General features: G+C 47.9%; 42 protein-coding genes, 1 tRNA gene, 1 rRNA gene and 6 pseudogenes. 15 read left to right on the forward strand and 35 right to left on the reverse strand.

What is annotated here, in order from left to right:
* The 16 genes and pseudogenes from FYJ45_RS20905 to FYJ45_RS32815 form a co-directional block, all read right to left on the reverse strand.
* Positions 1 to 112: ribosomal RNA gene (locus FYJ45_RS20905) — 16S ribosomal RNA — on the reverse strand; the annotation flags it as partial.
* 431 nt (positions 113 to 543) lie between these two features.
* Entirely contained in the window at positions 544 to 1,026 is a 483-nt protein-coding gene (locus tag FYJ45_RS20910) for a CvpA family protein (RefSeq protein WP_102286815.1), read from the reverse strand.
* A 10-nt stretch (positions 1,027 to 1,036) separates the two neighbouring features.
* Positions 1,037 to 2,239 (reverse strand): DUF5711 family protein, encoded by a 1,203-nt coding sequence (locus FYJ45_RS20915; RefSeq protein ID WP_154467084.1) that lies wholly within the window; start codon positions 2,237 to 2,239, stop codon positions 1,037 to 1,039.
* Between the two features lie 121 nt (positions 2,240 to 2,360).
* Entirely contained in the window at positions 2,361 to 4,190 is a 1,830-nt protein-coding gene (locus FYJ45_RS20920; RefSeq protein WP_154467085.1) for a LysM peptidoglycan-binding domain-containing protein, read from the reverse strand.
* A 211-nt stretch (positions 4,191 to 4,401) separates the two neighbouring features.
* Positions 4,402 to 5,442, reverse strand: a complete 1,041-nt coding sequence (locus FYJ45_RS20925) for an aldose epimerase family protein (RefSeq protein WP_154467086.1) — start codon at positions 5,440 to 5,442, stop codon at positions 4,402 to 4,404.
* A 50-nt stretch (positions 5,443 to 5,492) separates the two neighbouring features.
* Positions 5,493 to 6,089 carry a recombination mediator RecR gene (gene recR / locus FYJ45_RS20930; RefSeq protein ID WP_025487694.1) on the reverse strand — a complete coding sequence of 199 codons (597 nt, stop codon included), beginning with the start codon at positions 6,087 to 6,089 and terminating at the stop codon, positions 5,493 to 5,495.
* Positions 6,089 to 6,436, reverse strand: a complete 348-nt coding sequence (locus tag FYJ45_RS20935; RefSeq protein ID WP_154467087.1) for a YbaB/EbfC family nucleoid-associated protein — start codon at positions 6,434 to 6,436, stop codon at positions 6,089 to 6,091. The genes recR and FYJ45_RS20935 overlap by 1 nt, the downstream gene beginning before the upstream one ends.
* Before the next feature lie 157 nt (positions 6,437 to 6,593).
* Positions 6,594 to 8,183, reverse strand: a complete 1,590-nt coding sequence (gene dnaX / locus FYJ45_RS20940) for a DNA polymerase III subunit gamma/tau (RefSeq protein ID WP_154467088.1) — start codon at positions 8,181 to 8,183, stop codon at positions 6,594 to 6,596.
* Positions 8,184 to 8,204: 21 nt separating this feature from the next.
* Positions 8,205 to 9,278 (reverse strand): 6-phosphofructokinase, encoded by a 1,074-nt coding sequence (locus FYJ45_RS20945; RefSeq protein WP_021634807.1) that lies wholly within the window; start codon positions 9,276 to 9,278, stop codon positions 8,205 to 8,207.
* A gap of 813 nt (positions 9,279 to 10,091) precedes the next feature.
* Entirely contained in the window at positions 10,092 to 12,089 is a 1,998-nt protein-coding gene (locus FYJ45_RS20950) for a beta-galactosidase (RefSeq protein WP_154467089.1), read from the reverse strand.
* Positions 12,090 to 12,214: 125 nt separating this feature from the next.
* Positions 12,215 to 13,048, reverse strand: a complete 834-nt coding sequence (locus tag FYJ45_RS20955; RefSeq protein ID WP_154467090.1) for an alpha/beta hydrolase — start codon at positions 13,046 to 13,048, stop codon at positions 12,215 to 12,217.
* A gap of 202 nt (positions 13,049 to 13,250) precedes the next feature.
* A complete protein-coding gene (locus tag FYJ45_RS20960; protein ID WP_021634866.1) occupies positions 13,251 to 14,102 on the reverse strand; it encodes a carbohydrate ABC transporter permease in 852 nt (283 codons plus the stop codon).
* A 12-nt stretch (positions 14,103 to 14,114) separates the two neighbouring features.
* Positions 14,115 to 14,852 carry a carbohydrate ABC transporter permease gene (locus FYJ45_RS20965; RefSeq protein ID WP_276892670.1) on the reverse strand — a complete coding sequence of 246 codons (738 nt, stop codon included), beginning with the start codon at positions 14,850 to 14,852 and terminating at the stop codon, positions 14,115 to 14,117.
* Positions 14,853 to 15,115: 263 nt separating this feature from the next.
* Positions 15,116 to 16,240 (reverse strand): annotated as a pseudogene (locus FYJ45_RS33255) (ABC transporter substrate-binding protein); the annotation flags it as partial.
* Positions 16,241 to 16,563: 323 nt separating this feature from the next.
* Positions 16,564 to 17,214, reverse strand: a complete 651-nt coding sequence (locus FYJ45_RS20980) for an extracellular solute-binding protein (protein WP_154467093.1) — start codon at positions 17,212 to 17,214, stop codon at positions 16,564 to 16,566.
* 2 nt (positions 17,215 to 17,216) lie between these two features.
* Positions 17,217 to 17,483, reverse strand: coding sequence for a LysR family transcriptional regulator (locus FYJ45_RS32815; RefSeq protein WP_408609532.1), 267 nt, complete (start codon positions 17,481 to 17,483; stop codon positions 17,217 to 17,219).
* A gap of 125 nt (positions 17,484 to 17,608) precedes the next feature.
* Between FYJ45_RS32815 and FYJ45_RS33260 the strand changes: the two are divergent.
* The 7 genes and pseudogenes from FYJ45_RS33260 to FYJ45_RS21015 all read left to right on the forward strand — a co-directional run.
* A pseudogene (locus tag FYJ45_RS33260) lies at positions 17,609 to 18,041 on the forward strand (cation:proton antiporter); the annotation flags it as partial.
* A 149-nt stretch (positions 18,042 to 18,190) separates the two neighbouring features.
* Positions 18,191 to 18,278 (forward strand) — tRNA-Ser (locus FYJ45_RS20995).
* A 455-nt stretch (positions 18,279 to 18,733) separates the two neighbouring features.
* Positions 18,734 to 18,790, forward strand: a pseudogene (locus FYJ45_RS33265) (hypothetical protein); the annotation flags it as partial.
* A complete protein-coding gene (locus FYJ45_RS21000) occupies positions 18,791 to 19,237 on the forward strand; it encodes a P-loop NTPase family protein (protein WP_334296514.1) in 447 nt (148 codons plus the stop codon).
* Positions 19,234 to 19,716 carry a hypothetical protein gene (locus FYJ45_RS21005; protein WP_154467094.1) on the forward strand — a complete coding sequence of 161 codons (483 nt, stop codon included), beginning with the start codon at positions 19,234 to 19,236 and terminating at the stop codon, positions 19,714 to 19,716. The genes FYJ45_RS21000 and FYJ45_RS21005 overlap by 4 nt, the downstream gene beginning before the upstream one ends.
* Before the next feature lie 138 nt (positions 19,717 to 19,854).
* Complete coding sequence (locus FYJ45_RS21010; protein ID WP_154467095.1) at positions 19,855 to 20,598, forward strand: hypothetical protein; 744 nt, start codon at positions 19,855 to 19,857, stop codon at positions 20,596 to 20,598.
* A complete protein-coding gene (locus FYJ45_RS21015) occupies positions 20,534 to 21,217 on the forward strand; it encodes a hypothetical protein (RefSeq protein WP_276892659.1) in 684 nt (227 codons plus the stop codon). The genes FYJ45_RS21010 and FYJ45_RS21015 overlap by 65 nt, the downstream gene beginning before the upstream one ends.
* A gap of 59 nt (positions 21,218 to 21,276) precedes the next feature.
* Here FYJ45_RS21015 and FYJ45_RS21020 read toward each other — a convergent pair whose 3' ends face one another.
* Both FYJ45_RS21020 and FYJ45_RS21025 read right to left on the reverse strand, forming a co-directional pair.
* A complete protein-coding gene (locus FYJ45_RS21020; protein ID WP_102286802.1) occupies positions 21,277 to 21,945 on the reverse strand; it encodes a hypothetical protein in 669 nt (222 codons plus the stop codon).
* 97 nt (positions 21,946 to 22,042) lie between these two features.
* On the reverse strand, positions 22,043 to 23,479 hold the full coding sequence (locus FYJ45_RS21025; protein WP_154467096.1) for a spore germination protein: 1,437 nt from the start codon (positions 23,477 to 23,479) through the stop codon (positions 22,043 to 22,045).
* 286 nt (positions 23,480 to 23,765) lie between these two features.
* Here FYJ45_RS21025 and trxA point away from each other — a divergent pair, with 286 nt between their 5' ends.
* Together trxA and trxB are read left to right on the forward strand one after the other, a co-directional pair.
* Entirely contained in the window at positions 23,766 to 24,092 is a 327-nt protein-coding gene (gene trxA / locus FYJ45_RS21030; protein ID WP_154467097.1) for a thioredoxin, read from the forward strand.
* A 33-nt stretch (positions 24,093 to 24,125) separates the two neighbouring features.
* A complete protein-coding gene (gene trxB, locus FYJ45_RS21035) occupies positions 24,126 to 25,040 on the forward strand; it encodes a thioredoxin-disulfide reductase (RefSeq protein ID WP_154467098.1) in 915 nt (304 codons plus the stop codon).
* Positions 25,041 to 25,090: 50 nt separating this feature from the next.
* Here trxB and FYJ45_RS33270 read toward each other — a convergent pair.
* Positions 25,091 to 25,665 (reverse strand): annotated as a pseudogene (locus FYJ45_RS33270) (sulfatase); the annotation flags it as partial.
* A gap of 626 nt (positions 25,666 to 26,291) precedes the next feature.
* Here FYJ45_RS33270 and FYJ45_RS21045 point away from each other — a divergent pair.
* Complete coding sequence (locus FYJ45_RS21045) at positions 26,292 to 27,116, forward strand: AraC family transcriptional regulator (protein WP_154467099.1); 825 nt, start codon at positions 26,292 to 26,294, stop codon at positions 27,114 to 27,116.
* Positions 27,117 to 27,265: 149 nt separating this feature from the next.
* Here the strand turns inward: FYJ45_RS21045 and FYJ45_RS21050 are convergent, their stop codons facing one another.
* The 5 genes from FYJ45_RS21050 to FYJ45_RS21070 form a co-directional block, all read right to left on the reverse strand.
* Entirely contained in the window at positions 27,266 to 27,427 is a 162-nt protein-coding gene (locus FYJ45_RS21050) for an HPr family phosphocarrier protein (RefSeq protein WP_235930929.1), read from the reverse strand.
* Between the two features lie 140 nt (positions 27,428 to 27,567).
* A complete protein-coding gene (locus FYJ45_RS21055) occupies positions 27,568 to 28,662 on the reverse strand; it encodes an ABC transporter substrate-binding protein (RefSeq protein WP_235930930.1) in 1,095 nt (364 codons plus the stop codon).
* A gap of 219 nt (positions 28,663 to 28,881) precedes the next feature.
* Positions 28,882 to 30,558 (reverse strand): recombinase family protein, encoded by a 1,677-nt coding sequence (locus FYJ45_RS21060; RefSeq protein WP_154467100.1) that lies wholly within the window; start codon positions 30,556 to 30,558, stop codon positions 28,882 to 28,884.
* 88 nt (positions 30,559 to 30,646) lie between these two features.
* The gene (locus tag FYJ45_RS21065; RefSeq protein WP_154467101.1) at positions 30,647 to 30,919 is read right to left on the reverse strand and encodes a hypothetical protein; all 273 of its coding nucleotides are present in this window, start codon (positions 30,917 to 30,919) and stop codon (positions 30,647 to 30,649) included.
* Positions 30,916 to 32,154 (reverse strand): plasmid recombination protein, encoded by a 1,239-nt coding sequence (locus FYJ45_RS21070; protein ID WP_154467102.1) that lies wholly within the window; start codon positions 32,152 to 32,154, stop codon positions 30,916 to 30,918. Before FYJ45_RS21070 ends, FYJ45_RS21065 begins: the two co-directional genes overlap by 4 nt.
* A gap of 717 nt (positions 32,155 to 32,871) precedes the next feature.
* Between FYJ45_RS21070 and FYJ45_RS21075 the strand changes: the two genes are divergently transcribed.
* Both FYJ45_RS21075 and FYJ45_RS21080 read left to right on the forward strand, forming a co-directional pair.
* Positions 32,872 to 33,069, forward strand: coding sequence for a hypothetical protein (locus FYJ45_RS21075; protein ID WP_154467103.1), 198 nt, complete (start codon positions 32,872 to 32,874; stop codon positions 33,067 to 33,069).
* Positions 33,056 to 35,707, forward strand: a complete 2,652-nt coding sequence (locus FYJ45_RS21080) for an N-6 DNA methylase (RefSeq protein WP_154467104.1) — start codon at positions 33,056 to 33,058, stop codon at positions 35,705 to 35,707. Before FYJ45_RS21075 ends, FYJ45_RS21080 begins: the two co-directional genes overlap by 14 nt.
* A gap of 52 nt (positions 35,708 to 35,759) precedes the next feature.
* On the opposite strand, the gene FYJ45_RS21085 is transcribed toward FYJ45_RS21080, so the two are convergent.
* The 4 genes from FYJ45_RS21085 to melA all read right to left on the reverse strand — a co-directional run bounded on the left by FYJ45_RS21085 (position 35,760) and on the right by melA (position 40,636).
* On the reverse strand, positions 35,760 to 36,137 hold the full coding sequence (locus FYJ45_RS21085; protein ID WP_154467105.1) for a TnpV protein: 378 nt from the start codon (positions 36,135 to 36,137) through the stop codon (positions 35,760 to 35,762).
* Between the two features lie 163 nt (positions 36,138 to 36,300).
* The gene (gene glmM, locus FYJ45_RS21090) at positions 36,301 to 37,638 is read right to left on the reverse strand and encodes a phosphoglucosamine mutase (RefSeq protein ID WP_154467106.1); all 1,338 of its coding nucleotides are present in this window, start codon (positions 37,636 to 37,638) and stop codon (positions 36,301 to 36,303) included.
* A gap of 664 nt (positions 37,639 to 38,302) precedes the next feature.
* Positions 38,303 to 38,866, reverse strand: a complete 564-nt coding sequence (locus FYJ45_RS21095) for an SMI1/KNR4 family protein (protein WP_195841918.1) — start codon at positions 38,864 to 38,866, stop codon at positions 38,303 to 38,305.
* 447 nt (positions 38,867 to 39,313) lie between these two features.
* Positions 39,314 to 40,636 (reverse strand): alpha-glucosidase/alpha-galactosidase, encoded by a 1,323-nt coding sequence (gene melA, locus FYJ45_RS21100; RefSeq protein WP_154467108.1) that lies wholly within the window; start codon positions 40,634 to 40,636, stop codon positions 39,314 to 39,316.
* 201 nt (positions 40,637 to 40,837) lie between these two features.
* Between melA and FYJ45_RS21105 the strand changes: the two genes are divergently transcribed.
* Entirely contained in the window at positions 40,838 to 41,767 is a 930-nt protein-coding gene (locus FYJ45_RS21105; protein ID WP_195841919.1) for an AraC family transcriptional regulator, read from the forward strand.
* A gap of 18 nt (positions 41,768 to 41,785) precedes the next feature.
* Here the strand turns inward: FYJ45_RS21105 and FYJ45_RS21110 are convergent, their stop codons facing one another.
* The 3 genes and pseudogenes from FYJ45_RS21110 to FYJ45_RS21115 all read right to left on the reverse strand — a co-directional run bounded on the left by FYJ45_RS21110 (position 41,786) and on the right by FYJ45_RS21115 (position 43,053).
* A complete protein-coding gene (locus FYJ45_RS21110) occupies positions 41,786 to 42,247 on the reverse strand; it encodes a low molecular weight protein-tyrosine-phosphatase (RefSeq protein ID WP_154467110.1) in 462 nt (153 codons plus the stop codon).
* 114 nt (positions 42,248 to 42,361) lie between these two features.
* Positions 42,362 to 42,555: pseudogene (locus FYJ45_RS32820) on the reverse strand (site-specific integrase); the annotation flags it as partial.
* Between the two features lie 174 nt (positions 42,556 to 42,729).
* Positions 42,730 to 43,053 (reverse strand): hypothetical protein, encoded by a 324-nt coding sequence (locus tag FYJ45_RS21115; RefSeq protein WP_154467111.1) that lies wholly within the window; start codon positions 43,051 to 43,053, stop codon positions 42,730 to 42,732.
* Between the two features lie 54 nt (positions 43,054 to 43,107).
* Here FYJ45_RS21115 and FYJ45_RS30965 point away from each other — a divergent pair.
* Positions 43,108 to 43,677, forward strand: a pseudogene (locus FYJ45_RS30965) (ISNCY family transposase); the annotation flags it as partial.
* Positions 43,678 to 43,719: 42 nt separating this feature from the next.
* On the opposite strand, the gene FYJ45_RS21125 reads toward FYJ45_RS30965, so the two are convergent.
* The 4 genes from FYJ45_RS21125 to FYJ45_RS21140 all read right to left on the reverse strand — a co-directional run bounded on the left by FYJ45_RS21125 (position 43,720) and on the right by FYJ45_RS21140 (position 46,112).
* On the reverse strand, positions 43,720 to 44,094 hold the full coding sequence (locus FYJ45_RS21125; RefSeq protein WP_330588790.1) for a pirin family protein: 375 nt from the start codon (positions 44,092 to 44,094) through the stop codon (positions 43,720 to 43,722).
* A gap of 72 nt (positions 44,095 to 44,166) precedes the next feature.
* Positions 44,167 to 44,331, reverse strand: coding sequence for a hypothetical protein (locus tag FYJ45_RS21130; RefSeq protein WP_154467112.1), 165 nt, complete (start codon positions 44,329 to 44,331; stop codon positions 44,167 to 44,169).
* Positions 44,328 to 45,059: a DUF3788 domain-containing protein gene (locus FYJ45_RS21135; RefSeq protein WP_154467113.1), complete on the reverse strand. Its 732-nt coding sequence runs from the start codon at positions 45,057 to 45,059 to the stop codon at positions 44,328 to 44,330. The genes FYJ45_RS21130 and FYJ45_RS21135 overlap by 4 nt, the downstream gene beginning before the upstream one ends.
* A 120-nt stretch (positions 45,060 to 45,179) precedes the next feature.
* Positions 45,180 to 46,112 (reverse strand): RpnC/YadD family protein, encoded by a 933-nt coding sequence (locus FYJ45_RS21140; protein ID WP_195841921.1) that lies wholly within the window; start codon positions 46,110 to 46,112, stop codon positions 45,180 to 45,182.
* A gap of 708 nt (positions 46,113 to 46,820) precedes the next feature.
* Here FYJ45_RS21140 and FYJ45_RS21150 point away from each other — a divergent pair.
* Positions 46,821 to 47,147, forward strand: a complete 327-nt coding sequence (locus FYJ45_RS21150; RefSeq protein ID WP_004292786.1) for a hypothetical protein — start codon at positions 46,821 to 46,823, stop codon at positions 47,145 to 47,147.
* The last annotated feature ends 2 nt before the right edge of the window (positions 47,148 to 47,149 follow it).

Consider the following 47,149-nt stretch of genomic DNA (forward strand, 5'->3'; position numbering starts at 1 on the left):
CTAAGTTACGCCGATTCCATCCGAAAACTTCCTCTGCATAACTCCGTTCGACTTGCATGTGTTAGGCACGCCGCCAGCGTTCATCCTGAGCCAGGATCAAACTCTCTTGTTTAAGTGTTTAACCCAGCTAAGATTAACTCTAGCTAATGTTTAACCGTTGCTTGTTTCCAAGCGTTTCTTACTGTTTTGGGTGTCTTAAAGGTCTTCTTCCGAAGCTTTAAAACTTGTTCTCTGAATTTTCTTTTTTAGAATTTTCAGGGTTGCATTACTGTTTATTTGTCAAGGTTCTGTGTGTTGCTTTCTCAGCCGCAACAGTTGACATCTTATCACATGTCGTTTGGACTGTCAAGCACTTTTTTCAACTTTTTTTGTTTCTTTCAAGTTGTTGTTGCACCGTTGTTCGCGGTGAGTCTTATTTTAGCATCATGTATCATAAGATGTCAACAGCTTTTTTCAATTTTTTTACAAGTTTTTGGAATATTTTAAAAAGCCCAATATATTGTGGTAGTGCGTTCTATATATTGTGTTAAAAGAGCTGGATATCTACTTTAAAGCAGATATCCAGCCCGCGATATAGTTGGAATCATACAACCGGAGAAGCCATTCATTTTCATTTGTCCATTTCATTATCTGCTCGCCGAAGCTTCCCGTGGGAAAACTCTGTATAATAATGTAGGTAATCCACAGGGCGACTACTACTTCCATCAGGCCGGCGGCAATCCCCAGAAGGCTGTTGAACAGGTTTATGATGGGAAGGCCTGCTATGGTTTTCAGGGAACGCAGGACAATGCTGAGCAGATGGAACACAATTCCTGTAATAAGAATCAGTATGATGGCAATGATCCCATTTTGGTTATTGTGATCCATAAAGCTGGATATGGCCATAATGGCCAGCGCCAGGACAAACAGGGCTACCACCAGGGAAACAAGGCGGTTAACTTCCTCCGCCAGTCCTGTTTTAAATCCTCTGACAGCGCGCCAGATGCCAAGCGCTATGAGAATGATCAGCAGTAGGTTGATATTCATTTGTATACTCCTATTTCATTTCAATGATGTCAATGCTGTCCTTGGACACGGCGAGATACTTCTTGGCGCTGACAGGAGAAAACAGAAGCAGGGGATTCTCAAATTCGCCATGGAAGCGTACCAGTCCATGCAGGTTGGCAATCATACACTGTGTTTCATTATATATAATGATACTGTCCTTGTAGAGAATAATATCCTTATATTCAATATCAAAGTATTGGGAGGTTACTACCGTCCCTGATGTATTGTAAACATCCAGACGGTATTTTCCCTGGCCTGTGGTATCCAGGAAAACGAGTCCGATATAGCTTCCGCTGTAGAATACGCTCTGGATTTCGCCATCAAGGAAAACATCCGCGGAGCTTTTGGGCCGCTGGTCGCCGCTGTAAATGACAAGGCGGTTATCAGCAACGGCGAATGCCGTGTCGCTGCTCAGGAAAGTAATATAAGGAATCACAGCATCCACATAATCAGCGCCGCTGGCAAAGTTGTCCACAAAGTTCTGTCCTACAGAGCTGAAATTATAAAAGGCAACGCTGCTTTTAGTGGATCCGTTTTCTACCGCGATATAGGAAACCGCCATAAGCTTGCCATCCGGTGAAAGGGCCAGGGCGGCGGGATAGCCGCTTTTCTGCATGGTTGTTTTTACATAGGCTACTTTATCGCCCTGGGAGTTGTAGAGATAAATCCAGGTAATATTAGTATCCTCCAGGACTGCCGCCACCATACCGTTTTCAGATATCGCAAATTCCCTGATGGGAAGATTGGTGTCTATTTCCACGGAATTTCCGGCCTGATCTATGTTATGTATGATATGGCCATTGTAGTCTGCAACGGCTACCCTCGTTCCTGCCACTCTTACCATAGGATTCTGCATTTCATAGGTCTGATTCCAAAGGGCATTTCCTTTGGTGTCGGTGTAACTGATACCATCCTTGCTGTAGGTAAGAAAGCCATTGACATAGCTGAGGCAGGCAGCGCTGTCATACTGCTGTTTTTCTATGGAGGACAGGGTTATATAGCTGCTGAATACCTGGTTTTTTAACTGAACATATATTGTCGCTCCCAGTCCTGCACACAGAAGAAGCACCAGCAGTGTTCTGGTTATGATTGCCATTCTGTGCTTCAGGATCAGATCGCCAAAATTATGCGTATTCGGTTTTTTTTCTTTACGCTCTGCTTTTTTACGCAGATAATTACGTACATTTGGCATGGGAATCCTCAAATCTAATCTTTTATTATGGCCGATCCGATTAAAAAAAGCCTCGTTGATGCAAAATCACGCGGCTTTTTTCTCACCTTGCTCTGCCCTACTGGGATTATACCATAAATTTTCATTTAGGAAGTATAATTTTTTGGCCGGCAGCCAGGCGGTTCGGATCGGAGATGGAGTTCAGTTCGCATATTTCATCCATTTTATCGAGATTGCCGTAAAAATGCCGGCAGATATTGGCAAGATTGTCGCCGGATTTTACGGTATAGCTGGAGGGAACCGGTGCGGAGGCGGCCACGGCTTCGGAGGTGATGTCCGATGCAGGCTGCGCAGCATCCTTATTTTCATCGGGGGCCTGCTCTTTATTTGGGGATGGTGTCTGCTCTGCCTGGGCCTGTTGTCCAGCCTGAGCATTTTTTCCGGATGTGTTGTCTGCAACGGAAGTATTATTCATGGATGATGTATCAGCTGCAGCCTGTCCATCCTGTCCGACGCTGCTGACAGAGGAGGACATGGCTGGAAGGGAGTCCGTCTGCTGTGCCTCACCTGTTTGTTTTGTATCGGCCTGACCGGAAGCCGTCTGGGATGTGCCTGTCCGGGATGTACCAGTTTGGGATGTATCTGTCTGAGACGAACCAGCCTGGGTTATATCTGTCTGAGGCGAACCCGTCTGAGATGCATCTGCCTTAGACGAACCAGTTTGGGTTATATCTGTCTGAGGTGAACCAGACTGGGTTATTGCAGCCGGGTCTATGGACGAGGGATCCGTTACCGATACTGCTGCGTCAGACGGGCTGGCATCTGCGGCGGATGCTGACGCATTGGCGGACGCCTGGGCGGAAGCATCGGTATTGGGGGGCTGCACCGGATTGTCACTGCCGGGAAGGGAAGCCTGTTTTTCTTCGATTTGCAGCGCGCTGTCAGCCAATGCATATTCCGAGGTTTCGGTTTCCGGCTGATGGGCGGCGTCTGCGAAGAGATTTCCGGCTTCTTTCATATCATTATAACGGTTAATGGAGGTAACGCCGATTCCACAGAGAACCAGGAGAATCAGCAGTCCTGCCGCCCGGCTTAAAATGGAGGAACTGCTGCCTGACTTCCTGCCGGCCGGTTTTCTGCCGTCTGTAGTTTGGCTGGCTGCATTTCTGCCATATGAATAGCTGTTGCCGGCATTTTGGCCATCCTGATATCTGCTTTCTGTGCTTTTGGCGTCTGTACTTTTGCCGCCCGGATATCCGCTGGCCGGGTTACCAAACAATGAACGTCTGCCGGAGGACGGTTTTCTTTCATAAGCTCTGGAATCCGGTCTGCCCAGGTCCGGTGCTTCGGCAGCCTGCATCATTTTTTCGCTGTCTTCCCGTTTTTCCGGGGAATCTATGTCGTAGCTTCTGGGCATGCGCAGGATTCTTCTGGGTTCCTGTGCGGAGGGTTCGGTTTCCGGTATGCCCTCGGGACTGTCTCCCGCTCTTTTCCCCATGATATTATCTCTGGCCTGTCCGCCTCTTGTTTTTCGTTCAAAGCTTCGGGAGGACGCCCGGGGCACTACCTCCTGCACGGTTTCTCCCGGCTGGTTCTGATGTACCGCAATCAGGTAAGACTGCATGTCCTCATTTTGTTCATAAAAAATAAAGTAGCCTTCCAGAGGGGCTGCATAGCCGTCTTCAAAAAAAAGCCAGGCTTCTTTATCATCATAGGTCGCCTCACCGATTCTGCTCTGTTTTGCAAAATATCGTCTCGCTGTGATCTCCCATCCGGGGCCTTCCTTGGCCGCACCATAAATAAAATAGTAACGGACATCCCCTTCCTTCTCTGTTTTGCCATAGAGGCAGAAATCCGCCGTTCTGCCTGTATCCCGGCATTGGGACAAATAAGTATGTACGTAGTCTTCTATGTATATTTTGTGACAGGAGTCCACGCCGCCTGCCTGCACTACATTTTTAGGTATCTGCATACTGCCACCGCCTTTTTTTCTTTCAATATAGCAGAGAAAGGACGCATATTTTGGCGGAATACGCGGCGTTGGCAACATTCTTTCCGACAAAAAACGGCAGGAGACAGGGCTGTTCCTTTTTTCAGGAAATCAGCCCGGTTCCTGCCGTATGTGGCCTGGCTTTTTCTACATTATATGCCGCTTGTTTCCTAATATAAGGGGAACAGGCAGTTTATTCAAAACGGAAAATGGTAACGGTGTTGTATTCCTTGTCCGGTCCGAATACGGCGGACGGGAAATCGGGTTCGTTGGCCGTGTCAGGATAGAACTGTGTTTCCAGGCAGAAGGCTGTGCGGTTTCCGTAGTTAGCTCCGCCCTTGCCGGTCTGTTCCGCCATGCCGTTGCTGGTATAGAACTGTACGCCGGGCAAATCTGTGAAAACCTTCATAGTCCTGCTGCCGGACGGATTGGAAGCCTCAGCAACAAGTCTTACGTTTCCGTCATAGTTATCCAGGCACCAGTTATGGTCATAGCCGCCTACAAGCTCCAGCTGTTCCCATTCTTTGTCAATATCGGCTCCGATTTTCTTGGGGGCGTTGAAATCCATGGGTGTGCCTTCTACAGGAAGCAGTTTTCCGGTGGGGATGGCTCCGGGAAGAATTTCAGTAAAGTATTTGGAGTGCAGTGTTACCAGATGATTGGAAATATCGCCTGCATCATGACCGTCCAGGTTAAAATAGGAATGGTTGGTCATGTTGAAAATTGTGTTTTTATCACTGATTCCGTGATATTCCAGCTTCAGTTCGTTTTCTTCATTTACGGTATATGTAACCTGCAGCTTCTTGTTTCCGGGGAAGCCCATGTCTCCGTCAGGCATATCCAGAGAAAAAACAACGCCGCTTTCCACTTCGCAGGCATCCCATACTCTCTTATGGCTGCCCAACTCTTTATGGCTGTGCAGGTTGTTCACGCCGTCATTGGGGTCCAAATGATATTCCACGCCGTCCAGGTTGAATTTTGCATTGGCAATTCTGTTTGCATTCGGGCCGATTACCGAGCCGAAAAAGCATCCGTTCACAAAATAATCAGACAGCTTGTCGTAGCCCAGAACCACATCCGCTGAATGGCCGTTTTTATCCGGTACGATTAAATCCACAAGGATTGCGCCGTAGCTCATCACTCTGGCCTTCATCCCTCTGCTGTTTGTAAGGGTATAGATGTATACCTCTTTCCCATCTTTAGTAGAACCGAAAAGTTCCTTTTGTACTCCCATTTCTCGCTCCCTTCCGCGTGCCCGGGCACGCTAACACGCACATATGTTTTCTACATTTCCACTCTGCCTTCCAGCGCACGCAGCAGAGTCACCTCGTCTATATATTCCAGGTCACCGCCGACCGGAACGCCGCTGGCAATTCTTGTCACCTTGACTCCGGTTGGTTTGATCAGCTTCCCTATATACATGGCAGTTGTTTCCCCCTCCAAGCTGGAGTTGGTGGCGATGATCACTTCTTTTACATCGCCTGTAAGCCGGTGCATCAGTTCCTTGAGCTTGATATCGTTTGGCCCGATGCCGAGCATGGGGGAAATGGCGCCGTGCAGGACATGGTATACGCCCTCATATTTTCCCGTCTTTTCATAAGCTGCAAGGTCTCTGGTATTTTCCACCACCATGATAACGGAATGATCTCTGCGGTCATTGGCGCAGATAGGGCATTTTTCGGAGTCGGTCAGCGTATAGCATTCCTCACAGTAGCGGACATGCTCCTTGGCCTCCGTCATGGTTCTGGCCAGCTTTTCCACCTTGGCCTTCGGCATGTTGATTATATGGAAGGCAAGGCGCTGCGCAGATTTGCTGCCAATGCCGGGAAGGCCTGCCAGTTCATCAATTAATTTATTAATGTATCCGCTGTAAAGATCCATCAGAAGGGAAAGCCTCCGCCCAGACCGCCGGTCATTTTATTCATTACCTCCGCATTGGCTTCCTCGGCCATGCGTATGGCTTCATTTACTGCGGCAACCACCAGGTCTTCAAGCATTTCGATATCGTCGGGATCAACTACTTCCTCTGTAAGCTTTACCCTGGTAACCTCCTTCTTTCCGGTTACGGTAACCTCTACCGCCCCGCCGCCTGCTTTCGCCGTAAATTCCTTGGTTTCCAGTTCTTTCTGGCTTTCCTCCATCTGACGCTGCATTCTCTGTGCCTGCTTCATCAGGTTATTCATGTTTCCGGGCATTCCGCCTCCGGGAAATCCGCCTCTTTTTGCCATAATAAATCCTCCTTATTTCTGCCTGGTTGGTAACTGTTCAGTACCTGCAGTTGCATTAATTGTATTATTTGTACCGCATTGCAGGCTTTCTGTCAATGGCCTGCTTAAGCTGTTTCATCTTCTGCTCTTTATTATAACGGTTCAGACAGCCGGGCTGTTACTCTTCTTCTATTTCCATGTGGATGATCTGTGTGAGATCCACGTAGGAATCCTCAAAGTCCCTGTCGGAACGGGAGGCTGTGATACTGACCTCTATCTGCTTTTGCGAAAATTCAGAAAGAAGCTTCTCCAGCTCCTGTTTGTTGCCTTCCTGCTTGAGGAAGTAATCGGAAGCCAGGCCATCCTCCACTACCAGCATCAGCCGGTTATCGCCCCCAAGGCTGAGTTTTGCTTTTTTCAGATAGAGCTTCATGGGCATAGCGGTCTGACCCACCAGGGTGGGCCAGTTGGCCACTATTTTGGAGACATCCTCAGGTATGGCCTTGGGCAGTTCTGCCCTGGTAAGGGATGACTGCGCGGCTCCGGAAGGGGCGTTTGCGGCAGTGCCTCCTGCGGCCTGGGTTCCGGCCGGGGCCTGCATGACAATGCCTTTTTCCAGCTGCTGTTCCACCGCGCGCAGCCGGTCAAGAAGGGAGTCCTGGCTGACCTCCATCTGCGGGCGGCACAGTTTGATCAGCGCCATTTCTATCAGAATGCGCTTCTGTCCGGCGTAGCGGATACGTCCGGAAAGCTCCGACAGCTCCCTGATGTAGCGCATAATTGCATCGGGTTGCGCCATTTCGGCCTCTTCTTTTAAGCGTACCAGATTATCACTGGATACGTCAATGACATCTTCAATCGCGCCTTCATCCGAAGTTTTGATAAGAAGCAGGTTCCTGAGATACCATGCAAAATCGGACACAAACTGGGTAAGCTCCCTTCCCTGCATGACGATTTCTTCCAGGATGCCGATACAGTCAGTAACGCTTCTGTCCAGGACGGCGCGCAGAAGGCGGCTGAAGACCTCGGTATCCACCGCGCCCAGCACATCCAGAACCATGTCATAGGTGAGTTCCTTCCCATAATGGAAGGCGATGCACTGATCCAGAAGGCTCAGGGCGTCACGCATGGAACCGTCCGCAGCCTTTGCCACGTAGCGGAGCGCTTTTTCTTCCACCTGCTGCTGTTCCTGGACCATCAGCTCCCGCAGCCGGCCGGTGATGGTATCGATGGTTATTCGTTTAAAATCGTAGCGCTGGCACCGGGAAAGGATGGTCACCGGGATTTTATGCACTTCTGTGGTTGCAAGGATAAAAATAACATAGGAGGGCGGTTCCTCCAGCGTTTTGAGCAGGGCGTTGAAGGCCCCTATGGAAAGCATATGCACTTCGTCGATGATATAAACCTTGAACCGTCCTTCTGCCGGTGAATAGGAAACCTCATCCACAATTTCGCGGATGTTGTCCACGCCGTTGTTGGAGGCGGCGTCGATTTCGATCACATTCATGCTGGCTGCCGCCGCAATGGCGCGGCAGCTCCGGCACTCACCGCAGGGAGAGCCGTCAACCGGGTGTTCACAGTTGACGGCTTTCGCGAAAATTTTTGCTATGGTTGTCTTTCCTGTTCCTCTTGTCCCGCAGAACAGATAGGCATGTCCGATGCGGTCCGCCTCTATCTGGTTCCTCAGTGTCGTGACAATGTGGTCCTGGCCCTTCACGTCCTCAAAGCGTTCCGGGCGAAATTTACGGTAAAGAGCTGTGTAAGACATTTTTTACCTCATCTTCCATTCTTAATCTCCGAAGCTGATTCCCAGCATCTTGGCTTCCTTTACAATGGATGAACCGGGATCCACCATCTTCAGCTTGCCGGCTACTTCTTCCAGAGGGACTTTTACAATTTCACGGTTTTTATAGCCAACCATGAAGCCGTATTCTCCTTTCAGAATCAGTTTGCCTGCCTCTGAACCGAGCCTGCTGGCAAAAACTCTGTCATACGGGCACGGGGTGCCGCCTCTCTGGGTATGTCCGGGTACAGTGACACGGACCTCCATTCCGCTCTTCTTGGCAATCTGGTCCGCAATCTCATAGGAAACTGAAGGATAGGTGTAATTCTCCAGTTTTTTCTTGTATTCTTTCTTGGAGAGCTTGGCATCTTCCTTGGAAATGGCGCCTTCTGCCACCGCCAGGATGGTAAAGCGGCTGCCTCTGTCATGGCGCTCTTTGATTGCGTCAATCACTTTATTGATGTCATAGGGGATCTCCGGTATCAGGATGACGTCAGCGCCGCCTGCCATGCCCGCATTCAGCGTAAGGAAGCCCACCTTATGGCCCATCACCTCTATAATGAATACTCTTCCGTGGGAGGCTGCCGTGGTATGGATGTTGTCAATTGCCTCCGTGGCTATATTGACCGCGCTCTGGAAGCCGAAGGTCATATCTGTGCCCCAGAGGTCGTTGTCTATCGTCTTGGGGAGGGTGATGATGTTCAGGCCTTCCTCTTTGAGCAGGTTGGCTGTTTTATGGGTCCCGTTTCCGCCCAGGATAACCAGGCAGTCCAGCTGGAGCTTATGGTAGTTCTGTTTCATGGCTTCCACCTTGTTCAGGCCGTTTTCATCCGGTTCCCGCATCAGCTTGAACGGCATGCGGCTGCTTCCCAGGATGGTGCCGCCCTTTGTCAGGATGCCGGAAAAATCAGAACCGGTAAGCATGCGGAACTTTCCGTAAATCAGGCCTTTATAGCCGTCAAGGAAGCCATAAATCTCCACGTCTTCCTTCGCATTGAACAAAGTTTTGGCAACGCCCCGCATGGCCGCATTCAAAGCCTGGCAATCCCCGCCGCTGGTTAACATTCCAATTCTCTTCATGGATAGAACCCTCCTTTATTTTTGCCATCCCGATTCCCTTCTCTGTGAGAAAACCGTTCTGTATGCAGTGTCTCCCGCCAATCGGGAAATACACCAATATATCTAAAATTATATAATATTTCCAAAGGGATGTACATCGTTTTTTTCCGGGGGGGGAGGGGTTCAAGGGAGTTGTGTCAGGGGGCGGCCTGGGGGTGAGGGGGAGGGGAGGTGCTGTTTTTTGCAGGCGGGCGGCGGTATGGGCAGGGGGGAACCGGGGGCGGGGGGACGGCAGGGTGGTTTGGGATACTATTCAGTTTTGGGCAGTTTCTAAAAGTGTCTGAAGGAAGCTTGGGCGATCTTGATACGGCAGGAACTCGTCGCTGGCGCTCCTCAGACAGCTGCCGTATTGTAGATTAAGCTTCCTTCAGACGCTTTAAGAAACTGCTCCAAAACTTCTTAAGTATCCCTAACCATCCCTGCCGTCCCCCCGCCCCCGGTTCCCCCCTGCCCATACCGCCGCCCGCCTGCAAAAAACAGCACCTCCCCTCCCCCTCACCCCCAGGCCGCCCCCTGACACAACTCCCTTGAACCCTGGAGGCAGCGTAAGGTTTTTTAGGGCGGAAGTGAAGTAATTCGGGGAGTGTTGAGGAAGGATGATGGGGGAATGTTGGTTTCAGATCGGAAAGGTCAGCGTATTTCGTGTGTTGAGTTCAGGGAAGTGATTTAGGTGTGCCGGAATCCATCCTGTAAAGCGATTGGGATGGATTCTGGCAGTAACTGTGAAAGGAATGTAGAGTTATAAATTTTATGACATTTATAATCGGAGGGATGTCAGCATTGGTAGATGGCGGCGCCTTTGGGGGGGAGTTGGAGGGTGGTTCCGGCTTTGCAGGAGCGGTTTTCCAGGAGGCTTGTGCCATCGGTTTCCAGGGGGAGGGAGACGGGAAAGTCGTTGTGGTTGAGGAAGAAGAGGAATCTTTTTCCGTCTTTGTCCCTTTCTGTGATTTCCACGCCTTCACAGGGTGGGTATACGGGGGTGATCTTCTGTTCGTCCAGTATGTGCTGCAGGAAATCTGCATAAAAGTCTTTGTCGGATCGGGTGGCTACGTAGTAGGCGTGTCCTTTTCCGTAGGCGTTGGCGGAGAGCACGGGGGTCCCTGCGTAGAAGTCGCTGTCGTAAACGGCGAGGGGCTGCGCTGTTTCCATGTGCATGATGTCGCAGATAATTCCGGCTTCGTGGGTTTTTCCGTTCCAGGTGAAGCTGTTCTTCATATAGGAGGGGAGGGCGTCTGTTTCTTCTACCCAAATACCCAGGATGTCGCGCAGTTTTCCGGGATAGCCGCCGGTGATAACCAGATCGTGTTCGTCTACGATGCCGCTGAAGAAGGTGGTGACAAAGGTGCCGCCTTCCCTGACAAAGCTGCGGATTTTTTCATCTGTGCCGGGTTTCGTCATATAGAGGACGGGGGCGATAACTACGCTGTATTGTGACAGGTCGTCTTCTGTGGAAATGATGTCTGCGGGCACGTTTTTTTCGTAGAGGGCTGTATAGTAGAGGAGAATTTCGTCCATGTATTTCAGTTCGCAGCTGGGGCCGGCGGAGTATTCCAGAGCCCACCAGTTATCCCAGTCCACCATGATCGCAGCCCGGGAGGGTGTCCTGGAGTCAAGGGTGAGGTCGCCCAGGGCTTCCAGTTCATGGCCAAGCTGGCTGATCTCACGGAAGACGCGGGTATTTTCGTTGCCTACATGGTCGATGACTGCGCCGTGGAATTTTTCACAGGCGCCGATGCTTCTTCTCATCTGGAAAAACATGACCGCATCCGCACCGTGCGCTACTGCCTGGTAGCTTAAAAGGCGCATGACGCCGGGGCGTTTGAGGAGGTTATAGGGATGCCAGTTGGTTACGCTGGGCGTCTGTTCCATGAGAACAAAGGGGGCTCCCTGCTTCAGGCCACGGATGAGGTCGTGTCGCATGGCCACAGCCGCGTTGGTATCCACAGTGTCGGGATAGTTGTCCCAGGAGGCAAAGTCCAGATATTTCGCCCATTTCTGGTAATCCAGGGGTTTATAAAAGCCCATGAGGTTGGTGGTGACCGGGATGTTGGGGGTTACGGCTTTTACAGCCTCGTATTCCGCGCGGTAATTATTCAGCATGGAATCGGAGTTAAAACGGCGGTAGTCCAGGGAAATCCCCTGGAAGGTGGTGCGGTTTTCCGCAAAATGTTCGCTTTGCAGGTTGGGCGCCACGATTTCATCCCAGTCGTAGAAGGTATGGCCCCAGAAGCTGGTGTTCCAGGCGCGGTTGACTTCTTCTATGGTGCCGTATTTTTCCTTCAGCCATACGCGGAAGGCTTTTTCACAGTTTTCGCAGTAGCATTCTCCGCCGTATTCGTTGGAGATGTGCCAGGCTACGATATTGTCATATTTTCCGTATCTTTCAGCCAGCTTTTCGGCCAGCGCCCTTGAATATTTCTGATAGACGGGGCTGTTGGGGCAGGAATTGTGGCGGCTGCCGAATTTACGTTTCATGCCGTTGAATTCCGTGCGCAGCACCTCCGGGTATTTTTTTGCCATCCAGGCGGGGTGGGCGGCGGTGGAGGTGGCAAGGACTACCTTCAGGTGATTCCTGCGCACCAGGTCCATTATTTTGTCCAGGCGTTCAAAATGGTAGGTTACCTCGTCAGGCTGCAGGGCCGCCCAGCTGAATACGTTCAGTGTTACGCAGTCTATCCCTGCCAGATGGAACATGCGCATATCTTCTTCCCATACGGATTCCTCCCATTGCTCGGGATTATAGTCTCCGCCGTATAACATTTTTTTTGCCATATTTTCTCCCTTCTGCACACAGAATCGCGCACAGGCAATTTATTGTGAAAAATTGTTGCAGTACGGATAACCGTACTGTTACAGAGCCGGGGGTCTTTCCTGCTTTTCTTTCCGGTTCTGTATTTTTAGGGGTTCCAGTGAAAACGGGTGTTCAGCCATTCGCAGCTCATTTCGAACCAGTGGGCCACGTGGGGGTAATCGTCTCCCACCTCTTCAGTGCACATGGACAGGCCGTGGTGGCCGTGTTCAAACAGGTGGCATTCCGCAGGGATGCCGTGTTCGTAGAGGCTTTTAACAAAGCGCATGGTGTTGGCTACGCAGACACAGTCGTCATCCATAGTATGCCAGCAGAAGGCCGGCACCGTTTCTTCATTGACCTGTTCTTCCAGGGAGAAAAAGGCTTCCTCCTCCGGAGTGCGGTCCGGTCCCAGCAGGGCGCTGAAGCTGTCATGCCATTCGGGATGTGCTTCCGGCCGGGCGGAAATCACGGGATAGCTGAGGACCATGGCGTCGGGGCGGTTTTTCCCAGGCTCTGAAGGATAAAATTCCCGCAGTTTTTCACTGTTCCAGTGGACGCCCAGGCTCCCCGCCAGATGGGCCCCTGCGGAAAAGCCGATGACTGCCATTTTTTCCGGATCCACGCCGTAAAGGGCGCTGTTTTCACGGATATGTACCACACTTTCGGACAGCTCGCCCAGAGGACGCAGGCCGGTGGCTGGGCGTTCCAGTTCCCTGCCTGTGGTGCTGTAGTAGAGGATAAATACCTGGAAGCCTTTGGCGAAATAGGCTTCAGCAATGGGATCGGCCTCTCTGTCGGAGCAGTATTTATAAGCTCCGCCGGGGCAGATTACGGCGCAGGGGCGTTTTTTCCTGTGCGCCATTTCTTCATAATAAGGATGCAGCCAGCCCACAAGAAGGGCCTGGGAATCCTGAATGGGATGAATTTCTACTGTTTTCATGTGTGCTCCTGTCTGGCGTGTTTTTCAGAATAATAATCGGACTCACGCTAAGCGCGGGTCCATTTTCGTTATACAATATCCTGTGATTACAGTCAACCTTTGAATGCGGTCCGCCGGAGGGATCTTTGTGTGAGCCGGTTCCGGCTTTCCGGGGAAACCATAAAGGCCCAGGAGGTCCGTCGTCCTGAGCTGTTACGGGAAATCAGCCTTTTACTCCGGCAAAGGCAACGCCTTCCACGATATACTTCTGGCCGATGCAGTAGACGATGATAATCGGGATGACGGAGCATACCGTACCCGCCATGATGGCGCCGTAGTCTGCGGAGAACTGCTGCTGGAAGCTTGCCAGTCCCAGCTGGATGGTTTTCAGCCTGTCGCTGTCCAGATAGATCATGGGGCCCATGTAGTCGTTCCATACGCTGTTGAAGGTGAGTACCGTAAGGGTAGCCAGGCCGTTCTGGGACAGGGGAAGAATGATTTTACGGTAGATGCCGAAGGTGGAGCAGCCGTCAATTTTGGCCGCCTCATGAAGGCTGTCGGGAATGCTCAGCATGTTCTGGCGCAGAAGGAATACGCCAAAGGCGCTGAAGGCCTGCAGGACGATGAGGGAAAGGTGGGTATTGTACATGCCGAAAGCCTTTACCACGATGAACTGCGGAATCATGATTGCATGCCAGGGAACCATCATGGTTGCCAGGTAAGCCACGAATATCTTGTCTCTGCCGGGGAAATGCAGTTTGGTGAATGCAAATGCCGCCAGGGAGCAGGTGAACAGCTGGAGCAGTGTGATAATGACCGCCAGCTTCAGCGTGTTCAGGAAATATTGCAGGAAAGGAATGCTCTGCCATACCTTTTCATAATTGAGGGTACGGAATACCTCGGGAATCCATTTTACGGGATAGGAGAAAATCTCCGAATTCAGCTTAAAGGAAGCGCTGACCATCCACACAAAGGGAACTAACATTGTAAATGCGACAATAGAACAGAAGAAAAAAATCAGGACGGTGCTGATTTTCATTTTCTTTTTGTTCTGTCCGTCTTTTGATTTTGCCATGCCAAACCTCCTTTAATCCTCGTTTACCCAGTTTTTCTGACCCTGCCACTGAATCAGTGTTATGATCAGAATGATTACAAACAGGAAATATGCAATCGCCGATGCATAGCCCATCTTCCATTCTCCGAAGGCTTCTTTATAAATACGGAATACCAGCACGCTGGTGGAGCGTCCGGGGCCGCCCTGCGTGGTAACGTTGATGATGTCGAATACCTGGAAGGACGCGATAAAGCAGAGGATGGTTACCATGAAGGTTGTGGGGGAAAGCATGGGCCAGGTCACATGCCAGAACAGTTTCCAGGAGTTGGCGCCGTCGATTTGGGCCGCTTCATATAAATGGTTGGGAATGCTCTTAAGCCCGCCCATGAACATGATCATGTAATAACCGGCCTGCTTCCACACAACGACGATGATAACCGTTAAAAGCGCTGTTTTTGTGGACATGAACCATTTGGGAAGATGCTCCTGGGCAATGCCGATGCCGCGCAGTACCTGGTTGACGGGGCCGTCTACCGGCTGGAACAGCAGCATGGCGATACAGCCAATGGCTACCATGGAGGTCAGGTTGGGGAAGAAGAACACGGTCTTGAAAAATCCGCCGCCAAACAGCTTCCGGTTCAGGGCCAGGGCCAGAATCAATGAAAAAGCAATGGTAAGCGGCACGCTCACCAGGGAGTAAATCAGGTTATTTACCAGGGCCGCCTTGAACTGGGAGTCCCCGAACATTTTGATGTAGTTGTGCAGTCCCACAAAATTCCATTTGAAACCGTTGTAGTCAGTGAAGCTGATTAAGAGTCCCAGGATGATCGGGATTGCTGTAAATTGAAAAATCCGATAAAATTGGGGAGCAGATACAGGTAACCTGAGATAGCTTCTCTTCTTGCCGCCCTGCTCATCCTTTTTTTAGGTTGTTTTTTTACGGAAGATGCCATATTCCCTCCTTTGTTGCATGCTGTGCCATGCAAATTAGCTGTGCATGTGTGCCGCCCTCCGTCCGGGAGAGCGGATGTTTACCCGGCAAAATCCGGCGCCCCTGTAATAGAGGTGCCGGATTGCGCGGGAAGGGACATCATGGTTCTGGGCAATGATGGTGGTTCCTTCAGGAGTGGTGCAATAGTATTCGATGAATTTATATGCTTCTTCCGGATGCTTGAAGTTGGAGGAGATTACCAGGTAGGAGCTCTGTCCAACGCTGGAGCCTTCCGGTTCGCCGTCGAAAATCGGCAGCGGCGCCGCGCCCCATTCAAAATCAGCTTCCATCAGCCGGAACATCCAGTCGCCGTTGATCATGGTGTAAATATTTCCTGCTTCAAAGTACGCCTTGATGTCAAAGGTTCCGGAGGTCATTTCTGCAATTCCGGGAGCGCTTGCGTCATCCACGTACATACGGTGCTGAATCTGTGCAAATTCTTTGGTTCTTGTCAGGCTTTCGTCATCCAGGTATTCGCCTGCTGCGACAGCGCCCAGGTGGGAGTCCAGATAGGCATCAGGCCGCCCCAGTATTTGGTTCCGCCTTCTTCACCGGTGAGCTCCTTAATCAGGTCAAGGTATTCGTTCCATGTGAGGTTTTCAGGATAATCGATTCCTTTTGCATCAAACAGTTCCTTGTTGTAGAAAAGCATCCAGCAGGAACCGCTTGTGGGGTATCCGTAAAAGGCGCCGTCAGCGTCGGTAACGCCTGCAAGGGAGGTTTCCTTGATGGGGGAAAGATCCACGCCGGATTTCTCAGCATAGGGGGCAAGGTTTACAAAAGCGCCGTTGGCGGTATACTGTGCCATCTGCGCAGGGGTACGTACCCAGTAGATGTCGGCGTCTGTGGAGCCGCCTGCTGTCATTACCTTAACCTTATCGTCATAATCGCCTTCTGCGATGCTGTGTCCCACCACTTCAATGTCGCTGTTGGCAGTGTTAAATGCTTCGATTTCTTTCTGTGCCACTTTTTCCAGGTCGGTGGAGTAGTAGAAATTTACTACTGTTTTATCAGAACCTGCGGCAGCTTCTGAGCCTGCGGCGCTTTCTGCGGTTGTGTCTCCTGATGCTGCGGTGCTTCCTGCATTGTCGGAAGAGCTTCCGCATTCTGCCAGCAGGGTTACTGCCATGGCAGCCGTAAGAAGAATGCTTAATGCTTTCTTTTTCATAATGTCCTCCTTTGAACTTTTGTTTCCAGTCACTTGATGTTTTCATTATAGCTTTTACATTCATTCTGAAAAGTCACAAAAAATCTACACCTTACAGGCATAAAAAAAGCGCCTGATTTCTTCGGTTTTTACCGTAAATCAGGCGTTTGGCATAAATTTTAAAGTTGGGGTGCAACAGCAGAACTGCAAAAAGAGGATGAATTTTTCTACACCCTCCCTCTGAAACTGATGTACGCAATAACAGTAATCAGGCGTATTTTCTTTGAAATATATGCGCTTGACGTGAAGCGTTAAAATGGGGGAGTTGAAATTTCAGCCCTTCTTCAATTTCGGTTCAGGTTGTTTCGTTCCTTCAGGTAATCCTTCATGGTCTGATCCAGAGTCTTTTCCCCTTTCAGGTATGAGACAGCTTCTTTATCAAAAATATCCCTCAGATCCTGATACAGAACGTGCTTGCCTTCTTCATTCTGCAGGATGGCGTCAAAGAAAAAGTTCACATGGATGGTGCCTGCGTTCTGCTTATAGCTTTCCCTGCCTTCTTCCGTAAAATAGGAGGGGAAGCAGTAGTGGGAGGCCAGGATGGAGGCCCCTTCTTCTCCGCAGGCAAACTCCAGGAATTCAAAGGCATTTTCCGGATAGCTGCTGCCGGAATAAACCGCCAGGTAGGAGTTGCTCCCCACAGAGGTTCCCGGTTCCACGCCCTCCGACAGGGGAAGCGGCGCCGCGTCCCAGCGGCAGCTAACGGTCCCGGAGGCTTCCAGGTTCTGAAGGATCTGTATGGTCCAGTCACCATTTATCATCATGCCGATTCCACCGTCCAGGAAGGCTTCATAGCCAAGGGTGTAGATTTCTTCCATTTCCACGGGGTTGGGATGGCTGTGATCCTGGTTGTAGAGTCTGTCCACCAGCTGCAGGAACTCTTTTGTGGCGGGAAGCCCGAAATCCCGGCGCACCAAATCCTTGATGGTTGCCACGTTTACAGGCTTACTATTCTTTTAGCGTACTTGATAACGATTTCTCCTTCGCTCGTCAGCTTGAGATTTCCCTCCCCGCGGACAAAAATGGTAACCCCAAGCTCCTTCTCCAGCTGCCTGACATGCTGGCTGGCAGCCGGCTGGGTAAGCGAAAGCTTCTGCGCCGCTTTGGTGAAACTGTTCAGTTCATTAACCGTAAGAAGAGTGACGAGAGCGATATTGCGCTGGCCTTCATCGCTTTCGGCGTGGGAAAGTTTTTTAAAAAGGATGTTTTAATGAAAACGGGCTGGAAGGTGGTAACCGTTACGCTTTGGGAATCTCTGCTGGCCGGCCTGCTTACCTTCAGTGTGGTGGTGGCTGTCATCAATGCCGGAAGCAGCGGCCATATCCGAATAATGGATGTGCGGATAAGAAGCTGTTCCGTCAGGTGGATCGTTTTACGCCTCCTGTGCTTTTCATGTTTTTCATTTTTTCTGTTCCGCATCATCGGGAAGTACGGCGGAATGTATCTGGGCTGCGTCCTGACTAAAATGCCGGCTTCCCACCGAAATTATATGGGGCTGGCGCTGATTCCCCAGGCAGGGGTGGCAATTGGCCTTGCTTTCCTGGGACAGCGGCTGCTTCCTGCGGAAATCGGAAATCTTCTGCTGACCATTATTTTATCCTCCTCTGTTCTCTATGAGCTGGTGGGGCCGGCCAGCGCAAAGCTTTCCTTCTTCCTTTCCGGAACAATCAAGAGGGAAACAAAGCCGAAAGCCGACAGGAATACGGGGAAGGAAAAGGTAAAAAAGTATCCCGGGAAAAAACCGGTTAAGAATGCGGGGTAAACTGTGACGTAAAAATGGTAACTCTGAAGGGACTGAACATCTGCCAAAAGTGCAAATCCGACCGCAGAATTGAAATTTACCACTTGCAGAATACGAAAAATTACTATAGAATATAAGTGCTGCCGGTTACGGCAGCACTCAGTATGTCCGGAGATGTATCGAAGCGGCCATAACGAGAACGACTCGAAATCGTTTTGTCCTTAACTGGGCACGTGGGTTCGAATCCCACCATCTCCGCTGAATAAGCTGTCGGTAGATACCGGCGGCTTTTTTTATTATCTGTTTTTTATTTTCTGCATACTTTCAGGCATTCCTCTGTTGTCCTGGTTAACAATGATGCTGCCTTTAACGAAAGCATAGATTGAACTCCAGGCTTTCCTCCTATATCCTGCGTCCCTGTTAGAAAAATATGCCCCAACTCCCAATTGTCAGTTTTTATTAAGAATTATGAAGATCATTTTTTAAGAAACAGCTACTATACTCTTAAGTATAACAAAAGCAAGTAGTACTCCTTCAGAAACAGAAAGAGCAGAAAGGAATTTATCCATGCGAATTAATCTAAACCACTTAAGCATGATCTATCCTAACGGCAGGCAGGCTTTAAAGGATATCAGCCTGACGCTGGAAAGTCCCAGCCTTATAGGCATGGTGACAGTAAGGCCGCTATCGAATCCGCTATCCTGGCTACCGGCCTGGAGGAAAAGAGGAAGGCGCGTATCAAAACCCTGTCAGGAGGACAGCGCCAGAGTGTGGGAATTGCACAGGTGCTGCTGGGCACGCCGGAGTTTCTTATTTTAGATGAACCTACGGTCGGCCTGGATCCGGAGGAGCGTATCCGTTTCCGTAAATTTTTCTCCCAGACAGCGCAGGATAAGCTGGTATTGCTTTCCACACATATCATCGAGGATGTACAGTCCGTATGCGACCGGCTCATTGTGATTGACCGGTGGCAGATTCTGTTTATCGGAAGGCCTGAGGAATTGGTTCTGCAGGCCAGGGGACATGTAGGGGTATTCCTGGAACAGGGCGGGGGTGAAAAAACTTCAGCACTCCGCATCATTTCACGGGTCAATACAGCGGAGGGCGTGCTGTGCCGGGGCGTGGCGGAGGTTCTGCCTCAGGAAGCCCGCAGCGTGGAACCCACTTTGGTGGACGCTTATTTATATCTCATCACACAGGAGGGAAAAACACAATGAAATTCCATTCTCTCTTCCGGGTGGAGCTGGAACGGCTTTTCAGAAGCAGGCTGACCGGCGCAGCTCTCGGTATTACCATAGCCGCGCCGGTGCTTGGCCTTACGCTCTACAGCCCTCTCTCCGGTTCGCTGAACTGTACCTTTCTCGCCAATCCCGCCCTGGCAGGTGCGCTGGCCGGCGCGTTGATTTTTGCGCTGCTCACCGTTCTGGAGCTGGACCGTGTCCACCGCAGCCGCACCGATGTCCTGACGGATTCCATGGTTTCCCCTCTCGCTGCGGAGGCCTCCCGGACGCTGGCCCTGCTGACGGCCGCCGCCGCTGCCGTTATAGCTGCTGTGTTAATATGGCTCCCCATTACGGCTGCGTTAACCGGCGCCATATTCCGGCCGGGCCTGTGTGCGGCAGTCTATCTGCTGGTAATTCTGCCCGCGCTCTGGTTTGCCATCCTTTTTACCGCTTCAGCCTATCAGCTCGTGTGAAGGCTGGACATCACACTGGTTGCCTTCACAGGCTTTTTCCTCTTAAGCCTGACCGCCTGGTCCGAAAACTGGCTTCTGCGGTGGGTAAATCCTGCTCTGGCTTATCTTTCCGACGATTTTGGCAACCTGCGGAGGCTTATGTCCCTTGGCTGGAATCGGCTTTTCTGGCTGCTGGCACTGGGCGGGCTCTGGTGTCTGTGCCTGTTGTGTACCAGGCGATATGGCAAAGGCACCTTCGGTTCCCTGGTACGGAATGCAAGAAAGTTTTATCTTCCCGTACTGTCCGTTGTACTGGCGGCGGCGAGCTTTCTGGTCTACACGAAACAGCCCTTTATCGATCATAGTGAAAAAGAAATTGATTACGATGCACACTACGACTTTGACTATAACGAGCACGTGACCTATTCCGCCATTACCGTGGACGCGCAGCCTTCTCTCTCCCGCGGCGGATTCCCAAAGGAATGGAATATTATGTCCCTGTATCAGGGAGAAACTGAAATCAGCGATGACTATATCTATCTTGCCCATCAGGATTTTTCGCCTATGCCGCGGGATTTTGCGGAGGGCACCAGGGAACAGGCGCCCCTTACGGCCAGGATCGCCCTGCCTGACGGGCTGCGGCCGGTTCTTTTTGGCACAGGCGAAGTGGAAGCGGAAAAAACTGAAAACGGTTCCACGCAATGGGTTCTGCACGATGCGGGCTGGAGCCTGATACTCTATGCCGGGGATTACATTTCCGAGCAGATTGACGCCGCAGGGCTGAACGTAGAATTCTTCTACAGTGCCAGGCACCAATTTATACGAACTGCGCAGAACCGTGCGGAGCAAATTCTTCTGGGGCCTGCTGGCGGTATGTCTGTTTTTCGGCTGGAATACGCTTAAGACCGCTACCATCCGGGGCGCGGCCCATACGGCTCCGTTTTCCCCCTGGAGCTTCGGCGCTTATCTGACCCGCCTCCTGCCGCTTCTGGGCGTGGCGCTGCTGTTTTTCCAATGGAACCAGTGCAATGAAAAATCCAGACGGTTCTGGATCCTCACGGATTCCACTCCCGTGCCTCCCGGACGGTATCTTCTGGTAAAATGCGCCGCCGCGGTCACGGCCTGGCTCCTGCTGGCGCTGAGCGTCACAGCCCTGGGAATCGTCTTTCTGACGGCGTTGTTTGGCGGCAGCGTGCCGGTGAGAATGCTGCTGCTGACGGCCGCCTTAGCACTGCTGCCATCACTTGTGTTCCTGACAGGCCTAGGGCTGCGGGTCGGACATATACACTCCCTCCTGATGTTTGTGCTGATGGCGTTCGCCCTCGCAGCGGGATTTGTCCCTCTTCCTATGAAGCTTGATCTTTACGGATATTCCTTCTTTACGGAATATCCGCTCACCCTGGGGCTGCCTGATCCGGCATTTTCCTTGCCGGCAGGCATGCTTGTATCAAAGGTCATATTCCTTCTCGCCGGAGCTGCTTTTCTCCTTCTGGCCATATGTAGGCGGAAAAAGGCTTCCTGAGCTTTCTGCTCAGGCTGCATCGCGGGGAATCTGCCGTAACGGCTGCACTTTGTCAAGCGTTACGCTTTTTCCCGCCCTTTGGCGTACTTCAGAAACCTGGCAATCTTTCCACGCACCTGTTTTCTTTCATTGTCACGGTTTCTTTCCGCAAAGGCAATCATTTTCTCCTGATAGCCGGGCAGGCATAAGAGGACGGAAAAGCAGTCGATCACATGGCCGACAGCCACGTTTCTGCATTCCGGGGAAAGCTCCTGTTTCCTGTAAAAATTATGGCTGTCTGTTTCCAGGAGGCGTGGAAGCACCGTATCCGCCGCTTCCGGATAGGCCTTCAGAATCCTGGGAACGCTTTGTACGACATTTCCGAACACCGCAATATCATCCGTATCCAGCAGACGCAGGTAGCGCCCGGCGCAATTTTCCCATTTTCTTTCCGTCTGCGAATCCAGCTCCAGCAGATTGGGGACGGACAGGATGACCCCCAGGCGGATAAATGCATTATCGCTGTCCAGGAGGGCAAAAAGCCGGTCAAAACAGGGGTACAATAGCTGCGGCCTGTCTTCGCTTATGTAACGCACAATCTTCTCCGCCATATATTTGGCGGCTGTTTTTTCCGTTTCCAGGATGTCCAGCAGATCCGTAAGCAAAATATGTTCTTCATATACCTGTGCGGCATAGCTCTCCGCCGGGTCTTTTTTTCTCAGCTTTTCCAGCAGTTCTTCTCTTTCCATAGCATTTTCCTCCTGCTTTGAGGATACACCCTCCCCCGCAGGGGAGGGTCAAGACGGTTATCGCTTCCTTTTCATAGTACCATGCGCCCCGTATAAGTCAATGCTTCCAGATTTTGCTGGGCTGTGCGCGGAAGGTAGGATATCGGAACAGCAGCGTTTTCAGCGCCGCCCAGTTAAAGGGATAAAGCGGCCACAAATAGCTTGTGCCCGCAAAGGTGGGGGTCGTGACGGCGGAGAGGATTACCAGTATCAGACCTCCCACAAACCCCCAAAGTCTAAAGACCGCAGTCATCAGTATCAAAAAGATGCGGTACACCCGGACGGCGTCGCTGAATTCCATGCTGGAAAGGGAAAGGCTGGTAAGAAGGGTCACCGCGGCATAGAAAAGGACCTCCACCGTAGCCCAGTTCAGGCTGACGGCAATGTCCCCGATAATCAGCCCTCCCACAATAGACAGGGAGCCGGCAAACCGGCTGGAACTGAGCGAGGCGGAATACTTGAACAGGTCCAGGCCAAATTCCACTACCAGCACATAAAAAATCAGGGTCGGCGCCGGAAGCGTGCCGTCTGCCAGCAGCTGCCACTTTTCTGTAATATCCGGGTAATAAGCGGTTATCAGCAGGAAAATGGGCATCAGGAGCAGACTGATAAAAATGCAGACAAAGCGCACAAGCCTGAAATAACTACCCACAATCGGGCTTTTATAATAATCCTCCGGGCTTTGGGTAAACTGGAAAAGTGTGCAGGGCAGAATCAGCGCCTCCGGGGAATTGTCCACAATCAAAAGCAGATAACCTTCCATCAGATAACTGCAGGCCACATCGGGACGCTCCGTGCTGTGTATGCATGGAAGCGGGTTATACCATCTTTTATGCACAAGCAGCTCCTCCAGGCTCTTGGAGCCCATTGTAAGGGAGGTTACCTGCAGGCTTTGAAGCTTTTTCCTCAGGGTATCAAGAAGCTCCTCGTTTATATAGCCCTTTATATAGGCGATTGCCACATCGGTTTTGCTTTCCGTGCCGACATTCTGTATTTCAAAGGTAAGCTGGGGAGAACGGATTCTCCGGCGTATCAGGTTGGTATTAAACAGCATGGTTTCCACAAAACCGTCGCGTGATCCTCTCGTCACCTTCTCCGTATCCGGTTCGTCGATGCCGCGGGTCGGATAGGAACGCACATCCAGGATGATCGCCTGGGCAAAACCATCTATCAGCAGAACGGAAGGGCCGCTGAGAACGTTTCTAACGATTGTATCCCAGTCATCCGTAAGGCTTGCCTGTGCGTACCCGATTCTGGCATTCATATAATTCTGTATATTTTCCACGACGGAATCCTTCATATAGAGAGGGTTCTGCAGATCGGAAAAAATCTGCTGCAGGATTTCTGTTTTGCAGAATCCGTTGATTCCTATCCAGTAGCCCCTGGTATCGCCCAAATACAGATCCCTTGTGATGAGATCGAAGCTGGTTCCAATGGGAAAAAGCTCTCCTGCCGTTTGTATGTTGTCGTCAATATTTTCTGATAGCTTATTCATAATGGGCTTATCCTCTATTTTTATTTTCGTAACTGCTTTGCCATGTGGACAGTTTCTTATTTTTTCCTACAGGATAGTATGTGCCGGCGGCGGAAACTCTATTCTTTTGTTCCTAAGACCTGTTTTTGCACTTTTATTATATTTTTACTTTTTATATATTTTCTGCTTTTTAAAGATTTACTATTGACAAGCATTACTGTATATACTATAGTTACAGCATAAACTGTAATTGCAATTTTTACAGAAACCAAACAACAATTTACAAAAGATAAAAGGAGGCTTATTTATGTCTATTACTACTATAGGAAAAGCAAATTTTGAAAAAGAGGTACTGCAGTCCGATCTTCCGGTTATGGTGGATTTCTGGGCGCCCTGGTGCGGTTACTGCCGCAGGTTAAGCCCTGTGGTAGATCAGCTTGACGGAGCTTATGAAGGCCGTCTTGTGATCGGCAAAATCAATATTGACGATGAACCTGAGCTTGCGGAAAAATACGCGGTGGAGACCATCCCCACGCTGATGCTGTTCCAAAAGGGAAAGGAACCCTCAGTGATTATCGCTCCCCAGTCCAGAGGCCAGGTAACGGAATGGCTGAAGGAAAACGGTGTGGAATAAAGCGGTCATGCTGAAAAAAGAAAGGAGTCTTCCATGAAATCAGATTATACAGACGTAGCTATCATAGGAGGCGGCCCCGGCGGTTATTCCGCGGCATTATACTGTGTCAGAAGCGGCTATTCCGTCCTGGTGCTGGAAAAGCTGTCGCCGGGCGGCCAGATGGCAACCACCGGCCAGGTGGACAATTACCCCGGATTTGACGAAGGGATAGATGGCTTTGAGCTGGGTGAAAAAATGCAGCGGGGCGCGGAGCGTTTCGGCGTGAAAACGGAATTCGACGAGGTCGTGTCCGTGGATTTGGCCTCCACTCCAAAACAGATCACCACAACCTCAGGCGTGATAAACGCAGGCACCGTTATTATAGCCACAGGCGCATCTCCCAGGCTGTTGGGACTCTCCGAAGAAAACGCATTGCGCGGAAGGGGCGTTGCCTACTGCGCCACCTGCGACGGGCAGATGTACAAAAATAAAACGGTCATCGTAGCCGGCGGCGGCAACAGCGCGGCGACGGATGCCCTGTTCCTCTCCAAGATATGCAGCAAGGTATATCTGGTCCACCGCCGTGACAGCCTGAGGGCATCCAGGATCTATCAGGAGCCTTTGGAAAAAAGCGGCGTGGAATTCTTATGGAACAGCAGGATTATAGAAATCCTTCATGACAAACGGGTGAACGGCGTACGGATCGAAAACGTAAAGGATCAAAGCATAAGGGATATTCCTGTTGACGGAGTTTTCGTGGCAATCGGGCGCGTTCCGGATACGGAGTTTTTCCGCGGGCAGATCGAGCTTGATCCCCAGGGTTATATCATCGCAGATGAAACGACGCGCACCAGCATTCCGGGCGTGTTTGCCGTGGGGGACGTGCGTACCAAACCGCTCAGGCAGATAGTTACCGCGGCGGCGGACGGCGCTACGGCTTCCCATTTTGTTGAAGAATATCTGATGTAATGAAAGGATTCTGCCAGGCGCAGGAATTTATTGCGCCCGAACAGGCAGTTAAAGGGCCCGTGAGGGTCAAAGGTCTCCACCTGAAGGAACCAGTTATCGCTTTTATGGTTTCTGTCCAGGAATTCGATTCCGGCCTGGAAGGTTTGGGTCTGTGCCATTTTTTCCACGGTATCCGCGTATTCCCGGTTCACCATGTCCTGCTTAACGCACTCTCCCAGATGCAGAGGCAGTTCTTTCTCACCTACGCAGGCCTTCCAGTGATCCCCCTCCTGACCGCGCACATTTTCCCAGCTGCTGTATCTGTTATGATAGGTGCAGCCTCCATCCTCCCAATAATGATAGTGGTCGCTGTTCAGATGGCTGTAAATGCCGTTTTTCTTCAGGATTTCCGGCATGGAATCATCGTAGGGTTCCATGGGGCCCCAGCTTCTGTGCAGGAAATTGTAACGTCCTGTGTGGATTTCCCGCCGTGCGGCATACAGGTAAGGCTTCCCACATAGCATTTGTCAAACGTGACGCAGCGGTCCGCAAGGCGTTTGAAATTCGGGGTTTGTGTCCAGTCACAGCCGTATGGGGAAAGCATGTGACGGTTCAGGGAATCGTACATTACCATGATTGCTTTCATAATTTTTCCCATCCTTATTAATTTGCAGCAATTGAATTATAATAATCTTTAATCTGATATTTTAGTCTACCATCGTTTCCCCGATTCCACAATTCCATTCTTTTCCGGTTACAGGACATGCCCCACTTCAAGATAAACGCATCAGCGTAGGCGATGCCCTTCCCGTCGTCCGAGGCTGCGGCTGCCGGATCTTTTTCCCGGACGAGATGGGGGTGTTGTCCGAACCATAAGAAAAAACGGCGGATATTTCTTACTGTCCCGGGAGGCCAGAATTTTGCCGTCCTTAGCGGCCTGTCTGACGAACGCAGCAGACGTAAGTCGCTGCGAGAGGAGTTCTGGCCGCGTTGGCGGAATTCTGGTTTACCGGGACAGTTAGAAATACCCCGTTTTTGAAACTGGATCGGACAACACCCCCATCTCGTCCGGGAAAAAGACGGCCGGCAGCCGCAGCCTCGGACGGCGGGAAGGGCGTCGCCTACGCTGATGCGTTTATCCTGCGCCCCACCTGGATCCCGGGGAGAATATGCTTTCCTTTTCCTCTCATATCCGTTAAAATTAACTGTATAATTATCGGGCGGAATTCTGCAGTTTGGATATACTGAAGGTAAGGAGGAGACAGAGGGACAATGGATTGGACGACAAGGCTTAACAAGGTGATGGATTATGTGGAGGATTCGGTACACGGAGAGATTTCCGAAGAAGAAATCAGCAAAATTGCGGCATGTCCGTATTCCATGTTTCAGAGCTCTTTTTCACAGATTGTGGGGATTCCTTTTTCAGAATATGTGAGAAGGCGGCGGCTGACCATGGCGGCATATGAGCTGTTGAATACTGACAGAAAGCTACTTGACATCGCAATGGATTATGGCTACCAGTCGGATGATGCCTTCCGGGTGGCGTTTAAAAACCTGTACGGCATTACTCCTGCGGAGGTCAGAAAATCCAACCCCAGTCTGGTGTTTTACTGCCGCCTCACTTTTGAAATTAATATCAGGGGGATAGAAAAAATGAATTACAGCGTAGTGGAGAGAGAAGCCTTTCAGGTCATCGGTATAAGGAGGATTACGCCCTACGGCGGCGGTACCTGGGCCATCGTAAAGAGCGACGGCAGCAATGACCGGATCCGTTCGCTTACCGGCAGCTTCTTTGACCTGGGATTATGCTTCGGTTTTGACGATGAGGGAAACAACGACTATATGTGCGCCGTGGAATGTGAGGATTACGACGGGGATGAGTACAGTGTGTACCAATATCCTGCAACCACCTGGCTGAAGTTCGAGGCAAGCGGTAAGATTTCGGACAATACGCTGGGAAATGTCTGGAGCCAGATTAACACGGAGTTTCTGCCCTCCAGCAGGTTTCATAAGGGCCCGCTTCCCACCATTGAAAAATATGTGTCCTGGAACGACGCGGAGGATACCTGCCTGGTGGAGATATGGATTCCTCAATGATCAAAGACGGTTCCCCGGAAAACCGGGGAACCGTCTTTGTTTGGGGGAAACTGTTAATTATACAAATCGTATTTATGCAGCCATACGGTAACGTTCCACTGCATTCAATACATCCTCGTCTTCTCCTTTGGAGTTCACAAATACCAGGTTCAGAGTTTTTCCGATACCAAGGCGAATACGCCCAGGATGGATTTGGCATCCACAGTATAGCTTCCGAGAGCCAGGTCATATTCTCCTTCGAACTGTCTCATGGTCTGTACGAAGGATTCTGCTGCCGCTGCATTTTCCAGATAAATATTAACTGATTTCATTTCAATACCTCCTGCAGCAGGAGCGTAATGGTTTCCTCCGCTTCCTTTAAGGTTTCCTCCACGCCGGCCCCAAGAATGACATTTTCCATGGCTTCGGTCACCGTTCCTGATACGCTGGGCCACCAGGGTGCAAATTCCCTTCATCTGGCCGTTTGAAACAGCCCTACAAAAGCTCTGCGCTCTTCGTCGTCGGGAAACTGCTTTTCCATGACGTCATCCCTTGGGGCAAGGAAGCCGAAATCATCCATATAGGACTGCATCCTCCGGGGTTCTGCCAGGTAGCGCATAAACTCCAGCGCCTCTTCCACATGTCCATCCTCCGATACGGCCATGATTTCGCCTCCTACCGTGGTTATCCTTTCCCCGTCCAAGGGAATGGGGGCAATGCCGAATTCTATATCCGGCGCGTTTTTGCGGATATACCCCACTGTCATGCAGGTATTGAACATCATCGCCGTCTTTCCCTTGGAAAACTGATGCATCACATCCGCCAGCGTCATGCTCACGCTCAGTCTGTTTAAAACGCCCTGTTCCGAAAGCGTCCCAAGGAGGCTGAATGCGTTTCTGCCCGCTTCACTGTCTATCCGCGTCACATCCCCTCCCATAGACCACAGCACTGGAAGAAAGGCATACAGGCTTTCCTCACTCTGTATTCCCGCCACTGCAAACCCGTAGTGGGATTCGTTTGTGGTACGGACCGCCGTATCGCAGAATTCCTCCCAGGTTGCAGGCACAGCGTAGCCTGCCTCCTCCAGCATCTGTTTATTGTAAATCAGCGCCGGACAGTTCATTCCAAAGGGAAGGCCGTAAACCCTTCCGTCAATTTCACAGGGTTCCATCGCCTGGGGCAGATATTCGGGAAGCACCTCCAGCTTCCCTGTCAAATCCGCAAAGTGCTTCATATTATGGGAAAACCGGAAATCCGAGGAATCCACCACCGCAATGTCTGGCATGGTTCCGTCCGCCATGCTCAGGGCAAGCTGTTTCTTAAAATCCTCATCCGGTACATATTTTATTTCCACCGTAATGCGATCCTGGGATGCGTTAAATGTCTTCACCAGCTTCGTAAGAGTCTGCTGGCAGGCTGGGATATCCCAGTAATGCCAGAGCGTTACCACCGTTTTTTCAGGTGCGCTTTCCTCCTCCTGCGCCTGTCTGCCGCAGCCTGCCGTAAAAAGCAGCAATATAAGAAGAAATGCCATGCCTGTCCTCAACCCGATTTTTCTGACGTTCATTTTCAATCTCCCTGTCTCCTGCAGCGGACCAGCCGGATAGTTACTAACTGAATCATTTTCTTACGGTCAGCGCAAAGCGCTGGCCTGTTGAATAGTTACTAAAAGTATATCATATCCGTATGAAAGAAGGGAGCCTTGGGGCACCCTCCGTAAGGAAGGTGCCCCAAGACTTTGTATCTCAAATTAAATATTGTTGTGTTTAAACGGTGTAGCAATTTGCTATGCCGTTTTTGTTGCTCTTACTGCTTTGTTCTGTATATGCTCCTGAAAGTATTCTTCCATTTCTTCGGGCGAAGGCTCTCGGATAATGCCCACACCATTATAGTAGATTTCTACGCTTTGGTGACGCTTGCCGTCCTTGTATTCGGGTTTGCCGACTACAATCTTCTGTATAAATTCGTGTACGATTTCAGGCGTTAACTCCGTAAGCTGCGTTACTTTCTTTGCCTTGTCGATAAAACGCTGTAAGCCTTCGGTTGCTATTTGAGCATTTTCAAGCTCACTTTCCAATTCGGGAACAGTTGTTTTTAAAATTTCCTGCTCATTTTCCAAAGATATTGACATCGTAGCAAAACGGTCATCATTTATCTTTCCCGTTGCATTATCCTCATAAAGCTTTTGCATAATATTGTCAATTTCCCGAATACGCCTATTGGCTTTATTCAGTTCTCTGCGTTTTTCGGCAAGTTCAGCTTTCTTCTGTTCTCCAAAATTTTCAAGCTGCTTTTGTGCAAATAGCTTTTCATAAGACTGCACATACCACAATACACGCTGCATACTTTCAAGCACAATGCTCTCTATCACTTTTTCTCGGATATAGTGTGCGGAGCAAGCATCGGAGTTCTTACGGTAAGCGGAACAGAAGAAATACGCTTGCTCTCGACTATAATTATTCGTTACGCTGTAATACAGCTTTTCTCCGCAGTCTGCACAGTAGAGCAGACCCGAAAACATACTCACTATTCCGCTTTTGGTCGGTCTGCGTCGGTGCTGTCTTAATTCCTGCACAAGTGCAAAGGTTTCTCTGTCAATGATAGCAGGGTGTGTATTTTCAAACACCTGCCATTCTTCCTGCGGTCTTTCAAAACGCTTTTTCAGCTTGAAAGATTTGCTTGTAGTACGGAAATTGACAGTATCTCCACAGTATTCCTGTTTGTCAAGAATATTAGAAACTGTGTCTGCACACCAATTAAACGGTCTTTCGGGCGGTTTACTGCATTTTCTTCCGATACTGTTCCAATATTCCGTAGGGGTCATAATCTCATCAGCTTTTAGGCGTTTAGCTATCTGTGTCGGTCCGAGTCCCGATATGCAAAGGTCAAAGATTATTTTGACAATCTTTGCGGCAGGCTCGTCAATTACCCATATATCTTTGTTTTCGGGAGATTTCATATACCCGAACGGCGGATTCGTTGTTAAAGGCTTGCCCGACATTCCTTTGCTTTGCATTACCTTACGAACTTTATCGCTTGTGTTTTTTGCGTGCCATTCATTGAACAAGTCCTGCATCGGTACAATATCGCTGATACCCTTTGCAGTGTCGATATTATCCATTATTGCAATATATCTTACATCTAATCGGATAAAATCATCTTCCAAAAGCTGACCGACAACAAGACGGTTTCGTCCAAGTCTTGAATGGTCTTTTACAACGAGGTTTGCCACCAAGCCTTGCTCCGCAAGTTCCATTATTTCCATAAACGCTGGTCTTGCAAAAGTTACTCCCGAAAATCCGTCGTCGAAGAAGAAACGGGGATTAGGCAATTTATTGTCCTTTGCGTACTTTTCAAGTATGGCTTTTTGATTTTGAATACTACCCGAAACGCCGTCTTTGTCATCATCACGACTTAATCTTGCGTATAGGGCGGTAATTCTGTCTGACTGTTTGATGTTCATATTACTCCTTTCCACAGCCAGATATGATACGAATTGTAGGTGTATATATCATACCATATCCGCTGTTGAAATTCAACGCTTTAAAGTGTTAATCTATTCTTTTCAATATAATTCTCTGTGCTTTTTCTTCTAAACTCTCGCTTGCGTTTTTGTCGAAACAAGTGCTTACAGTATATACAGTACCGTCAATTTCTTTTTCAAAATTGATTGGGTGCGGATACTGCGTTCTGCGAAACCAAGCAATTCGCTGTTCCTTTGTCATAGCGGCAAGTATATCTGTAATCTCATCAAGAGCCGCAAGGATTTCTCTGTCGGTTTCGATAGGCTGGCTGTGTTCGTCAAGATAAATAACTTCTGTCATCGCTCAAAATCCTCCTTTTTCTTGTGTTTTGGTTTTCGTATATGCTTGTAAGTTTCTTTTTCGGCAGGCTGATAGAAAATATCCTTTGCCTGCTCGGATTTCTGCTGTCTGAATTTGTTGAGAATACCGCCGATAAATTCTTTTGCCTTTGGCGGAGCGAGTTTTAACGCTTCTAAATACGGCTTGCATTTTTCTTTTATCTCGGTAAGCTCGGCTTGCAGCTCCTTTATCTTTTCGGATAAGGCTCGGTTACTGCTTTCATAAATTTGCACCGTCCGTCTGTTTACAAGACATTCCTTTGCCAAGTTGGAAAGATAACCGTAATCCTCAGCAGACATCTGAATTTTGCCTGTCAGCGTTTTCTTGCCCATATTGTCTATGATTTCCGCACTTGCTCTTACGGGTAGAATGGTGGACAGCTTTTCATCGGCAGCCGCAATCTTTTCTTCAATCTCGGCAAGGTGTTCCTTGTCCTTTTCCAGCTTGTATTGCGTGCAGGATAGGTTTTCAGCATCGCTGCCACGCTCGCCCCGTTCAAAGCCTTTAAAGCCTGCCTCCTGCATATATTCAAAGAATTTGTCCTGCAATACGCTGTATGATTTTAGATATATAGGCTTGCCATTCTTATCAGCCAAAGGCTTGCCATTTTCATCTAACGCCTTTGCAGATTTCCATTTCTTTGAATGGCTGACCTGATGAATCACCTCTTTGACCGTTCCGACTAATTCGGGATTTTTGCAACGCTTTGACCATTTAATTTCTTTATCTACCACAGGCAGAGCCATAATGTGCAGATGATAATGGTAAACAGGATAGCCGTAAACATCGGACATAAAGAGATTGACCTCGTCGGCGTGCATTACGGCGGATAGGATATTATCCTTGCCGTACAGCTTTTCGGCAAAATGATAGGCTTCTTCATAAAACCGCTTTGCAAATTCATAGCCGCCGTTACGCTCGAAGTAATCGGTGTTGACATCAAATATCATCTCATCGAAAACCTTTGCGTCGGCTTTCAGACCTCGCAGAGAAACTGTACCCTCGGCAACCATTTTTTCAAGCTGCTGATTGTAGGTTGAATTACCGCAGTCCTTAAAGTGGATATTCATATCGGTTCGGGATAAATCCACATTCATATTTTCGTAGGCGTCGTTCTTGCGTTCAATATGGCGTTCAAACTTACCTACGCTTTCCTTCGTTCTTTGCATTACTCTTGTAACGGAATAATCGGGCATCGTATCACCTTCTTTCTTTTTCGGATTGTATGTTCTTTTCAAAATACGAATATGTGTAGTGACAGCGTATATCTTTGTTACGCACCTTTTCAAAGTGCGTAACCCACTATGACACTTTCACGGATACTCCGTGCAAAGATGTCGTGGGCTCTCCGAGGGACAAAGGCACTCTTTGGAAAGAGTACCTCTGCACTCCTCAGAAACTTTATCGCCGCTTTACCCTAATGTTGTTCCTGCCCCTGTTCTTTCAAGAGCGTTGTCTTGCCCGCTTTCTGTTAAGAAAGATGTCACCGCAAAATCGTATCCCATTCGGACGGTCATTCAGTTGTAAATCGGCAAAACAAAAAAGCCGATACACAGTACACCAAAACAGCGTGAGGTTTTCTCTCGCTCATTCTGATGAAACTATGTATCGGCTTTGAAATTCAAATCCGTGTTGTCTGCTTTTTAACCAACCCCGCAAGCAGACAATGCGGTAACGGTTGGTGCGACAATTATCAGCTGTCACCGGCACTTCCTAAAATCGAGTTTCATTTGTATTCAGTTGTCGCTCTCACAGAGAGTGATTAAGTCTACCGCAAAACACATCTTTTGTCAAGGTCAAAACATATTATTATTCCCGATTGAGAGAAAATTATGAGTGCCGCACTTGACAATTTGTTTATAATTTGATATCATTATATCAAGATATAATGATATCAAATTGAGGTGAAACGAGTGGACGAAAAGACAAAACAGGTTCAGGTACGCCTAACTCCCGAACTACATAGCAAACTCAAAGGTACGCTTGCCCTTGATGGACGAAAGCTCGTGGACTTTTTTAATGAAGCAGCTTATGCTTATTTGGCTGATAGCGTCAAATACAAAAACACCATTTCTGAAATTATAGGAGGAAAATACAATGGCAAAGACTAAGAAAAAACAAGAGGCGCTATCTGTAAGCAGATTAATAAATGAAGTTTTAGTTGCACAATTGAGCATCCCATTCCGTCAAATTGTTAATGATACTACATTTTCTAAATATACAGGCTCAAAACGCCCAGATATACTTATTTCTGAATTTGAATACGATGGAACTAACGATGAGCAGTATATAAAGAATCTTGTTGCATATGCCGAAGCAAAAGACGATTGCAAGGTGGATGACAAGGATTGGAAAGATGCCTTAAAGCAAGGCAAGACCAAAGCCCCTAAATTGGGATTGCCGTATTTCATTGTTACAAATTGCAAAACCACGTATTTTTATAATGCAAAAACATTGAAGCAATTAACGCTCAACGGAAACCCAATCAGAGAATTTCAAACCATAGACATTTATCGTCTAATTAAAAATAAATTAACAGAAAATCCTGATTTGGATTCTATCAATACAAATGTTGACTCGATTTCTACAATTTCAGAAGCAATCTTTAACAAGAAATTGTGGGAACTTGCAGGCGTTTATCGTGGCATCAATTTCAAAGATAATGTTCAAAAAATCGACTTTACAGTAGGCTTTGTAGCTCTTGAATATTTTGAAGAGAAAGAAGAAATTGATGGTAATAAAGATGCATCAAAAGTATATTGGTCTACTTGTAACGATGAAGTTGCAGAAAAAATCAAGAATAATTTGAGTGGTTACATAAGCCGTTTGGAAGATGAAACTACATTCAAAGAATTTAAGAATGTTATGGAAGTGGTCAGAATTGCTATTAGTGGTGATGGCAAGAACAAACCACTTATTGGTGTTGATGATGTAAAGCAAATATATGGCATTATTGATTCTATGAAGCCATTACACGGTACGGGATTTGATTTGTTTGGTGCTGTATATGAAATGTTTGCATCTTCGAAGGAAAAGAAAGATTTTGGAGAATATTTCACAAGAAGGCACTATACGCATATTTTCTCTAAATTGTTGTTACAGGATGAGGATGTATATAACGAAAAGAAAGAATTTTCTATTATTGACCCCGCTTGTGGAACGGGTGGATTTTTAACTGAAAGCTTCAAAGTTCTTTTAAACAATTATGAAAAAAACGGAACACTTACTGCTGAAGCAAGAGAATTTCTATCGAAAAAGTGCTTCTATGGTGTTGATGTACGTGACGAAAACATTTCAAGAACTCGACTTAATATGTTCTTGGTAGGTGATGGACATACACATATGTACTCCGACAACTCATTAAAACCTACCCGACAAGGGAAAAATGTATTAAACAAAAAATATCAATATGTGATAACCAATCCACCTTACGGAAGCGGCACAATCAAAGCAAATACTGAAGCAATATCTACTAATAGAACAGAGATTGCATTCATTTGTAAGGTTATTGATTTGCTCGAAATTGGTGGCAAAGCGTGTATCATTACGCCTGATGGTGTATTGGAAAACCCTTCATACAAAAAGTTACGACAGGAAATTTTGGAAAAATGCGAAGTATATGCAATAGTATCATTGCCGAAGTTTGCATTTGCACCATACACCAAAGAAAAAACTTATGCTTTGTTTATCAAAAAGCGAAGTGGTAGTGTAACCAAAATTCAAGAAAAACCCATATGGATGTATATCATTGATAATGATGGACTTGCCAATTCAGACAAACGTTTTCCTACTAAACTTCGTAACAATCGTAACGGATGGATGCACGACGAAATATCTGGTTGGGTTAGTACGGACGGTATTGAAATGCCGGGGCTACTCGAAAACAGATGGCTCAAATTTGATGATTTGGATTCTAATGGCACTAATTGGATAAATGACAAAGGTATACCTGAATGTCAAAGAAAAGGCGGGAATATTCCAATAGATAAAATTATAAGCAACGAGTATTGTACTCTTTTACCTGAATATTATATTCGCCCATATGAACCATCGTATCTTGATAAAAACGAATTAGTTTCCGAACTGAACGACATGCACAATTGGTTGCCCAAAATCAACTTATCTCAATTAGCAAATGAGGTAGAATCAGTTAATCTGACATATTCCGAGTACCAAGCTCGCCAAGTGCCAATCGCTTCAGTAATTGATAAAATGAGTGGGAACAGCGGTCTAACCGAAGAGTTTATTTATCACGCAATGCAAAATCAGGGTGAAAAATACGTTGTCCTTTCAAGTGCTACCGAGGATAGAACTAAAATGGGTGAAATTCCATTATGCACAATAAATAACAAGCCGTTAAAGGTTTTTGAGAATCGAGAGGGTTTGTTGGTTACTCGTAACGGAAAAGCTGGAATGACTCGCTTTTTATCAAAAGGGAAATACACCATAAATGACCACGCCTATATTTTATATGTTAGAGACGATTCTCCATATTCAATTGATTTGAGGTGGTTGGCAATACAATATAGAACAGAGTTTTTACAGTTTACATCAAGTTCTGATAACGGAACGTGGAATATGACAGGTTTTTTCAATCAAGTGAAAATTGACATTCCAATAATCGAAGAACAAAAAGCATTGGTAAATATTTATGATAAATTGATGTATGTACAAAACATTTTTTCAAATCTTGATACTTCTGTTTCAAGATTATTTGAAAAACAAGTTGTGGTAAAAGAGAACGGCTAAAAACAAAACAACGGCGACAAGATTTTTCCTTGTCGCCGTTGTTTTTAATGGATTATATGAATATTAACTCTTGATTCACGATTTCAGCTGCGGCATTTTGTATATTATTCATTTTGCCAATCCACAACATTGCGTTTTTAGCCTTGAGCTTTTCTGTTGCATTTTCCTTTTCAGCAAATTTCTTTACCAGCCGAAAAAACATATTCTCTGCCTGCTCGTCAATATTGGCAAGATAACTATTTAATTTGCAGGAAGTCAACAGTGAGGTATATAAAACCCTCTTGCAATTCTTGACATACTGCAAATGCCGCTGCCCCCATATTCCGATTGGCTTATTTTCTTCGGGCAGCAATGCCAAACAAGGGATATAATAATCCTCGACTAATTCATACCACAAACCATTGTTTTCATCGTAAATGTACTTTTCCATTATGTAATCCTCCAAATATATTGATTTCCTACAATTTCAATCATATTGGCTGATTACAAAGCCGAAAGGAGAAGCTACTTCCTTATGTAGCCTCTCCCTTACGGAAATCTTTTCCGTTATGGCTCCCCTGCCTCAGCTTTTTATTTTCCTGTATGCCTTATTTTTACTGTCCTGCCTCTTCCATCTTCGCGGCAATCTGTCCAGCCAGCTTCCGGCAGACCTCTTCCTCACGGGCCTCCACCAGAATCCGGATCACCGGCTCCGTGCCGCTTTTGCGGATCAGCACGCGGCCTGAGCCGTCAAGCTCCAGAGAAGCCTGGTCAATGGCCTCTTTTACCACGGGATTTTCCAATACTGCCGCGGCATCCTGCACCCGTTTGTTAATCTGTGCCTTGGGGAACAGGGTGACTCCTGCGGTCAGGAAGGAAGGCATGGTTTTCTTTCCCACAATAATTTCCATCACCCGGATGGCGGTTAAAATGCCGTCCCCTGTGGTGCTGTATTTGTTAAAAATAATATGTCCGGATTCCTCTCCGCCTATACTGTAGCCATGCTCCTGCATTTCAAGGGATACGTATTTATCGCCGACCGGCGTGCGTTTCATGCGGATGCCCTGCTTTTCCAGAGCCTTTTCCACTCCCAGGTTGGAGGCGATTGTGGCAACCACTGTATCGTCAATCAGCGCATTCCTTTCCTTCATGTGCACGGCGCACAGATACATAATCAAATCGCCGTCCAGAACATTTCCTTTTTCGTCCACAGCAAAGCATCTGTCAGCATCGCCGTCAAAGGCAAAGCCCACGTCCAGACCTTTTTCCACTACGAACTTCTGCAGGGACTCAATATGCGTGGAACCGCAGTCCACGTTGATGTTCAGGCCGTCCGGCTCATCATGAATCATATAAGTGCGGGCGCCAAGCATTTCAAATACCGTCTTGGCAATGCTGCTGGCTGCGCCGTTGGCACAGTCCAGTCCCACCTTGTAGCCGCGGAAGGAATGTATGGTAGTGGAGGTGAGGTAGCTGATATACTGGTTTCTTCCCTGGATGTAGTCGGTAATTTTACCGATATTTTCATTGCGGGCGCAGGTGATTTCCACCTTGCCGTCCAGATAGTCCTCCACCTTTTCCAGTACGGCATCCTCCATTTTAAAGCCGTCTTTGTCTATGATTTTAATTCCGTTGTCATAAAAAGGGTTATGGCTGGCGGTAATCATGATGCCAAAGTCAAAATCCCCGCTCTTTGTCACATAGGATACGCTGGGCGTGGTGGTAACGTGAAGCAGGTTGACATCCACGCCGCCTGAGCTTAAGCCTGCCGCCAGGGCATATTCAAACATATAGCTGGAGCGTCTGGTATCCTTTCCGATAACGCAGCTCGCCTTTTTATGGGCGCCGTCCGTAAAATACCAGCCCAGGAACTTCCCGATATTAAAGGCATGGTCCGCCGTCAGAACCTCGTTTGCTTTTCCTCTGAATCCATCGGTACCAAAATACTTCATATGATCTCCTTTCATGGGTCAATCACGATTTCCGTCTGCCATTTTATCACAGTTTTGGAAAATTTGCACTATTAAATCATTTTTTTGTACTAAAGTAGCATATGTGAGGATGAGGAAAAGTAAACGCGGGTTTTGACATTTTTATGATTCTGCCAGAATAAACGCATCAGCGTAGGCGGCGTCCTTCCTGCCGTCCAAAGCTTCAGCTGCCAGCCGTCTTTTTTCCCGGGCAGGATGGGGGTGTTGTCCGTTCCATAAGAAAAAACGGCGGATATTTCTTACTGTCCCGGGAGACCAGAATTTTGCCGTCCCCAGCGGCCTGTCTGACGAACGCAGCAGACGCAAGTCGCTGCGAGAGGAGTTCTGACCGAGTTGGCAGAATTCTGGTTTACCGGGACAGTTAGAAATACCCCGTTTTTGAAACTGGAACGGACAACACCCCCATCCTGCCCGGGAAAAAAGACGGCTGGCAGCTGAAGCTTTGGACAGCAGGAAGGACGCCGCCTACGCTGATGCGTTTATCCTGATGATTCTGCTGTGGGCTGATTCCATTTGTCTGAAAGGTTTGAACCGGAAGAGACTTGACAGAAGCTGTTCCTTGTTCAGGGGCGGAAAATCCCTGTTATCTTCCACCGCTGTTTTTCTGTCCGTTTCGCAGAAGTCCTTAAAAAGCTCTTCTTCGGATTTCAGGCACAGGTATCCGTAGGAGGTAAGATTGTGATCCTGAAGGATTTCCTGAAAATACATTTCGCGCGCAGAGCTTATACATCAATGAGTCGTATTCATCATCGCTGCAGTTATCCAGCTCCTCCATGCGGACGGCCCAGTCCTCCGGCGTCATGCGCCGGTCGATGAAGACGGGCGCCAGGACTTCTTCATCCTTTTCCTTTGCAGCGGTTTGCGTAGTTTCCAGGTATTCCGTATACCGTTCCGCTTCTTCAAGAGAATAGAGGCCATAGTAAGGGCCTGCCCCTCCGTTCCCTATCTGAGTGAGGAAAAATTTGTATTCCTCGGGAAGCAGAAGATTATGTTTTTCCTCAAACCGGCGCACCTGTTTCAGTGAAGCAGGGAGATTCAGCTTGTATTTGTGGCGATTCGCGCCAAAAATCAGATGGGAAGGATCCCGGGCCCCGGCCTGGGTTACCATGGATTTCAGATAAGAGACATGGACTGGGTGGAATGGAATTTCTGTTGGTGAGTCCGGGACTGGGTGGTATTTTTCTTCCATTATTATCTCCTGTACATTGTAATCCTGCCTGCGATGCTGCATTAATGAGTAGTTTTCAGGGTGATTTACAGCCTGTGCCTGTCCGTGCGGTAATATGCACCTTTGCATGCGGCAATATGATTTTTTTCTGATTGGTTTGTTTATTTGTTTACTTGTTTATGGGAATTAAGTCTATGAGCGGATGTCGGTATTAAATATAAATAATATATGGCATTTTCTTTTTGGCGGGAAATGATTTATGGAATATAGAAACAATAAACGGTTATACAAAACCAACGTTTGTATAACCGCTTATTGTTTCTTAGCTTACTTCTTCTTTTAGAAATACCTTCCTAAGAAAGGCTTTCTCTCATTTAAAACTGCTGCCCGAAGTAGCTCTTACTTTTTTACTTTTGCTTATCCGCAGTACGCCGTGGTTCGTGTACCGACAGAGCCTCCGGAATGCATTTATTTATACATTGCCATGTACTCGCCATGGGCTTCAATCAGCTCATCGCACATGCTGCGGATATCATCGATATTCAGCTCTGCCGCAGTATGAGGATCCAGCATAGCTGCCTGGTAAATGTAGTTCTTATCCCTTGTCCTCGCAGCTTCAATGGTAAGCAGCTGTACGTTGATGTTTGTCTGGTTCATGGCGGCCAGCTGTACGGGCAGGCGGCCTACATGGCAGGGATTTACACCTTTTGCATTGATCATGCAGGGAACCTCCACGCATGCGTCGGAAGGCAGATTGTCAATCAGGCCTGTATTCAGTACGTTTCCGCCAATCTGGTAAGGATGGTTGGTTACGACTGCCTCCATAATATAAGAAGCATATTCCCTGGAACGTTCGTGGGTTATCTTGCCGTCCTTAAGGATGTTGTCCCTTTCCTGCTCCCAGTCTGCGATCTGCTTGATGCAGCGTCTGGGATATTCATCCAGCGGAATATTGAACTTATCGATCATTTCCGGATAACGGGACTTAATAAAAAATGGGTTATACTCAGAGTTATGTTCACTGGATTCTGTGCAGTAATAGCCAAGGGTTCTAATGTATTCATAACGCACCATGTCGTTATGCTTTTCATTTTTATTCTTCTCCAGCGCACGCTTTTTGATTTCGGGGTAAAGATCGATTCCGTCTTTGTCCCTGACATCCAAAAGCCAGGCCATATGGTTAATGCCAGCGATATAGTCCGTGGCGCCTTCCAGCTTGTCTTCCATTCCCAGACCCTTCAGAAGTCCTTCGGTACAGACCTGTACGCTGTGGCAAAGGCCTACGGTTCTGATTTTCGTATATCTCTGCATGTAGCCGCTGAGAATTGCCATAGGGTTAGTGTAATTCAGGAAAAGGGTGTTGGGGCAGACCTCTTCCATATCCCTTGCAAAGCCTTCCATTACGGGAATGGTACGGAGTCCGCGCATGATGCCGCCGATTCCCAGTGTATCACCGATAGTCTGCTTCAGGCCGTATTTCTTGGGAATTTCAAAATCAGTTACGGTGCAGGGCTCATAGCCGCCTACCTGAATGGCATTTACAACAAAGTCAGCGTCACGCAGCGCTTCTTTTCTGTTTTCCACGCCAAGATAGGGTTTGATAACCGCTCTGTCTTCGTTTACGTTATGGTTGATGGCCTTCAGGATGATTTCCGAATCCTTCAGACGTTCTCCGTCAATGTCGTATAATGCGATTTCCGCATCTCTGAGCACCGGTGTGCACATGCAGTCCCCAAGGACATTCCTTGCAAATACCGTACTTCCTGCCCCCAGAAAAGTAATTTTTACCATAAGAGTTCCTCCTTCTCTTGCATTTAACTTATGATTCCTTTAAAATCATGGTATCTGCTTTTATTTTAAGATTTCTGGACTTTTTTTCTATATTAATTGTTTCTTATTTTTGTATTTATGTTTCCTTTCGTGTTTTCTTTCCGTAGGGCGGAAGGGTATGGCGGACGCGGATGGAACCGGATTTCGGAAGGACGGGTTTTTATGAAAGATGAATTGGCGCAGGTTAATGAATTGAGGCATATAACAGATGAAAAAAATAACATCCGGGAGACAATCCGGCTTTTAACAGAGTCACAGACGCGCATTGCGCTGCGTCTTTATTATTCCGGAAGCGAGTCCTGTGCCCCGGGACATTTTTTCGGCCCGGCCGTAAGGACTCATTATCTAATCCATTTTATCAGGAGTGGGAAGGGCAGGTATATGCGCGGCAATTCCGAGTATGCTTTGAAAAAGGGGGATGCGTTCCTGATCCTTCCCGGTGAAACGACAAAATATATGGCGGACGAAGAAGAACCATGGGAATACACCTGGATTGCCTTTGATGGTCCGGATGCAGGGACGCTGCTGCGTCACTGTGGTTTTACGGATTCCCAGGTTGTCTACCGGGCACCGGATGAAGAAAGTGCACAGCGGCTGCTTACACAGACAATTGTGTTTGAGGACAGTTTTCACGAAAATAGCCAGAACCTGCTGAAAATCCTGGGGAATTTTTATCTGCTGTTCTCCTGCATGTATCAGGAACAGCTTCCTGCGCATCTTCTCCCGGAATCCGGGAATGCTTCCCAGACCGGAACGCTGCAGGAAATTTATTTCCGCCAGGCTGTGGAGTATCTGGAGCATAATTTCAGTTATCCGGTAAAAATTGAGCAGCTGGCAAGGCAGGTGGGGGTGAACCGTACTTATTTGTATAAAATATTTATTTCACATTCCGGGAAAAGTGTTCAGCAGTATTTACTGGATCTGCGGCTGGAGGCTGCCATGGATATGCTGAAGAAAACACGCAGGGATATAACGGAAATTGCATATTCCTGCGGTTTTACGGATTCCCCGTCCTTCTGCCGGCAGTTTAAAAAGACTACGGGGCGGACGCCGCTGCAGTACAGGCGGCTGGCGGGGAATTATGGGGGATAGGATTATTTAATTGCTTATTTATTTTCCCAGACTGTTTAAGAAGCCCTCACAGCCTTCACATACATCTCGGTAGGTGGCTTCAAAATTGCCTGTGTACCAGGGGTCCGCTATGGCGCCGGGACGGTCTGTATAGTCCAGGAGAAGATGGACTTTGTTTTCCGGGTCAGAACGGAGGATCCGCATGATGTTGCGCAGGTTCATTTCATCCATGCCGATGATGTAGTCGAATTTATTGTAGTCTTCTTTTCTCATCTGGCGGGCGTGTTTTTGTGAAATCTCCTCCTGGGAAATGCCGTGCTCCAAGAGCTTGCGGCGGGTTCCGTGGTGCACCGGGTTGCCGATTTCTTCGGTGCTGGTGGCGGCGGATTCTATGTGGAATTCGGCCGCAAGGTTTCTGGCTCTTACCATGTCACGCAGGATGAATTCTGCCATGGGGGAGCGGCAGATGTTCCCATGGCAGATAAATAATACTTTTATCATGTTCGCTTAACTCCTTGAAAACTCTGGTTTTTCCTTGATTTTGCAGCATTTCTGCGGCATTGTGAAACGAAACTTTCCTGGTATAAATCTGCTTATTTTGTTATATCTTTTCCATCAAGTGTCATAAAAATGATATTTCATATGACACTGGATTTTCTTCCAACCAGCAACCTTCTCCATTTCCGCCTCTGCATATTCAAACTTAACATGGGTATAGGTATTCAATGTTACACTGATATCTGAATGCCCCATGATATATTGAAACAGAACGTGTGCCTGCATACATGTGGTGTAATAATAGGCATCTCATTCGTCTATCGGACATTCTTATCTCTCTTTTCTGATTGCCCTACGGCATAAAAGAAGAGCCAGGCTCTGACATTAGTAACATAACTATACCATAAACCTGACTCTTAATCTATTGAAATCTGACCATATTGCAGTCAAATATTCGTCAACATACTTCTCAAATAATCTGCGTTTTATCTGTACTCCGGAACCGTTCCACAACTCCCATCTTTTGTATATTTTCCAACATCTTCAATTCTGTATCTCAAAAGAAAATAATCGAGATCATGTAATATCTTATATATTTCATTCGCATATTCTACTTCATACGTCTCTATTGCCAAATTCGTCAGATCAATCAGTTGCTGGAGATCTGCTGATAAACTTTCATTTTGAACAGATTTTTGCATATCCTGAATAAGCTCCACAAAATTTGCTCCATCAAATCTATTGTACTCCATTACTGGTTCCCCATACTTTTGATAGAATTCACTTTCAGTAATGTCTTCTTCATTCATAACTGTTTTCTTATTGCCTTCATACGCCCAACCAATTTGTATATCACCTTTCTGGAATCTGATTCTCCGGATGAGGATAAAAGCCTTGCAGATTCCAAAGCTTTGATCCCTGTATTAAAGGATTTCTTTCTAAAACACCCTCTAATCAATCCCAAAACCTTCCTCGGTGACGCGGCTTTTGATTCCATTGAGATCTACAAATACCTTCTTCAGGAAACATCTTTTGAAAAGGCTTTTATCCCACTCAATGGAAGGCTTTCCCTGCCGGAATCGGACTGTCCACTGAACGCAGAGGGCATCCCCTGCTGTCCCAAAGACCCCTCTCTTCCTATGAAAAGAGAAGGAAGCATAACGCATCTGCGCTGCGGACTCTCTACCATGAAGTTTGTATGCCCAAAAATGAAATGGGAATACAACAAACAAGATAAGTCCAAACGGCGTGTCTGCCATTGTGAAGACCCATGCACAACTTCTTCCTGTGGCAGGATGTTCTATATCTATCTGGAAAAGGATCTGCGTGCCTATCCGGGAACTGCACGCGGAACAGAAGAATGGGACAGCACATATAAGATACGTGTCAATGTGGAAAAATCCATTAACCACTTCAAAGACAGTTTTTACGTTGCCGGCAGGAAGACCCAAAATGAGAAAACGCTGCATGCCGACTTACTGCTTGCCGGGATGAATCTCTCCGTTCTTGATGCTGTGATAGTGGGGCGATGTCATCTTTTCTTTTGCCGGAAGATTGAGCCAGAGCTGCACACCCAGCAATCTTTCAGCCGCCGGAAGAAGTTCTTCGTGCAAAATCCCCGAGCCGGCAGTCATCCACTGAACCTCCCCGCTGCTGATTGTATCAGAATGCCCAAGGCTGTCCCGATGCATCATCTGCCCGGAAAAGACATAACTGATTGTCTCAATTCCCCTATGAGGGTGCATGGGAAACCCTGCGGTGTAATCAGGCGGATTGGTACTGTCGAAAGAGTCCAGCATCAAAACAGGATCAAATTCTTTTACAGTATCAGGTCCTAAAAGATATTTCATAACTTTGAAGGGACTGGACCGCTATGACATTTCAATAAATTCTAAATCTAATTTCTTTTAAGCACCTCCGCATCATTCACGCAGCAAAAACATCTTTTCCAGCACCTTGAGAACCTCCATTTCCCGCCCTATGCTATTTGCAATTTCACGCAGCTTCGCCACCACCTTTTGCTTTTTTAAAAGTGCCGTCAGACAGTAAATAGAAAAACTTCTGCTGCCTTTGCATCCTATGTTCATCCCTGCTGCCCCTCATACTGCCACGGAACATACGGCAATATTCCCCAGGTAATCTCATCCGCATAATGCACCTGAGTATGAATCATAGAACGGTAATCCGCAGAGGTGGCCCTGATACAGGGAAATTCGCTGCATTCCCTGCATTCAGCAATTCCTTTCTCCGGAGCGCATCCCTTTGCATTACAGGGGTCATCCTTGCAATAGCAGTCATCGCTGTAACAGCCGTTACAGCGCATACTCCAATCGTTATTCTCCCACATTTTATTCAGGAGGGGTTCCATGACAGCCCGCTGCTCCTCTGTTGTGCCTGTATAATGTACGCACAAATCACAGCGCTGGCCGCATTTTGAGTAAACCGCCGTTTCTTTGGGAAACGGTTTACGGTTCGGCTTTTTCTTTATCTGTATCAGCCGCTTCACCTCTTCAAGCTGCGCAGGCTCCGTAACATCAATAAATATCCACTTCCCATCATGATATGTTTTTGCATCGTCATAATAATTGAGGATATCCTTTGAAAATTCATCCCGCCGGGCTTCAAAGATTTCACGCTCTTTTATCCCGAAAATAATTAAAAAGGTAAATTTATCTTCGTGTGTGTAGACGGTAAGGACAGTTTTCTGCCCCTGTTTAAATTTCAGTTCATCCCTGCCATCCCCGATTTCATCAAGCCTGTATTTTCCCCGCATAAATACCATAGTCTCATGGCTGACCTTTTCAAGGTTATTCATTCCACACCTCCATAAACCGCCTTTTTATTAAATTTATTGTAACACAAAAATCCCGGCGGAAAACCGGGACTTTCTCTTAAAATTATTAATTCATGTTCCATTGGAGAACACTTCTATATTTTACTGTGGTTCTTTCTGTCCGACAAGAATTTCCGCCACCTGTAAATCGGATCTGTCAGGATCCTCGACCAGCAGATCGGAAATCCTTTTTACATAATCGGGATCCATCTCCAAGATTTCCGCTATCTTCTCTGAATCAAGACCTCTTCCTGTCTTTTTACGTATGATGGCTACAATTTCAGCTTTTCCCTCAGCTTTTCCATCGGCTTTTCCTTCCCGATATTCGCTTGCACGGATTTTTTTCATTTCCTCTTCTTCGTTATATTCAAAAATTGACACCGCTATCACCTCCGCTTTCTGTGACGACAGGAAGTCCTCCAAAATTCCTTCTTTGATGCATTCCGCCACTGCCCGTTCCACCGCTTCCTCAATCCGCATCAGCTTCGCATATTTCCTGACCCGATCCACGTATTGGGCGTACTCCCTCAATGTCCGGCTTTTGTCCATCAGCTCCTTGTTATGGCCAAAGTTGATGTTCAGCATGAGGACCTTCAACTCCAGTTCCGCCGTCTTTTTTTCAAAGGCATCCGATAACCGCAGGGTCTGCCTGTCCGGCTGCACATCCGTACCATTGTAAAATACAACGAATCTGGGCACCGGTATTTTTACCAGAGCAGAAGAATATATCGTATCATTCCGTGTGTATTTTTCAAGCTGCTTTGCGATGTAAACCAAATCACGCAGCGGTATGTTGGGATTATACGAGGACTGATGCTCATACAGATTCAGCTCGGAATCCAGCAGGAATGAGCTGTCGTCCTTAAAATTCATGTATATCGCATTTTCCAGTGTATAAATTGTCAGCTTCTCCGGGCTGTTATATGCCAAGTCATTCAAGGCATTATACAGCTCCAGCAGCTCCTTCTTCTCCCGAAACAGCATTCGGAATACCGTATCCTTCTGTTTTCTTACTACGTGCAGTTTTTCTGTCATAAGCTGCTCCTTTCTGCTTTTGTTCGGAGCGGCTTTCCCATTCATCCGCCCCTGCTTTCTTTGTTGGATAATAAGCATAGAGTTTCTGAATTGAGATTTGTAAACAGATGGCACATGGCCAAGATTCATTAGAAAATTATGCTTGCGTTTATTTTATCACGATTTTCCCATGTATTCAACTGTTCCTGGATTTATGTTTGTGTCAAGTAAACGTTGGCAAATTTTCTATTGTTTTTCTAAAATAATATTTCTTCAAAGAGAACCGGTATGACTTTCTTACCCTCTGTCTGGTCTGCATCCGTCTGTTTTACTGCATGTAAAATCCCCATTCCGCCGCCTTCGGCTGGCGGCACAAATAGTAATGAAAGTGTTCCAACTCTCTACGCTGTGTTGTAAAATAGTTTAGGTCAGTTTACAAGGAACTACACGCAGACCGTGAAACGGGCTGCTGACAACAAACGGCGGTATGCTCCCGGAGAGGGCAGCATACCGCCTGTTTTGTTGTCCGGGGTTTCCAAAGGGGTGCCCCCTTTGGCACACGACTTTGCTTGCAAAGTGTAGTGTGTTATACCTGCTGGCGTGGCTGACGGGGGAAACGGGGTGCGGTGCTTCTTGCGCCCCGTTTGCTCCGGCAGGAAAACAGGCTGAATTTTTGCGAATGGGAATGAGCAAAAAATCGGCCTGTTTTCAGAGAACGGCGGCAGGTATATGAAAGCCCCCGTCCCTCGTCCTACGCTCCGACTTGTGGACAAAGTGTCCCGAAGTTGTGGCCACACTCCCGGAAAAGTAGCAGGACAGCGGGCAACCGTCAAGGCTGAAATGAACGGGGTTACACCCGGCCTTGACCGCCGCCCGCCGCCCCGCTGGATGGGTGGACAAGGCGGCCAATCCCTCAAAGTGCTTGTCCGCGCTCTTTCTGATTTTGAGGTATTCAGTTTTTCAAAATTGAATAATCAAAATAAATTTTTTCGATTGAAAAAATTTTATTTGTTATCATCTTCAATGCCATATTTTTTCTTTTGCCGAATCACATAATT

The organism is Eisenbergiella porci (assembly GCF_009696275.1).
Taxonomy (GTDB): domain Bacteria; phylum Bacillota; class Clostridia; order Lachnospirales; family Lachnospiraceae; genus Eisenbergiella; species Eisenbergiella porci.

Excerpts from the sequence above, each read along its gene's own strand:
- dnaX (WP_154467088.1), bottom strand. The coding sequence starts at position 8,183 with ATGTCTTACACAGCTCTTTACCGTAAATTTCGCCCGGAACGCTTTGAG.
- FYJ45_RS21050 (WP_235930929.1), bottom strand. The coding sequence starts at position 27,427 with ATGAAATCAGTTAATATTTATCTGGAAAATGCAGCGGCAGCAGAATCC.
- recR (WP_025487694.1), bottom strand. The coding sequence starts at position 6,089 with ATGGATCTTTACAGCGGATACATTAATAAATTAATTGATGAACTGGCA.
- FYJ45_RS21130 (WP_154467112.1), bottom strand. The coding sequence starts at position 44,331 with ATGAACATAGGATGCAAAGGCAGCAGAAGTTTTTCTATTTACTGTCTG.
- FYJ45_RS20925 (WP_154467086.1), bottom strand. The coding sequence starts at position 5,442 with ATGGGAGTACAAAAGGAACTTTTCGGTTCTACTAAAGATGGGAAAGAG.
- FYJ45_RS20915 (WP_154467084.1), bottom strand. The coding sequence starts at position 2,239 with ATGCCAAATGTACGTAATTATCTGCGTAAAAAAGCAGAGCGTAAAGAA.
- FYJ45_RS21060 (WP_154467100.1), bottom strand. The coding sequence starts at position 30,558 with ATGAACATCAAACAGTCAGACAGAATTACCGCCCTATACGCAAGATTA.
- FYJ45_RS21055 (WP_235930930.1), bottom strand. The coding sequence starts at position 28,662 with ATGAACGTCAGAAAAATCGGGTTGAGGACAGGCATGGCATTTCTTCTT.
- FYJ45_RS20960 (WP_021634866.1), bottom strand. The coding sequence starts at position 14,102 with ATGGCAAAATCAAAAGACGGACAGAACAAAAAGAAAATGAAAATCAGC.
- FYJ45_RS20935 (WP_154467087.1), bottom strand. The coding sequence starts at position 6,436 with ATGGCAAAAAGAGGCGGATTTCCCGGAGGCGGAATGCCCGGAAACATG.
- glmM (WP_154467106.1), bottom strand. The coding sequence starts at position 37,638 with ATGAAGTATTTTGGTACCGATGGATTCAGAGGAAAAGCAAACGAGGTT.
- FYJ45_RS21125 (WP_330588790.1), bottom strand. The coding sequence starts at position 44,094 with ATGAAATATCTTTTAGGACCTGATACTGTAAAAGAATTTGATCCTGTT.
- trxB (WP_154467098.1), top strand. The coding sequence starts at position 24,126 with ATGAAATCAGATTATACAGACGTAGCTATCATAGGAGGCGGCCCCGGC.
- FYJ45_RS21005 (WP_154467094.1), top strand. The coding sequence starts at position 19,234 with ATGAAATTCCATTCTCTCTTCCGGGTGGAGCTGGAACGGCTTTTCAGA.
- FYJ45_RS21045 (WP_154467099.1), top strand. The coding sequence starts at position 26,292 with ATGGATTGGACGACAAGGCTTAACAAGGTGATGGATTATGTGGAGGAT.
- FYJ45_RS21010 (WP_154467095.1), top strand. The coding sequence starts at position 19,855 with ATGTCCCTTGGCTGGAATCGGCTTTTCTGGCTGCTGGCACTGGGCGGG.
- FYJ45_RS21085 (WP_154467105.1), bottom strand. The coding sequence starts at position 36,137 with ATGGAAAAGTACATTTACGATGAAAACAATGGTTTGTGGTATGAATTA.
- FYJ45_RS21080 (WP_154467104.1), top strand. The coding sequence starts at position 33,056 with ATGGCAAAGACTAAGAAAAAACAAGAGGCGCTATCTGTAAGCAGATTA.
- FYJ45_RS21150 (WP_004292786.1), top strand. The coding sequence starts at position 46,821 with ATGAAAGCCCCCGTCCCTCGTCCTACGCTCCGACTTGTGGACAAAGTG.
- FYJ45_RS21065 (WP_154467101.1), bottom strand. The coding sequence starts at position 30,919 with ATGACAGAAGTTATTTATCTTGACGAACACAGCCAGCCTATCGAAACC.
- melA (WP_154467108.1), bottom strand. The coding sequence starts at position 40,636 with ATGGTAAAAATTACTTTTCTGGGGGCAGGAAGTACGGTATTTGCAAGG.
- FYJ45_RS21110 (WP_154467110.1), bottom strand. The coding sequence starts at position 42,247 with ATGATAAAAGTATTATTTATCTGCCATGGGAACATCTGCCGCTCCCCC.
- FYJ45_RS20910 (WP_102286815.1), bottom strand. The coding sequence starts at position 1,026 with ATGAATATCAACCTACTGCTGATCATTCTCATAGCGCTTGGCATCTGG.
- FYJ45_RS21070 (WP_154467102.1), bottom strand. The coding sequence starts at position 32,154 with ATGCCCGATTATTCCGTTACAAGAGTAATGCAAAGAACGAAGGAAAGC.
- trxA (WP_154467097.1), top strand. The coding sequence starts at position 23,766 with ATGTCTATTACTACTATAGGAAAAGCAAATTTTGAAAAAGAGGTACTG.
- FYJ45_RS21105 (WP_195841919.1), top strand. The coding sequence starts at position 40,838 with ATGAAAGATGAATTGGCGCAGGTTAATGAATTGAGGCATATAACAGAT.
- FYJ45_RS20920 (WP_154467085.1), bottom strand. The coding sequence starts at position 4,190 with ATGCAGATACCTAAAAATGTAGTGCAGGCAGGCGGCGTGGACTCCTGT.
- FYJ45_RS20945 (WP_021634807.1), bottom strand. The coding sequence starts at position 9,278 with ATGAAGAGAATTGGAATGTTAACCAGCGGCGGGGATTGCCAGGCTTTG.
- FYJ45_RS21140 (WP_195841921.1), bottom strand. The coding sequence starts at position 46,112 with ATGACAGAAAAACTGCACGTAGTAAGAAAACAGAAGGATACGGTATTC.
- FYJ45_RS21020 (WP_102286802.1), bottom strand. The coding sequence starts at position 21,945 with ATGGAAAGAGAAGAACTGCTGGAAAAGCTGAGAAAAAAAGACCCGGCG.
- FYJ45_RS21135 (WP_154467113.1), bottom strand. The coding sequence starts at position 45,059 with ATGAATAACCTTGAAAAGGTCAGCCATGAGACTATGGTATTTATGCGG.
- FYJ45_RS20955 (WP_154467090.1), bottom strand. The coding sequence starts at position 13,048 with ATGAAAACAGTAGAAATTCATCCCATTCAGGATTCCCAGGCCCTTCTT.
- FYJ45_RS20950 (WP_154467089.1), bottom strand. The coding sequence starts at position 12,089 with ATGGCAAAAAAAATGTTATACGGCGGAGACTATAATCCCGAGCAATGG.
- FYJ45_RS21095 (WP_195841918.1), bottom strand. The coding sequence starts at position 38,866 with ATGGAAGAAAAATACCACCCAGTCCCGGACTCACCAACAGAAATTCCA.
- FYJ45_RS21115 (WP_154467111.1), bottom strand. The coding sequence starts at position 43,053 with ATGAATGAAGAAGACATTACTGAAAGTGAATTCTATCAAAAGTATGGG.
- FYJ45_RS21025 (WP_154467096.1), bottom strand. The coding sequence starts at position 23,479 with ATGAATAAGCTATCAGAAAATATTGACGACAACATACAAACGGCAGGA.